The 57671-nt window shown below is 50.3% G+C and carries 57 protein-coding genes (1 of these 57 running past the window's edge); 23 read left to right on the forward strand and 34 right to left on the reverse strand.

Annotation, left to right across the window (positions count from 1 at the left end):
• Positions 1-443 precede the first annotated feature (443 nt).
• Positions 444-836 (forward strand): hypothetical protein, encoded by a 393-nt coding sequence (locus H8L47_RS23810; RefSeq protein ID WP_186956131.1) that lies wholly within the window; start codon positions 444-446, stop codon positions 834-836.
• A gap of 186 nt (positions 837-1022) precedes the next feature.
• Positions 1023-1358, forward strand: a complete 336-nt coding sequence (locus H8L47_RS23815) for a metalloregulator ArsR/SmtB family transcription factor (protein ID WP_186956132.1) — start codon at positions 1023-1025, stop codon at positions 1356-1358.
• 53 nt (positions 1359-1411) lie between these two features.
• On the opposite strand, the gene H8L47_RS23820 is transcribed toward H8L47_RS23815, so the two are convergent.
• From H8L47_RS23820 to H8L47_RS23845, 6 genes are all read right to left on the reverse strand, one after another.
• The gene (locus H8L47_RS23820; protein WP_186956134.1) at positions 1412-2188 is read right to left on the reverse strand and encodes an enoyl-CoA hydratase; all 777 of its coding nucleotides are present in this window, start codon (positions 2186-2188) and stop codon (positions 1412-1414) included.
• Between the two features lie 222 nt (positions 2189-2410).
• Positions 2411-3607, reverse strand: a complete 1197-nt coding sequence (locus H8L47_RS23825; RefSeq protein ID WP_186956135.1) for an acetyl-CoA C-acyltransferase — start codon at positions 3605-3607, stop codon at positions 2411-2413.
• A gap of 15 nt (positions 3608-3622) precedes the next feature.
• Complete coding sequence (locus tag H8L47_RS23830; protein WP_186956136.1) at positions 3623-6010, reverse strand: 3-hydroxyacyl-CoA dehydrogenase/enoyl-CoA hydratase family protein; 2388 nt, start codon at positions 6008-6010, stop codon at positions 3623-3625.
• Between the two features lie 57 nt (positions 6011-6067).
• Entirely contained in the window at positions 6068-7858 is a 1791-nt protein-coding gene (locus H8L47_RS23835; RefSeq protein WP_186956137.1) for an acyl-CoA dehydrogenase C-terminal domain-containing protein, read from the reverse strand.
• Positions 7859-7939: 81 nt separating this feature from the next.
• Positions 7940-8542 (reverse strand): TetR/AcrR family transcriptional regulator, encoded by a 603-nt coding sequence (locus H8L47_RS23840; protein ID WP_162061746.1) that lies wholly within the window; start codon positions 8540-8542, stop codon positions 7940-7942.
• A 230-nt stretch (positions 8543-8772) separates the two neighbouring features.
• The gene (locus H8L47_RS23845; RefSeq protein WP_186956139.1) at positions 8773-9156 is read right to left on the reverse strand and encodes an RNA-binding S4 domain-containing protein; all 384 of its coding nucleotides are present in this window, start codon (positions 9154-9156) and stop codon (positions 8773-8775) included.
• Between the two features lie 273 nt (positions 9157-9429).
• On the opposite strand from H8L47_RS23845, the gene H8L47_RS23850 reads away from it, so the two are divergent.
• Genes H8L47_RS23850 through H8L47_RS23865 form a run of 4 tightly spaced genes read left to right on the forward strand, consistent with a single transcriptional unit; the run spans position 9430 to position 12186 of the window.
• A complete protein-coding gene (locus H8L47_RS23850; protein ID WP_186956140.1) occupies positions 9430-10068 on the forward strand; it encodes a TetR/AcrR family transcriptional regulator in 639 nt (212 codons plus the stop codon).
• 45 nt (positions 10069-10113) lie between these two features.
• Entirely contained in the window at positions 10114-10560 is a 447-nt protein-coding gene (locus tag H8L47_RS23855; RefSeq protein ID WP_222616667.1) for an AAA family ATPase, read from the forward strand.
• Positions 10557-11324 (forward strand): tRNA(His) guanylyltransferase Thg1 family protein, encoded by a 768-nt coding sequence (locus H8L47_RS23860; protein ID WP_186956141.1) that lies wholly within the window; start codon positions 10557-10559, stop codon positions 11322-11324. Before H8L47_RS23855 ends, H8L47_RS23860 begins: the two co-directional genes overlap by 4 nt.
• Positions 11314-12186: a hypothetical protein gene (locus tag H8L47_RS23865; RefSeq protein ID WP_186956142.1), complete on the forward strand. Its 873-nt coding sequence runs from the start codon at positions 11314-11316 to the stop codon at positions 12184-12186. Before H8L47_RS23860 ends, H8L47_RS23865 begins: the two co-directional genes overlap by 11 nt.
• An 11-nt stretch (positions 12187-12197) precedes the next feature.
• Here the strand turns inward: H8L47_RS23865 and H8L47_RS23870 are convergent, their stop codons facing one another.
• The 11 genes from H8L47_RS23870 to H8L47_RS23920 all read right to left on the reverse strand — a co-directional run bounded on the left by H8L47_RS23870 (position 12198) and on the right by H8L47_RS23920 (position 21983).
• The gene (locus H8L47_RS23870) at positions 12198-12998 is read right to left on the reverse strand and encodes a DUF429 domain-containing protein (RefSeq protein ID WP_186956144.1); all 801 of its coding nucleotides are present in this window, start codon (positions 12996-12998) and stop codon (positions 12198-12200) included.
• Entirely contained in the window at positions 12995-14158 is a 1164-nt protein-coding gene (locus H8L47_RS23875; RefSeq protein WP_186956146.1) for a phospholipase D-like domain-containing protein, read from the reverse strand. Before H8L47_RS23875 ends, H8L47_RS23870 begins: the two co-directional genes overlap by 4 nt.
• Positions 14155-14970 carry an endonuclease/exonuclease/phosphatase family protein gene (locus tag H8L47_RS23880; RefSeq protein WP_186956147.1) on the reverse strand — a complete coding sequence of 272 codons (816 nt, stop codon included), beginning with the start codon at positions 14968-14970 and terminating at the stop codon, positions 14155-14157. The genes H8L47_RS23875 and H8L47_RS23880 overlap by 4 nt, the downstream gene beginning before the upstream one ends.
• Before the next feature lie 19 nt (positions 14971-14989).
• A complete protein-coding gene (gene nudB, locus H8L47_RS23885; protein ID WP_186956148.1) occupies positions 14990-15439 on the reverse strand; it encodes a dihydroneopterin triphosphate diphosphatase in 450 nt (149 codons plus the stop codon).
• A 176-nt stretch (positions 15440-15615) separates the two neighbouring features.
• Positions 15616-16098 carry a cache domain-containing protein gene (locus H8L47_RS23890; protein ID WP_230413894.1) on the reverse strand — a complete coding sequence of 161 codons (483 nt, stop codon included), beginning with the start codon at positions 16096-16098 and terminating at the stop codon, positions 15616-15618.
• Between the two features lie 272 nt (positions 16099-16370).
• A complete protein-coding gene (locus H8L47_RS23895) occupies positions 16371-17159 on the reverse strand; it encodes a CsgG/HfaB family protein (protein ID WP_408057742.1) in 789 nt (262 codons plus the stop codon).
• Between the two features lie 74 nt (positions 17160-17233).
• A complete protein-coding gene (gene aspS / locus H8L47_RS23900) occupies positions 17234-19036 on the reverse strand; it encodes an aspartate--tRNA ligase (protein WP_186956151.1) in 1803 nt (600 codons plus the stop codon).
• A gap of 61 nt (positions 19037-19097) precedes the next feature.
• Entirely contained in the window at positions 19098-19700 is a 603-nt protein-coding gene (locus H8L47_RS23905) for a DUF502 domain-containing protein (protein WP_186956152.1), read from the reverse strand.
• Positions 19701-19754: 54 nt separating this feature from the next.
• The gene (locus H8L47_RS23910) at positions 19755-20060 is read right to left on the reverse strand and encodes an FmdB family zinc ribbon protein (protein ID WP_186956154.1); all 306 of its coding nucleotides are present in this window, start codon (positions 20058-20060) and stop codon (positions 19755-19757) included.
• A gap of 92 nt (positions 20061-20152) precedes the next feature.
• Positions 20153-21577: a sodium:solute symporter family protein gene (locus tag H8L47_RS23915; RefSeq protein WP_186956155.1), complete on the reverse strand. Its 1425-nt coding sequence runs from the start codon at positions 21575-21577 to the stop codon at positions 20153-20155.
• A 232-nt stretch (positions 21578-21809) separates the two neighbouring features.
• Positions 21810-21983 carry a hypothetical protein gene (locus H8L47_RS23920; protein WP_186956157.1) on the reverse strand — a complete coding sequence of 58 codons (174 nt, stop codon included), beginning with the start codon at positions 21981-21983 and terminating at the stop codon, positions 21810-21812.
• On the opposite strand from H8L47_RS23920, the gene H8L47_RS23925 reads away from it, so the two are divergent.
• Positions 21982-22662, forward strand: coding sequence for a Bax inhibitor-1/YccA family protein (locus tag H8L47_RS23925; protein WP_186956159.1), 681 nt, complete (start codon positions 21982-21984; stop codon positions 22660-22662). The two genes, H8L47_RS23920 and H8L47_RS23925, sit on opposite strands and share 2 nt — an antisense overlap.
• 72 nt (positions 22663-22734) lie before the next feature.
• Here H8L47_RS23925 and H8L47_RS23930 read toward each other — a convergent pair whose 3' ends face one another.
• The gene (locus H8L47_RS23930; protein ID WP_186956161.1) at positions 22735-23742 is read right to left on the reverse strand and encodes a M20/M25/M40 family metallo-hydrolase; all 1008 of its coding nucleotides are present in this window, start codon (positions 23740-23742) and stop codon (positions 22735-22737) included.
• Between the two features lie 257 nt (positions 23743-23999).
• Here H8L47_RS23930 and H8L47_RS23935 point away from each other — a divergent pair, with 257 nt between their 5' ends.
• From H8L47_RS23935 to H8L47_RS23965, 7 genes are all read left to right on the forward strand, one after another.
• Positions 24000-25130: a GNAT family N-acetyltransferase gene (locus H8L47_RS23935; protein ID WP_186956163.1), complete on the forward strand. Its 1131-nt coding sequence runs from the start codon at positions 24000-24002 to the stop codon at positions 25128-25130.
• Between the two features lie 101 nt (positions 25131-25231).
• On the forward strand, positions 25232-26479 hold the full coding sequence (locus H8L47_RS23940) for an exonuclease SbcCD subunit D C-terminal domain-containing protein (protein WP_186956164.1): 1248 nt from the start codon (positions 25232-25234) through the stop codon (positions 26477-26479).
• Positions 26476-30285, forward strand: coding sequence for an SbcC/MukB-like Walker B domain-containing protein (locus H8L47_RS23945; protein WP_186956167.1), 3810 nt, complete (start codon positions 26476-26478; stop codon positions 30283-30285). Before H8L47_RS23940 ends, H8L47_RS23945 begins: the two co-directional genes overlap by 4 nt.
• A gap of 186 nt (positions 30286-30471) precedes the next feature.
• The gene (locus H8L47_RS23950; RefSeq protein ID WP_186956169.1) at positions 30472-31977 is read left to right on the forward strand and encodes a PPC domain-containing protein; all 1506 of its coding nucleotides are present in this window, start codon (positions 30472-30474) and stop codon (positions 31975-31977) included.
• Positions 31978-32213: 236 nt separating this feature from the next.
• The gene (locus H8L47_RS23955) at positions 32214-32531 is read left to right on the forward strand and encodes a single-stranded DNA-binding protein (protein WP_186956171.1); all 318 of its coding nucleotides are present in this window, start codon (positions 32214-32216) and stop codon (positions 32529-32531) included.
• Between the two features lie 179 nt (positions 32532-32710).
• The gene (locus tag H8L47_RS23960) at positions 32711-33532 is read left to right on the forward strand and encodes a substrate-binding periplasmic protein (RefSeq protein ID WP_186956173.1); all 822 of its coding nucleotides are present in this window, start codon (positions 32711-32713) and stop codon (positions 33530-33532) included.
• A gap of 259 nt (positions 33533-33791) precedes the next feature.
• A complete protein-coding gene (locus tag H8L47_RS23965) occupies positions 33792-34937 on the forward strand; it encodes a DUF4272 domain-containing protein (protein ID WP_186956174.1) in 1146 nt (381 codons plus the stop codon).
• A gap of 97 nt (positions 34938-35034) precedes the next feature.
• Here the strand turns inward: H8L47_RS23965 and H8L47_RS23970 are convergent, their stop codons facing one another.
• Positions 35035-35589 carry a carboxymuconolactone decarboxylase family protein gene (locus tag H8L47_RS23970; protein WP_186956176.1) on the reverse strand — a complete coding sequence of 185 codons (555 nt, stop codon included), beginning with the start codon at positions 35587-35589 and terminating at the stop codon, positions 35035-35037.
• Positions 35590-35728: 139 nt separating this feature from the next.
• Between H8L47_RS23970 and H8L47_RS23975 the strand changes: the two genes are divergently transcribed.
• Positions 35729-36076 (forward strand): winged helix-turn-helix transcriptional regulator, encoded by a 348-nt coding sequence (locus H8L47_RS23975; protein WP_186956177.1) that lies wholly within the window; start codon positions 35729-35731, stop codon positions 36074-36076.
• Between the two features lie 15 nt (positions 36077-36091).
• Here H8L47_RS23975 and H8L47_RS23980 read toward each other — a convergent pair whose 3' ends face one another.
• Positions 36092-37543: a S41 family peptidase gene (locus H8L47_RS23980; RefSeq protein WP_186956179.1), complete on the reverse strand. Its 1452-nt coding sequence runs from the start codon at positions 37541-37543 to the stop codon at positions 36092-36094.
• Between the two features lie 159 nt (positions 37544-37702).
• On the opposite strand from H8L47_RS23980, the gene H8L47_RS23985 reads away from it, so the two are divergent.
• A complete protein-coding gene (locus H8L47_RS23985; RefSeq protein WP_186956181.1) occupies positions 37703-38725 on the forward strand; it encodes a tetratricopeptide repeat protein in 1023 nt (340 codons plus the stop codon).
• A gap of 179 nt (positions 38726-38904) precedes the next feature.
• Here H8L47_RS23985 and H8L47_RS23990 read toward each other — a convergent pair whose 3' ends face one another.
• Positions 38905-39120 carry a helix-turn-helix transcriptional regulator gene (locus H8L47_RS23990; RefSeq protein WP_230413895.1) on the reverse strand — a complete coding sequence of 72 codons (216 nt, stop codon included), beginning with the start codon at positions 39118-39120 and terminating at the stop codon, positions 38905-38907.
• Positions 39121-39128: 8 nt separating this feature from the next.
• Positions 39129-39590 carry a hypothetical protein gene (locus tag H8L47_RS23995; protein WP_186956183.1) on the reverse strand — a complete coding sequence of 154 codons (462 nt, stop codon included), beginning with the start codon at positions 39588-39590 and terminating at the stop codon, positions 39129-39131.
• 298 nt (positions 39591-39888) lie between these two features.
• Here H8L47_RS23995 and H8L47_RS24000 point away from each other — a divergent pair, with 298 nt between their 5' ends.
• Both H8L47_RS24000 and H8L47_RS24005 read left to right on the forward strand, forming a co-directional pair.
• Positions 39889-41067: a metallophosphoesterase gene (locus H8L47_RS24000; protein ID WP_186956185.1), complete on the forward strand. Its 1179-nt coding sequence runs from the start codon at positions 39889-39891 to the stop codon at positions 41065-41067.
• A 41-nt stretch (positions 41068-41108) separates the two neighbouring features.
• Complete coding sequence (locus tag H8L47_RS24005; protein ID WP_186956186.1) at positions 41109-41555, forward strand: hypothetical protein; 447 nt, start codon at positions 41109-41111, stop codon at positions 41553-41555.
• 69 nt (positions 41556-41624) lie between these two features.
• On the opposite strand, the gene H8L47_RS24010 is transcribed toward H8L47_RS24005, so the two are convergent.
• Positions 41625-42749, reverse strand: a complete 1125-nt coding sequence (locus H8L47_RS24010; RefSeq protein WP_186956187.1) for a DegT/DnrJ/EryC1/StrS family aminotransferase — start codon at positions 42747-42749, stop codon at positions 41625-41627.
• A 107-nt stretch (positions 42750-42856) separates the two neighbouring features.
• A complete protein-coding gene (locus H8L47_RS24015; protein WP_186956188.1) occupies positions 42857-43645 on the reverse strand; it encodes a substrate-binding periplasmic protein in 789 nt (262 codons plus the stop codon).
• Positions 43646-43832: 187 nt separating this feature from the next.
• Between H8L47_RS24015 and H8L47_RS24020 the strand changes: the two genes are divergently transcribed.
• The 3 genes from H8L47_RS24020 (at position 43833) to H8L47_RS24030 (ending at position 48914) form a co-directional block, all read left to right on the forward strand.
• Positions 43833-46550: a TonB-dependent receptor plug domain-containing protein gene (locus H8L47_RS24020; RefSeq protein ID WP_186956190.1), complete on the forward strand. Its 2718-nt coding sequence runs from the start codon at positions 43833-43835 to the stop codon at positions 46548-46550.
• A 580-nt stretch (positions 46551-47130) separates the two neighbouring features.
• Positions 47131-47613, forward strand: a complete 483-nt coding sequence (locus H8L47_RS24025) for a hypothetical protein (protein ID WP_222616668.1) — start codon at positions 47131-47133, stop codon at positions 47611-47613.
• Between the two features lie 11 nt (positions 47614-47624).
• Positions 47625-48914, forward strand: a complete 1290-nt coding sequence (locus H8L47_RS24030; RefSeq protein WP_186956193.1) for a phospholipase effector Tle1 domain-containing protein — start codon at positions 47625-47627, stop codon at positions 48912-48914.
• Positions 48915-48964: 50 nt separating this feature from the next.
• Here H8L47_RS24030 and H8L47_RS24035 read toward each other — a convergent pair whose 3' ends face one another.
• Positions 48965-49408, reverse strand: a complete 444-nt coding sequence (locus tag H8L47_RS24035; RefSeq protein WP_186956194.1) for a thioesterase family protein — start codon at positions 49406-49408, stop codon at positions 48965-48967.
• Positions 49409-49669: 261 nt separating this feature from the next.
• Between H8L47_RS24035 and H8L47_RS24040 the strand changes: the two genes are divergently transcribed.
• The gene (locus tag H8L47_RS24040; RefSeq protein WP_186956195.1) at positions 49670-50113 is read left to right on the forward strand and encodes a hypothetical protein; all 444 of its coding nucleotides are present in this window, start codon (positions 49670-49672) and stop codon (positions 50111-50113) included.
• Positions 50114-50172: 59 nt separating this feature from the next.
• On the opposite strand, the gene H8L47_RS24045 is transcribed toward H8L47_RS24040, so the two are convergent.
• From H8L47_RS24045 to H8L47_RS24075, 7 genes are all read right to left on the reverse strand, one after another.
• Positions 50173-50544 carry a nuclear transport factor 2 family protein gene (locus H8L47_RS24045; protein WP_186956196.1) on the reverse strand — a complete coding sequence of 124 codons (372 nt, stop codon included), beginning with the start codon at positions 50542-50544 and terminating at the stop codon, positions 50173-50175.
• A gap of 9 nt (positions 50545-50553) precedes the next feature.
• The gene (locus H8L47_RS24050; RefSeq protein WP_186956198.1) at positions 50554-51159 is read right to left on the reverse strand and encodes a transglutaminase-like domain-containing protein; all 606 of its coding nucleotides are present in this window, start codon (positions 51157-51159) and stop codon (positions 50554-50556) included.
• A 31-nt stretch (positions 51160-51190) separates the two neighbouring features.
• A complete protein-coding gene (locus H8L47_RS24055; RefSeq protein WP_186956199.1) occupies positions 51191-51616 on the reverse strand; it encodes a GNAT family N-acetyltransferase in 426 nt (141 codons plus the stop codon).
• A 69-nt stretch (positions 51617-51685) separates the two neighbouring features.
• Positions 51686-52078: a VOC family protein gene (locus H8L47_RS24060; protein ID WP_186956200.1), complete on the reverse strand. Its 393-nt coding sequence runs from the start codon at positions 52076-52078 to the stop codon at positions 51686-51688.
• A gap of 228 nt (positions 52079-52306) precedes the next feature.
• Positions 52307-53275: a magnesium/cobalt transporter CorA gene (gene corA / locus H8L47_RS24065; RefSeq protein WP_186956201.1), complete on the reverse strand. Its 969-nt coding sequence runs from the start codon at positions 53273-53275 to the stop codon at positions 52307-52309.
• A 341-nt stretch (positions 53276-53616) separates the two neighbouring features.
• Positions 53617-55323 carry a vWA domain-containing protein gene (locus H8L47_RS24070; protein WP_230413896.1) on the reverse strand — a complete coding sequence of 569 codons (1707 nt, stop codon included), beginning with the start codon at positions 55321-55323 and terminating at the stop codon, positions 53617-53619.
• 186 nt (positions 55324-55509) lie between these two features.
• On the reverse strand, positions 55510-56097 hold the full coding sequence (locus H8L47_RS24075; RefSeq protein WP_186956203.1) for a hypothetical protein: 588 nt from the start codon (positions 56095-56097) through the stop codon (positions 55510-55512).
• Positions 56098-56402: 305 nt separating this feature from the next.
• Here H8L47_RS24075 and H8L47_RS24080 point away from each other — a divergent pair, with 305 nt between their 5' ends.
• On the forward strand, positions 56403-56960 hold the full coding sequence (locus H8L47_RS24080; RefSeq protein ID WP_186956205.1) for a hypothetical protein: 558 nt from the start codon (positions 56403-56405) through the stop codon (positions 56958-56960).
• Positions 56961-56970: 10 nt separating this feature from the next.
• Here H8L47_RS24080 and H8L47_RS24085 read toward each other — a convergent pair whose 3' ends face one another.
• Positions 56971-57522, reverse strand: coding sequence for a hypothetical protein (locus tag H8L47_RS24085; protein ID WP_186956206.1), 552 nt, complete (start codon positions 57520-57522; stop codon positions 56971-56973).
• Positions 57519-57671: the 3' end of a monofunctional biosynthetic peptidoglycan transglycosylase gene (gene mtgA / locus H8L47_RS24090; protein WP_186956207.1), read on the reverse strand. The gene runs 543 nt beyond the window's last position; only the last 153 of its 696 coding nucleotides appear in the window; its start codon lies off the right edge, out of view; the stop codon is at positions 57519-57521. The genes H8L47_RS24085 and mtgA overlap by 4 nt, the downstream gene beginning before the upstream one ends.

Genomic DNA, 57671 nt, shown 5'->3' on the forward strand with positions numbered 1-57671 from the left:
CCTGAGTCTCACCATGTTTGAAACAACGCCAATAAATCAACTACTTACGCCGTCATCGGGAAATCTCAATGACGATAATCAACCAAAACAGATGTCTCTCCTATGAGAAACGTTGGGACACTAGTGACATAAAATAACTCATTAAAATACAGACAGCACAGCGTTGCCCGTCGAAATTGAATCCGCCATGCGAACAATTTTCAGCGTTCTTTTAAGCGCTGGACAGGGCTGACACCCAAAACATCAAAAGAAACCTGATGCAAGATTTTCCTGCCCGGAATTTCAGTGCAGGTGTCAATCTTTAAGTAGTCTCATCCCAATTATCACCCCTCATGCCATCTACATGATTTTTCATGCCATTAATAAATATTGACATTAACCAATTCAGCAATTAACATATTAGTTAATTATTGAATTATTGTTCAACCTTGAAGGAGTATGAAATGAGCATGGAACTTAGTTATTTGGTCTATTCAATTGTTTCTATCGTCATGACAATCTGGGTCGCAAGAACCTTGTCAAAAAACGGTGAGGTGTTCCTGGTGAAATGCTTTGGTCAGGATGAAATATTGGCGAAATCCACGAATCACTTATTGGTCGTCGGTTTTTATTTGATAAACATAGGTTTGATCGCCATTCGTCTGGATGGCTGGCAAATATCGCCAGGCAACGGCTTGATACCCTTTGTTGGTAGTAAAATAGGTGTTTCGGTACTCAGCCTTGGTGCAATGCATTTTTTTAATATGATCATGATTGCCAAATTTGGCAGAACTGTCAGCGCTTGGGTAAGAGTGAATGACAAGCGTGAGGCAGAAAGTTTTTCTGCTCCCGCTTAAGCATTGATGAAATGAATGTTGGTCTATGCTATAGATATGGAGCCCCCTTTAAGTCGCTGCTCTGGGAGCCAGCTCCCAGGAGCAGCTTTAAGCTGCAGTCTATGCAATTAGTAAAGCACTGACTGATTTACGTAATACTATTGCCGCGCTCAACTTAGTGCGGCAATCGTCTTTTGAAAATGAATAATGTCTTCTGATAAGATTTTTGAAGCTTTGGCATCATCACCGCGCAGACAGATTCTTGCTTATTTATCTGAGCAGGAATTGACTGCAGGGGATATTGCTGCGCGCTTTAAAATGAGTGCGCCAGCCATTTCCCGCCATTTGTCGGTGCTGGAAAATGCTGGCCTGATTTCTGGTGAACGTCAGGGGCAGTTTGTGATGTACAAATTAAATGGCGACAGCCTAGTCAATACCTTGACGCAATTCGCTTTTTCTATTTGCCCTGTCGGCGCTCCTCTGAAGCGCGAAAGCAAGGCAATAGCAAAGTCGGGGGTCAGCAAGGCGAAGAACAAGGGGTGATAAGAATATAAGTAGGCTGATTCAAGGAACCTCCATTCTGGAGATACTTCAATTTAATTAAACTGACTAAAGTCTGGCTTGCGTTTTTGAAAAAAAGCCATGAACGCCTCTTTCGCTTCTGGAGCATTCAGCATCGCCGAGAAATGCTTGTTTTCTTCTGTCATCTTGGCACTGATGGCGGCGGGTTGGTTGCCTTTCATCAGGCGCTTGGTAACACGTATGGATGCTGCTGGCAGGGCCACCAGTTTGGCGGCTTGCTGCTGGGCGTAAGGCAGCAATTCTTCCAGTGGCAATACCTTATTGACGAAGCCCATTTCAAACGCCTCATTGGCGCTGAACGCTTCGCCGAGCATGAGTTTTTCTGCTGCACGCTGATAGCCGACGATTTGCTGGAATATCATGCTGGAGGCAAATTCAGGGCACAAGCCCAATTGCGTGAAGGGCATGGAGAGTTTGGCATTGTCGGCCAGATATATCATGTCGCAATGCATGAGCAGCGTGGTGCCTATGCCGACGGCGGCACCGGAAACGGCGGCTATCACAGGCTTGCTTGATTCATTCAGGGCTTGCATGAATTGATAGACGGATGGAATAGCGTCTGACGATGTGATGCTACTGGCATTTTTCATGAAATCTTCGAGATCATTACCTGCGGTGAAAATCTCTGGTTTGCCGGTGATAAGGATGGCGCGTACGGCCACGTCTGTTTCAGCATCGCGCAGCGCATCCGCCATGGACTGGTACATGGCCTGGGTGATGGCGTTTTTCTTTTCTGGACGATTGAAGTTGATCGTCAAAATACCGTTTTCTTTTTGGGTCAGGATATCCATGGTGCTAGTCTCTTTTTATTGATCAAGTAGATTGTGGTGCATTAGTTAGCCATTGTAAGGCTTGCTGCCAAAGTGTGCTGCGGAACTGTGGGCGGAAAAATCCAAAATGGCCTATGCGTCTTGAGTCCACATCCTTGACATAGCTCCATCAAACCCAGCTCCTAAAAAAAACCGCGCAGAAAATATAGTCTGCGCGGTTAAATTTATGCTCAGGCAAGCAGCTTACATGCGTTCAAAAATACCTGCTGCGCCCATACCTGTACCTACGCACATGGTGACCATGCCGTATTTGAGGTTGTTGCGATGCAGTGCATGAATAGTCGTCGCAGAACGGATCGCACCAGTTGCCCCCAGTGGATGGCCCAGGGCAATCGCGCCGCCCATAGGGTTGACCTTGGATGGGTCCAGACCCAGGTCTTGTACCACTGCCAGGGACTGTGCTGCAAAGGCTTCATTCAATTCAAACCAGTCAATCTGGTCTTGCGTGATGCCAGCGGCACGGCATGCTGCCGGGATGGCTTCTTTAGGACCAATACCCATGATTTCTGGTGGTACGCCACGTACTGCGAAGGAGGCGAAACGTGCCAGTGGTGTCAGGTTGAATTCTCTCAGGATTTTTTCGCTAACGAGGATCAGGGCACCAGCGCCGTCGGAAGTTTGCGAGCTGTTACCTGCTGTAACGCTGCCTTTGGCGGCGAACACAGGTTTCAGTTTTGCCAGGCCTTCGATGGATGTATCTGGACGTGCGCCTTCATCACGGCTGACGGTGCGTGTTTTCAATTCGATTTCGCCAGTTGCCAGGTTAGGCACACGGTCGATGATATCAACTGATGTAGTCTCAGCATCGAAGTAGCCAGCATTTTGTGCAGCGATAGCGCGTTGGTGCGATTGCAGGGCAAACGCATCTTGTGCTTCGCGGGATACTTTCCATTGCTGAGCCACTTTTTCTGCTGTCAGACCCATGCCGTAGGCCATGCCTACGTTTTCGTCTTTGAGGATGGCCATGTTCATCGATGGATTGCTACCCATCATAGGCACCATGGACATGGATTCGACACCACCGGCGATCATCACGTCAGCCTGGCCGACGCGGATGCGGTCTGCCGCCATCGCAACAGCAGTAATGCCGGATGCGCAATAACGGTTGATGGTGACGCCACCAATGCTGTTAGGTAAACCGGCCAGCAAAATACCCATACGTGCCAGGTTCAGACCTTGTGCACCTTCAGGGAAAGAGCAACCGATAATCGCATCTTCAGCCAGCTTAGGATCAAGATTAGGCACTTGTGCAAAAGCGGATTGCAGTACACGCACCAGCAAATCATCAGGGCGGGTGTTACGGAACATGCCACGACCAGATTTGCCGATCGGGGTACGGGTAGCAGAGACGATGTAGGCGTCTTGGAGTTGTTTAGTCATGTTAATGTACCTCGATTAGTTACGGACTGGCTTGCCAGTTTGCATCATGCCCATAATGCGCTCTTGTGTTTTTGGATGATTCAGCAATTCCATAAACGCCTTGCGCTCCATGTCGAGCAACCATTGTTCGCTGACCAGGCTGCCATTATCGATGTCGCCACCGCAAACCACTTCAGCAATCATTTTGCCGAGCTTGAAGTCATGGGCAGAGATGAAGCCGCCATCACGCATGTTGATCAGTTGTGCAGCTATCGTGGCGATACCATGACGGCCTGTGACTGGCACTAATTTGCGCATAGGTGCGCGGTAACCGGCGTCAAACATGGCACGTGCTTCTACCTTGGCAACATGCAGCAATTCGTAAGGGTTGAAGACGATGACGTCATCCGCAGACAAATAACCCATCTTCTGTGCTTCCAGTGCAGATTTGGATACGGCTGCCGTAGCTGCATTCGTGAAGTAGTTTTTCAGGAATTGCAGCAAATCAGTGCCTTTGGCATCTGCCGCTGCACGTACTGCTGCTTCTTTTAAACCACCGCCGCCAGGTACCAGACCGACGCCCACTTCTACCAGACCGATGTAAGACTCTATGGATGCCACGCGTTTTGCTGCATGCATCATCAATTCGCAACCACCACCGAGTGCCAGACCGGATACGGCAGCAACTACAGGGATGTTCGCGTATTTCAAAGCCTGATGTGCATCTTGCAGGCGGGAGATTGCTGGCTCGATTGCTTTGACACCACCGGACATGAACAAAGGCAGCATGGCCTGCAAGTCAGCACCGGCAGAGAAGGCGCCGCCGTCAGCCGCGTCTGCACTCCAGATGACAAGACCCTTGAAGTTTTTCTCGGCTTCAGCGATGGCTTTTTCCATGCCTTCGATGACGCCTGGGCCAATCACATGCATCTTGGTTTTCAGTGACAGTACCAGTACGTCGTCATTCTGATGCCAGATACGGACGGAATCATCTTCAAAGAATGTCGTGCCAGCGTTTGCGCCAGTTGCTACGCCTGTACCCAATACTGGAGCACGGAAGGCTTGGCGTTCGTACACAGCCAGGTCGGAACGCGGCACGTAAGTGCTGCTTGCTGGAGACCAGGAGCCCTCAGCAGTATGCACACCTGTGCGGCCATCAAATACCCATGCTGGCATCGGTGCATTGCACAGTGCCTTGCCTGCGTCGATATCTTCCTTGACCCAGCCAGCGACTTCTTGCCAGCCAGATGCCTGCCATGTTTCGAACGGGCCCACATTCCAGCCGAAGCCCCAGCGCATCGCGAAGTCGATGTCGCGTGCATTGTCGGCAATCGTCGCACCATGAACAGCGATGTAATGGAAGGCATCGCGGAAAATCGCCCACAGGAACTGTGCCTGTACATTGGTCGATTCACGCAGGGTCTTCATTTTTTTGACCGGATCTTTTTCTTTCAACATGCGAGCAACGACGTCGTCAGCCTTCGCACCGCCAGTCACATATTGTGCTGTAGAGAAGTCCAGACGCTGGATGTCCTTGCCGACTTTTTTGTAAAAGCCTGCACCGGATTTTTGACCCAATGCACCTGCAGCAACCAGTTTGGCCAGCACTTCAGGTGTTTTGTAGACAGCAAAGAAAGGATCATCAGACAGATTGTCTTGCATGGTCTTGATGACATGGCCCATGGTATCGAGACCAACCACGTCTGCAGTACGGAAAGTACCGGAAGAAGCGCGGCCCAGTTTTTTACCTGTCAGATCATCGACAACATCAACGGTCAAACCAAATTTTTCTGCTTCATAAATCGTTGCCAGCATGCCGAAGATACCGACGCGGTTGGCGATGAAGTTCGGTGTATCTTTGGCGCGTACCACGCCCTTACCCAGAGAAGTAGTCAGGAAGCCTTCGAGTTGGTCGATGATTTCTGGACGGGTAGCTACGGTAGGGATCAGCTCCACCAAGTGCATATAGCGTGGTGGGTTGAAGAAATGCACGCCGCAGAAACGGGCTTTCAGTTCTGCATCAAAACCGTCAGACAGAGCAGTGATAGACAAGCCGGAAGTGTTGGATGCGAAGATCGCATTTGGCGCAATGTGCGGGGACACTTTTTTGTACAGATCATGTTTCCAGTCCATGCGTTCTGCAATGGCTTCAATGATCAGGTCGCAACCAGCCAGCACGTCGAGGTTGTCTTCATAGTTCGCGACTTCGATCAAAGCTGCATCATCCTTGTTACCCAGTGGAGCAGGATTCAACTTTTTCAGGTTCTCGATAGCGCGCAGGACGATGCCGTTTTTAGGGCCTTCCTTGGCTGGCAAATCGAACAGGACGACAGGCACTTTTGCATTGATGCAGTGGGCAGCAATTTGCGCACCCATCACGCCAGCGCCCAGAACGGCGACTTTTTTAACGATGAAATTGGTCATTTTTAACCTCAAGAGTTTCGCGCCAACCCATCCACATGGGATGACGCGAATGTTTGATTAGAACAAGTCAGCTTCGAGTGCCAGCAAATTGGCAGAACCAGAACGTGCCTGGCGGATCAGCATTGCTGTTTCCGGATACAAACGGGCAAAGTAGAAACGCACTGTTGCCAGTTTGGAGATATAGAATTTGTCGCCAGAATCTTGTTTTTCAAGAGCGATTTTTGCCATTTGTGCAAAGAAATAGCTGTAGACCAGATGTCCGACTACGCGCAGGTAAGGCACGGCAGCGGCGCCAACTTCATCTGGATTCTGGAAGGCTTTCATGCCGATTTCCATGGTCAGCTTGGTGACTTTGTCGCCCAATTCAGCCAATGGCGTGATGAATTCTGCCATTGCTTCGTTAGTGCCATTGGCCTCAACAAATGCCTGAACCTTGGCACCGAACTTGCGCAGTTTTGCGCCATTGTCCATCAAAATTTTACGGCCCAGCAAGTCGAGGGACTGTACTGTATTTGTGCCTTCATAAATCATGTTGATGCGGGCATCGCGTACGTACTGTTCCATGCCCCATTCAGCGATGAAACCGTGGCCACCGTAAACTTGCAAGCACTCGGACGTTGCGGTCCAGGCATTGTCGGTGATGAAGGCTTTGATGACTGGTGTCAACAGGGCGACTTCGTCAGCGCAATCTTTACGGACTTGTTCATCAGGGTGATTCAGTTCTTTGTCCAGTTGCAGGGCGACGTAGGAGCAAAATGCACGTGCACCTTCTGCATAGGCTTTTGCCGTGAACAGCATGCGGCGTACGTCAGCATGAACAATGATAGGGTCAGCTGGTTTGTCCGGTGCCTTAGGGCCGGACAGGCTGCGCATCTGGATACGGTCTTTGGCGTATACCAATGCGTTTTGGTAAGCGACTTCCGTCAGACCCAGACCTTGCATACCCACGCCGAGACGTGCGGCATTCATGAACACAAACATCGCATTCAAACCCTTGTTCGGGCCACCAATCAACCAGCCAGTTGCACCGTCCAGATTCATCTGGCAAGTAGAATTGCCGTGGATACCCATTTTTTCTTCGATCGCGCCGCAGAAAATAGGATTGCGTTCGCCATTGCTGCCATCTGCATTTGGCAGATATTTAGGCACGATGAACAGGGAAATACCTTTCGAACCTTCTGGCGCACCTGGCAAACGTGCCAGTACCAGATGGACGATGTTGTCGGACATGTCATGCTCACCGGCAGAGATGAAAATCTTTGCACCTGTGATTTTGTAGCTGCCGTCATCCTGTGGTTCGGCTTTAGAACGCAGCATGCCCAGATCAGTACCGCAATGTGGCTCGGTCAGGCACATGGTGCCAGTCCAGTCGCCAGAGATCAGCTTAGGCAGGTACAGGGACTTTTGTTCTGGTGTGCCATGCTCGTGGATACATTCATAGGCACCATGCGACAGGCCCGGGTACATGGACCATGCCTGGTTGGATGAATTCAACATTTCATAGAAAGAATTGTTGACCACCAGTGGCAAGCCCTGGCCGCCAAATTCTGGGTCGCAAGACAATGCAGGCCAGCCGGCTTCCACGTATTGCTTGTAGGCTTCTTTAAAGCCTTTTGGTGTTGTGACGGTGTGGTTGGTCTTGTCGTGGTGGCAGCCTTCGCGATCACCGGAGTGGTTCAGTGGAAACAATACATTGGAAGTGAATTTGCCGCCTTCTTCCAAAATCTGGTTGATGATGTCGCCATCAACATCAGCATGCTTAGGCAGCTGTTTCAATTCTTCTTCTACATTCAACAGCTCATGCAACACGAACTGCATATCACGCAATGGAGCGATATATTGACCCATGATTTTCTCCTGACGGCAAAGTTAAAACGGTAAATGTGGATACAAATTGTTTGCGACGGTGTCTATTAAAGCCTGCTAAATTCAGGCTGTGACCTGCACCGGCGCGTAATACTCGATCATTCGTTCAAATCCGACTTCGGCACGGCCCACGCTACCCGGTTTGCGCAAGAATCTCGCATCATGGTGCAGGGCTAATATGAGGCCATACATTTCATACACAATCTGTTCAGGTTCAACATCATCGCGCAAATGGCCAAGTTGTATCGCCTGTGCAGCAGCGCGGTGCAAGGCACCCTGCCACGCGTGGACCATACCAACCAGTTCATCCCTGATGGGCCCAGCCCTGTCATCGTATTCGGCAGCACCGCTGATATAGATACAACCAGATGCAATCTCTACCGTGACGCGCTTGACCCATAATGCAAACATGGATTGCAAACGCGGCAAGCCACGTTCTTCTTTCATGCTTGGATAAAACACCTCTTGCTCGAAATGATGGTGGTACAGCTTCAGCACTTCGATCTGCAAATCTTCACGCGAACCGAAATGGGCGAACACGCCAGACTTGCTCATGTTCATTTTATCGGCCAGCAAACCGATGGTCAGCCCTTCGATACCATCACGGCTGGCAGCATCCAGAGCCACGTCCAGAATGGCGGCGCGGGTCAATTCCCCCTTGCGCATGAATTTTGATGTCATATTCATATTACATTAATTGTGTTGAAAAGATTCATGTCTGCCCGTAGTGACCATTAAGTGAAGCAAAAAGTGATGCAAACAAATGAATTTATCGAACGCTCGTACTATTATGCACAGCGCCTGAAAAGTCAAACCAGATTGCGTCTTTAGAGGAGAGTATCTATTATGTTTTGCCTCCTGCCGTCTCGTTTTTTTGCTTTCCGCTCAGCCTTGGCTTATTCGTGATTATGCGTCTGGTCCAGCTGCCTTCTGTCACGCTTGGTTGGTCTAGTTGTCAGCTTCGCTGTCGGTTCCCGGAAATACTTCCTGTCTTCTGCCACTTTGGCGCGTTTTGCTGCACTCTCAGCGGTTTCTTCATACATGGTCTGGGCGATGGTCGCCGAGCCTCGCGTTTCCAGTATGCGCAATACCCTGACCTGCCACACCTGTTCAGCCTGCTGCACCTCAATCAGGTCGCCAACTTTGACGTTGTGTGCGGGTTTGACGCGCTGCTCATTTTGCAAAGCGCGTCCCAGCTCTATGGCACTGGTTGCCAGGCTGCGGGTTTTAAAGAATCTGGCTGCCCATAGCCATTTATCGATACGGGTGGTGTCGCTCATGAAGGTGTCGCTTTTCTTTACAAAATGTCTGGATCAATTGATCCAGTATGGACCTAAAAAACACGTTCATTCTATTTTGATGCAATTTATGGCAGCTGTCAGTCAAATCCTAGGCATTTTCGCCCAATGTTTGTGCATACAACAAAGCGTGTCACTAAATTGAGCCATGTTGCAGTGCGCATAGACAATAAACTGAACGACCGTACAATTCGGTAGAGTTTTTGCATTTATTTATGCACTTTCGCATGTTTGCCAATTTGGTCGGATCAGCTCATGAGCTCTGTTGAAGAACTAAGTGGAAAAAAGCGCGCGATTCTCATTGCCGCAGAGAAATGCTTTGCCGCACAAAGCTACGAGGGCGTGTCCATACGCGACATTGCCCATGAGGCTGGGGTACCCATCGCCCTGATCGGTTATTACTTTGGTGCCAAGAATGAGCTGTACCACGCCATCTACGAGCACCACAGTGGCTATATTGCTGACCGCCTTAACGGCTTGCGTCATGCACGCACACAAAGTCCGCAAGGCACGACGCTTGATGCCATCATCGCCGCCTTCGTGCTGCCAGTATTGAAACTCAATGAAAAAGCCGAAGGCGCAAACTTCTCGCGCATGGTCATGCGCGGCGTGATTGACCAACACGAAGCCAGCGAACGCATCACCCGAGAATTCTACGACCCCATGGCACGCGAATTCATCGCCGCCTTGCATGATGCACTGCCCCATGCCCCGGCGGACAGTATCTACTGGAGCTATCAGTTTGCCCTCGGTGCCCTGCTACACCATGTCGTCGATACCCGCATAGAACGTCTCTCTGATGGCCTGTGCCCTGCCAGACAGGCTGATGTGGCAGCACCCTATTTACTGCGCTTCATCACCGATGGCATCAAGGCTGTTACACGGTTGGGCTAGTGGCTGACCCGTATGTAATAATGCATGCTAAACGGACTAGCATGCATGCAAATGGAAGCCATCATCTTCATAGGACTACAGGCCAGCGGTAAATCTTCTTTTTACAAAGAACGCTTTTTCAATAGCCACCTGCGTATCAGCAATGACTTGCTGAAAACCAAAAACCGCCAGACTCGCTTGCTGGAGTTTTGTTTTGACACCAGCATGCCCTTTGTCATTGACAACACCAACCCAACAAGAGGAATCCGGGCAAACTATCTGGAGCAGATCAAGTCCAGACAGTGGCCGGTGACTGCATATTATTTCAAAACTGATCTGGACAGAGCGCTGGCATGGAATAGCCAGCGGCAAGGCAAGGACCTGATACCCAAGGTTGGCATACTGGATACCCATAGAAAACTGGAAATCCCGGATTATGATGAAGGCTTTGATCGCTTGTATTATGTCGATTTTATAGATGGCAAACTGACTGCCACTGATTGGAAAAAATGAAGTTTGATGAACTGGAAAAAGTCATGCGTGGCTATGAAACTGCGCATGATGATTACGTCCCCGCCGGCACGTATATGATTGCACGCATTGATGGCCGCGGCTTTACCCGCCTGACCAAGGAAACCTGCGCATTTGAAGCGCCGTTTGATATCAGGTTTCGCGACCTGATGGTGGAAACCTGCAAGCATCTGATGAACTGCGGCTTCAAGGTCATCTATGCCTATAACCAGAGTGACGAAATTTCCTTGCTGTTTGACCTGCACATCAATGCCTTTGGCCGCAAATTAAGAAAATACAATTCTCTACTGGCTGGCGAGGCATCCGCCAAATTCAGCCTGATGTTGGGCCAGGTAGCCGCTTTCGATTGCCGCATCTGCCAATTACCCACTCAAAATCTGGTCGTCGATTATTTTCGCTGGCGTAATGAAGATGCCAACAGAAATGCCTTGAATGCGCATTGCTACTGGCAGCTCAGGAAAGAAGGTAAATCGCAAAACGAGACCACCAGCTTCATAGAAGGCAAGTCACTGGCAGAGAAAGAAGCATTACTGCAAAGCAGGGATATCAATTTCAAGACCCTGCCGCTATGGCAAAAGCGCGGCACTGGTTTGTACATGCTTGAAGAAGAAAGAATCGGCTTTAATCCAAAAGAAAATAAAGAGGTCATCAGCACAAGAAAAATCTTGAAGACTGACTATGAATTGCCGCAAGGGGACGCATATAGTGAATTCTTGTGGCAATTATTAAAAAGCGATGCCGACTGATAATCACAACATCAATGCACAGCACATCCCCTTTCAGGCTTATCTGCTGGCACCTGTGTTTGCACCGCTTACCTGGTTGCTTGCTGGTGTGGCGACTAATTTGTATGACCGGGGACTGAGCATGGCTGGCTTGGTCATGAAATTACTGTTCATGCTGTTACTATTGCTGGGTTCTTATGCATTGTGTACACCCTTGCTGCATATCTGGGCAGGTCGGTCGCGCTGGCCTCAGAGACACGGATACGCAGGGTTCGTACTTGCCGCAATCACCGCCCTGACCATGGGACTTTTATATGCACAGCCAGGATTTCAGGATGCCCGCAACACTACCCGCAATCTGGTGTATCTCTCATTCATGCTGCTGACCTGCCTTGGCATGTTCTTGAGTTTGAAAAACCTATTCCCAACCACAGATGAAAACAGATGCCCTGCCAGTCTGGCATGGCTAGCTAAGCATCCAAGCCACTGGAGCTTGTTTTCATTGTTCAAAGGTGGCTTGGCGCTGATTCTGGTTTGCTCGGTCACATATGCAAATTCCCTGATTCCACGGTTTGACTTCTCGCGCTTTTTCGCTTTACAGATTGAACAAGACATTTTTCCAGAAGCCGCCTTTGCTGCCTCGGTCTTCGATGTCAATCCGAATCATTTTTTTGACTGGTGTTTTTACAGTGCCATCATCTTGGCAGTAGCGGCGATGGCATCTTCGTTACAGGCAAAAATACAGGGAGAAGATTCCCTGTACCGTGCAACAGGCTGCATTTGCGGCGCACTTGCACTGGCCGTTTTTGACCCCAGGCTGGCTGTCTATGCGGGGCTGGCTTATGGTATCGCTGAGTATGTGATGCGATTAAAAACCAGGTAATAGGAAATTATTCATGCCCCAACTATCCAGCCTTCCAGCGCATCAAATTCTGGCAAGCCATAATTATCTTCCCGTCTCTGCCATGCCCATGCAGCCAGCAACATGCATAGCACCGCATCGAGCAAATCGGCGCTGCCGTCTGCTATGAGTCCTGTCTTATAGCGACCCAGGTCCAGCTTGATTTTCCAGGGTGTTGTTCCCGCCTCCAAAGCGGTAACGATCAGCTCGCGTGCTTGCTGGCGCTCTGGTGTTTGCTTGCTTTTGTCGTCACTTTTATACGAGGCTTTGGTGATGCTGCGTGCCACCATGCCGGGGTAAGCTTCAAGGGCGATGCGTTGAGGGTCGCCTTCATACATACCTGGGATGCTGACACCTGCATCCAGCAAGCGCGGGGCACCTGCGTGCAGCATGTAGGCGACTGGTGGATTGACCCATTTCATGGAGGGAGAAGAACCTGCCGGGATGTCCGTCGCCCTGTGGGCGAATTTATTGCCAACTGCGCGAGCATCGCAAAAGGCCTTGAATTGCAGGCGCAATTCAGCGCGTGTCTGTGTTTGCAAATGACGCATCAGGTCAGGCCAGTTGCTTGGCCAGTGCAGATGTTCTACCAGTTCGCGCGGCAGAGAAAATGGCAAATCAAAACCTGCCAGCCAGGGGCCAGCCTGCATGAGCCAAGAATCAAAAGCAGTAAAGTCGCTGAGTGTTTGCAGAGATTCCAAGCGCAGTACATCGGCTTGCATTTGGCCACTGGCAATCGTGATGCCTTTGCGGCGCGAAGGTGTCGAGGTGAAATCCACACCGTGCAATTTCATCCGTAATGCCCAAAGGTGACGATGCGCATGAGACCACGGTAAATCAGGTAAGCCGTGCCATGCCAGGCGCGTTTATACCAGGCCTTCTTTTGCACATCTTCGGCAAAGATTTCTGTGCCATCGGCAATGCCCAATTCCAGTTCATGCGTCAGACTGGCGGCAAATGCCTTGTCGCGGACAACGATATTGGCTTCGTGATTAACGAACAGGCTGAGGCCATCGAAATTGCTGGAGCCTACCGTGGCCCAGTCCTCATCAATGACAGCAACTTTGGCATGCAGTTGCGTCTTGCCATATTCGACTATGCGCACACCAGCTGCCAATAATTTTGGGTAAAAAGATTGCGATACCGCATCCTGCAAGGCAAACTGGCCGACGCCGAGCAAGAGCACTACATCGACGCCGCGAGTGGCTGCAGATATCAGGGCGCGGCGAAATTTCCTGCCGGGTGCGAAATAGGGTGTAACGAGAATGGCACGTGATCTTGCCATGCCCAGCGCATGCAGGTAGGCTCTTTGTATGGTGGCGCGATTGCGCAAATTGTCGCGTACTACCAATGCTGCCGAGGTGATTTGTTTACCAGCCACCTTGGCATCGGCTCGCAGATGCTGCATCAGGGCAAAGCGTGTGCGTAAATCCAGTTTGCCGAGTTTGCGCCATTGCGCGTCTACTTCCAGATGAATGTTGGCAACCAGGGGACCAGTCACTGTTACAGCAAAATCCCAGCGCGGAAAAGGCAATACCAAACCTGAGCCATCATCAGCAATGTTGTCATCGATGATATTCAAACCGCCGACAATGGCGATTTGCCTGTCAACCACACAGATTTTTCTGTGGGTGCGTGCCAGGCCGCGTTTGAACCAGGGATTAAAGCAGCGGCAGTCTACGCCCTGCTCATTGAAACACTGGGTTAAGCTCAATGCTGCCTGTCTGTCGCTGCCTATCCAGTCTATGACGACTCTGACTTTGACGCCACGCGCTGCTGCCTGCACCAGTGCTGCCTGTACCATTTGTGCAGTATGGTCAGTTGCAAAGATATAGGACTCCAGATACACCTCATGCTGCGCTTGATCTATCGATGAAATCAGGGCGGGGAAAAACTGTGCACCACTGTGCAAGAGCTCGACATCATTGCCTTCGGTGAAATGCAGCTTACTCATGCGCTTTCAGCTTGATCCAGCAATACCAGGCTGGCAGTAATCGGCACATGATCCGACAACGTCGTCCATGGTGCGCCTTTCATGACATGTGCTTCTTCTACCTTGAAGCCGCGCAAATACACGCGATCCAGACATAACCAGGGCAAACCAGCAGGGAAGGTGCGGGCATGACTACCACTGTTCTTGCTCAACATGTTGCGCATGCCCTTCAGGGAAAAACGTGATGCCGTATGCTTGCCATCGACATCAAAGGCTTCGAAGACACCCAACTCCTGATACAAAGTCTGGCTCAGGCGCTGGCTCCAGTCATTGAAATCACCGGCAATCACCAGCGGCGCATTGGACGGCACATCTTGCTGGATGGTGTGTATAAGTGCCTGTATCTGGCGACGGCGGCTGCCGGCAAACAAACCAAGATGGATGACAAAGCAATGTATCTGAACTTTCTCCACCTGTACAATGGCATGCAAAATACCGCGCTGCTCATAGGCATGGTCAGACACATCATGATTGACAAAGGACGCAATCGGATAACGGCTTAACAGGGCATTGCCATGGTGACCGTGTTCATACACGGCATTCATGCCATACACGGCCTCATGGGATTGACCGGCCAGAAAATCATGCTGCCCCTCTTGCGGCCATCGCGTGTGGTTTTCTGCATGCAAATCATGCTGCCCCTGCACTTCCTGCAGGAACACCAGATCCGCATCAAGCAAGTCTATCGCTTCCTTGATGCCATGGATGCGGGCCTTGCGGCCAAATGCACTGACGCCCTTGTGGATATTGTAGGTGGCAATGCGCAACTTCATGGTGATTCCCTTTGGCTTATTAAACCTTGATCAGCTTCGGTAATTGCAGTATGGCTTCAGCATTCGATGCGGAGAAACATTTGTCCGCTGCTTCCTGCCAGGGCAACCATAGATATTGCAAATGCTCACGTGGTGCCAGCCTTATTGCGACATCAGAACTGACACACAGGCCAAACACATGCTCGGTATTTTTCGTCACACCTGGTGCATAGCGGTGCCGCCAGACCGGGTAGATTTCATATATATTGGTCAATCCCCAGTCTTGCAAGTCATATTGCAGGGCGTCTATACCGGTTTCTTCTGCCACTTCACGGATGGCAGTGCTCTGCCACGCTTCATTGACAGTATCTTTCGACCCTGTGACAGATTGCCAGAATCCGGCCTTGTCAGCGCGTTCCAGCAAGAGAACATCAAGTGCAGCGGTGTAAATAACTACCAGGACAGATTCAGGGATTTTGTGCGTTGACATGCCAGGCCGAAAGGATGATCCGGAGTTTTCAAAACCACCATTCTAACCCCTTTGGCGCATCCATATTTGATCTCAGAAAGTAAAACGGCATTCCCTGAACGATATGCTCAGTAGAATGCCGCTAAAACGATAGCAACTCTGGCGTGCAGTATTTTTGCCAGACTGGTTTGTATGATTTATTTCTTCTCGAAGTAAGTACCCACGCAAACCATGCTGTCACCAGCGCCACGCTCACAATAGGAACGTTTTAATTCATAGCTCTGAGTTGCAGGGTTATTGAACTTGTAGGGGCCATACCAGCCTTTGGATGAGGTTTTCACCAGGTCTATCATGCCTTTGATGAAGGCGTTGCCGTCTACATCCTTCATGGTCATCAAATTTTTACCGACCATTTTTGCGTTGGCCCCCTGCGCCAGGCAATTTCCGTCAAAGTCGTACACAAAGACATATAAGTCCTTTTCCTTGAATGCACCATCGGGATGATCCGTGAACACTTTATAGGCCTTTTCTGCACCAGCTGACTTGACCAGGGCAACGGCTTTTTTGACCATGTCCTGAGCTTCGGCTTCGGTTCCATGCTCACTGGCCGCATGTGCGAACGGCACACATACAAGCATACTCAATACTACAGGTAATAATTTAGCTGAAAAACATTCCATCTTAATCTCCTTATAAGTAAACACTTACCATCAGCACAAGCACGACAGTCTCGGCCACTTGTTTCTTTATAGCAGCTTTTTTGAGCTACGCTTTTCAAGGAAACAAGAGTTTACATTGAGGGATTTTTATTGCATTGCCATAGATCTGGAACAAAGGAATGCATATAAATGTCTCGCTGCTAGCAAATCTAGCGACTTTTAACAATTCATGCGATGCAGCAATATGCAAAAAGGCCTGCAAAGCAGGCCTTTCAGGTCAGACAAATAAAAACTTACTTTTTCACTGGCACAGCCGGCGGCAATTCTTTTTCCTGCAATTGCCTGACTTGCGGCACCAGCTTGTTGTGCGCATCCAGAAAGGCGGCGACGATAACCTTGGCTTCATTGGTATTGCTCCAGCCTGCGCCAAAACCACCACCATTTGCACCAAAAGCCAGCCCCCCAAGACCCAGGTCAGTGGACTTGGCTGAACCTGTAGAGGCAGCTACCTGCTCGGTGGTTTCATTATCAGTTAGCAACAAGGCTACTTGTGCCTCTTTGAAACTGACTTTTTCAGCATACCCTACAAAATTCCTCAGGACAGGAATCATACCCATGATGGCACCTATGCCGCCGCCAGCCTTGCTTTCAGAAAAAGTCAGGCTAGGCGTCATGGTGTATTGCGCTTCGTACCCCTTGCCTTTGGAAACAGTAGAGTTCTTGCGAATGATGCCCTGGTCTTTCAGTTCCTGCTCATTGATCACAGCTTTCAGGCCAGACGCACGGTCCACCACCCGGAAGCACCCGCTTTGCTGGGCCAACAGGCGTATCAAGGGCACAGGTGAAGACGGCAGATTGTACTGACTGATCTGGGTATAGCCGTTAGGATTTTCCACCAGTGACAAGGTCGCCACTGGCGCATCGCACTTCACCAGGGTCTTGCTGGCGCCCTTGGCACCAACAGGACCGGCAGCGCCAGTCACTTCAGAAGAACCCTCACCAAGCTCGGTTTTCTTTTCTCCGCAAGCGGCGAGCAATAAACTACTGCTCAACAATAAAAATAAAGCTGTCTTGTTATTCACTCGCATACTCTTTTCATTGATTGCAGTTTCAATAATCTCAGTTTCATCAACTAGCCGGCTTTGCAGATTAAAGATTACGCAATTTTTGGTTCTGCTGCGCGCAAACGGATATGCAGTTCACGCAATTGTTTTTCATCAACTTCAGACGGTGCTTGTGTCAACAGACACTGGGCACGCTGAGTTTTCGGGAAGGCGATCACGTCACGGATGGATTCTGCACCTGTCATCATGGTGACGATACGGTCCAGGCCGAAAGCCAGTCCACCATGCGGAGGCGCGCCGTATTGCAATGCATCCAGCAAGAAGCCAAATTTCAATTGCGCTTCTTCTGCATCGATCTTCAATGCGCGGAAAACCTTGCTTTGTACATCTGCGCGGTGGATACGGACAGAACCGCCGCCCAGTTCCCAGCCATTCAAGACCATGTCATACGCCTTGGCAATACATTTGCCCGGATCAGTTTCCATCAAATCTTCATGACCATCTTTTGGTGCAGTGAATGGATGGTGAGTCGCTGTCCATCGGTCGTTTTCTTCATCATGTTCGAACATCGGGAAGTCAACTACCCACAGTGGCCTCCATGCATCTTCAAACAAGCCATTGGCTTTACCGAATTCGCTATGACCGATTTTCACACGCAATGCGCCGATAGCGTCATTGACGACTTTGGCTTTGTCAGCACCGAAGAAAATCAGGTCGCCATCTTGCGCACCTGTGCGTTCCAGGATTTGTGCCAATGCCGCGTCGTGGATATTCTTGACGATGGGTGACTGCAAACCATCACGGCCTTGCGCCTTGTCATTGACCTTGATGTAAGCAAGGCCTTTGGCGCCGTAGATACCAACGAACTGCGTGTAAGCATCGATTTCAGAACGTGGCATGTTGGCGCCACCTGGTACGCGCAAACCGACTACACGGCCATTGACCATATTGGCGGCACCGGCGAATACCTTGAAATCAACATCCTTCATCACATCTGTCAATTCTGTGAATTGCAGTTTGACGCGCATGTCTGGCTTGTCGGAACCATACAGGCCCATGGCATCCGCAAAATCCATCACCGGGAAAGGGTTTGGCAGGTCGATGTCCAGGGTGTTTTTGAAGACCAGACGTATCATGCCTTCAAACATATCGCGAATCTCTTGCTCATTCATGAAAGAAGTTTCGCAATCGATCTGGGTAAATTCTGGCTGGCGGTCAGCACGCAAGTCTTCATCGCGGAAGCACTTGGTAATCTGGTAGTAACGGTCAAAGTTGGCGACCATCAGCAATTGTTTGAACAATTGCGGGGATTGTGGCAGCGCAAAGAAGTTACCAGCATTGACGCGGGATGGCACCAGGTAGTCACGTGCGCCTTCTGGCGTGGACTTGGTCAGCATTGGTGTTTCGATATCGATGAAGCCGTTTGCGTCGAGGAATTTACGCACTTCCATCGCCACCTTGTAGCGCAGGCGCAGATTGTTTTGCATTTGCGGACGACGCAGGTCCAGCACCCGGTGAGTCAGGCGTGTTGTTTCAGACAGGTTGTCATCATCGAGCTGGAATGGTGGCGTGACGGATGGATTCAAGACTTCCACTTCGTGCGCCAGCACTTCGATCTTGCCGGATTTCAAATTGCTATTGCCAGTACCTTCTGGGCGGCTACGGACCAGACCAGTAATGCGCAGACAGAATTCATTACGTACAGTTTCTGCAGCCTTGAATACATCAGCACGGTCAGGATCGCAAACAACCTGCACCAGGCCTTCGCGGTCACGCAAGTCAATGAAGATCACGCCGCCGTGATCGCGACGACGATGCACCCAGCCACAGAGGCTGACGGTTTGGCCGAGTAATTCCTCTGTAGTGAGGCCGCAGTATTGGGTACGCATGGACATATTTCTTACCTGTCTGTATTCAAAATTAAAAATGATTTGATGCAGTGGATAACCGCATCATTTATTTGGTGGGGAGATGCTCGGGAGCCACCACGCCCATGGAAACAATATACTTGAGTGCGGCATCGACACTCATGTCCAGTTCTATGGCTTCATCCCTGGGTAACATCAGGAAAAAGCCGGAGGTCGGATTCGGTGTAGTTGGCACATATACGCTGACAAAATCGCCTTTGAGGTGATTAACCACATCGCCACCCGGTACTCCAGTCAGGAAACCTATGGTCCAGCAATCACGACGCGGATATTCAATCAGCACGGCTTTGCGGAAGGCATTGCCAGAAGAAGAAAACAGCGTATCCGATACCTGTTTCACGCTGGAATAGATGGAACTGACGATAGGAATGCGCTGCAACAGGCTTTCCCAGGCCCTGATGACGTAATTGCCAATAAAGTTTTGCGCCAGCAAACCCGTCACAAAGACGATGAGCAAGGTTAGGACCGTGCCTATACCCAACATCTTGAAACCAACCAGTTTTTCTGGTCGCCACTCAGTAGGCAACAGCAACAGGGACTGGTCCATGGTACTGATAATGGCATGCAGCACCCACAGCGTGATTGCCAGAGGTACTAGAATCAGCAAGCCAGTAATAAAGTATTTACGCATGGTAATGGTTAGCTTTATGAATTAAACGGCAACAATAAGGAATAAAAAAGCAAATCAGGCAGCCTTGCCAGCATCGCTGGCTGGTGCCGGCGCACTGGTTTCAGCCGCTGGTGTTGCAGCAGGTGCCGGCGTGGCTGCCGCCTCGTCAGTCGCAGGTGCTGCCGCACTTCCACCAGAGCCACCACGAAAATCTGTCACATACCAGCCTGAGCCCTTGAGCTGAAAACCGGCAGCAGTCACTTGTTTGCGGAAGGACGACTTGCCGCAAGTCGGACAGACACTGAGCGGTTCGTCAGAAATCTTTTGCAGTACATCCTTGGCAAACCCGCATTCTTCACAGCGGTAAGCATAAATCGGCATGGTTAAGCCCTAAAAAAACTGATAAAACCCTGAATTATAAAGGTTTTTGACCAGAATTTGCGCATTGCATCATGCCGATATCCAAGCTGGTATCAAACCACCAGCTTCTTGCGGACAATTTGCGGCAGCAAAGACCCCGCTATCATACCTGTCAAACTCATTAGCACACCCACCAGTTGTGGTGGCCACAAGCCATCGGGAGCAAAGACTTCCATGCTGACCCAGGAAACAATCCCCAGGATGATGGAAGCCAGGCCACCCTGGGTGGTCGCAGGTTTCCAGTACAGGCCAAAAGCAAGTGGTACAAAAGCGGAAACCAGTGTCACCTTATAGGCATTTTCCACCATTTTATAAATACTGGAATTGGTATTCATGGCAAACAAGGTAATGATAACGGTGAATACCAGAACAACTGCACGCATCATGAACAGGAATTGCTTGTCACTTTGCTTTGGGAAAAATGGTTTAAGTATGTTTTCTGAGAAAGTGACGGATGGCGCCAATAAGGTTGCACTTGCACAACTTTTGATCGCCGACAGCAAGGCACCAAAGAACATCACCTGGGCCAGCATAGGCACCTTGGTCATGATCAGGGTTGGCAGTATCAGTTGCGGGTCCTTGTCTATCAGGCTCTCGACCATCTTGGGGTCGATCAGTGTCGCCGAATACGCCAGGAACATGGGGATGAAGGCAAAGCAGAAATACAGTACGCCACCCAATACCGATGCATTGCCAGCAATTTTCTCATTCTTCGATGAGGCCACGCGCTGAAACACGTCCTGCTGGGGTATCGAACCCAGCATCATGGTGATCCAGGCAGCAAAGAACCATAGAGACTCCCTGGGCGTAGGCGAGGGCCAGAAATCCAGCTTACCTGCATTGGCAGCATGCTCTACGACAACTTGAGCACCGCCCACCATGCTGGAAACCTCCCAGCCTATGTACAGCATGCCAATGACGATGATGATCATTTGCAAAAAATCTGTAATCGCGACTGACCACATGCCGCCCATGAGGGTATAGATCAGCACACTGCCAGCACCTATCATCATGCCTGCATTCATTGATATATAGCCGCCTGACACCACCGTGAACACCAGGCCCAGGGCCTTGATCTGCGCCGCCACCCAACCCAGGTAAGACACTACGATACACAGTGTTACCAGGACTTCGGCCGTGCGACCGAATTTATTGCGATAATAATCACCGATAGTCAGCAAGTTCATGCGATACAGAGGGCGCGCAAAGAACAGGCCGACCAAGACCAGACACATGGAAGAGCCAAAAGGATCGGCAACCACGCCTTTCAAACCTTCCTTGACGAAGGTGGACGAAATCCCGAGCACGGTTTCAGAACCAAACCAGGTAGCAAACACCGTTGCTGTGACCACGTACATGGGCAGGGAGCGACCTGCGACCGCAAAGTCTTTGGAGTTATTGACATAACGGGCGGCATATAATCCTATGCCAACAGAGATGACCCAATACAGGATGACGAACCAGATGAGTGTATTCATGGAGGGAAGCGTGCAAAGATGTCAATAAAAAACCCGCATTTTTTTCTGCGGGCATTATAGACGTAAGTTACACGAAGTTTGCAGGGGGCAGCGGCAAATTTCTGCTATGTACCAGGCATATTTGTGTAAAAAACACGCTATCTGGGCGTACTTGTCAAAATATCGAAGTATTTGATTGGCTCTTCTAAAAGAATCCATATTGTTCATTTTTCCTGAAGAAAATCACAGGAAATCAAATACTTATTATATAAGCAATAATTTGAAACACTTTGAAACAGCCATGTTCACGTGTGGGCTGCTTCTTATACACTCCTGGCTGACTTGCAATTCTTGCAGGTTTATTCATTAATCCAAGCTGCATAGCTGCTTCAAGCGCATGTGGCACACCCACGACAGGAACATCCATGGAACTGGCAAGCACCCATCAAGGTTACGGTCCAGCGCGTGAGCGTTTTATCAGCAAGACCTTTAATCATCTCGGTGGCGCAATTCTGGCGTTCACTGCCATTGAAGTTGTTTTATTCAAAACCGGTATCGCTGAGGTCCTGGCACAAGCCATGCGCCACTTGCCATGGTTCCTCATCCTTGGCGCATTCATGCTGATAGGCTGGCTGGCATCGCGCGCTGCGCATACGGTAGAAAGCCTGCCGCTGCAATACGCCGCTTTGGGTGCCTACATTGTGGCAGAAGCCATTATCTTCATCCCCATCCTGTACATTGCCAACGAGGTAGCACCTGGCGCGATTGCCACGGCTGGCCTGGTCACTGTATTGGCGACAGTGGGCCTGGTGGGTATTGCCTATGTATCGAAGAAAGACTTTTCTTTCCTTGGCAGTGTATTGAAATGGTGTGGCCTGGTTGCTTTGGTACTGATCGCTTGCGGCATGATTTTTGGTTTCCAGCTTGGCTTGTTCTTTTGCGTAGCCATGGTGGCCTTTGCTGGCGCATCCATCTTGTATGATGCCTCCAGCATCATCCATCATTATCCTGAGGACCGTTATGTCGGCGCATCATTGCAATTATTTGCTTCTGTTGCCCTGATGTTCTGGTATGTATTGCGTATCGTCATGAAATTGCGTGACTAAGCATATCAACTACTAGTACCCGCATCAATTCCAGCCTGCTTCACCGCAGGCTGGAATTCTCCTCCCCCCGCCTTATCTGCTTGCCTTACTGCCGTTTTTCGATACTGCAGCTTGTCCGCTTTTACCCTTTATCCTGAAGTCTGTTGTCAACATGGCCTGGTCCAGTACATAGCTGGCCTTGATCAATAAATCCACCGCACCCAGATAAAACTTCGGATTAATTTTATCTACCGTGTCGCCGGGTTGGTGGTAATCGGCGTGATCCTCCACCCCAAAATAGATATGTGGGACACCCGCCAGGAAAAAGGGTGAGTGATCCGATTGTTTGGTCCAGTCATCTTGCCCCTGTTCTGGCCTGTCATGGCCAAACTTGAGTTTCACGCCCTGATTGCCATCCAGGCCGAGCAGCAAATCCTTTAATACAGGCGTATGGAAGGCGCCACTGGCATAGAGCTCCCCTTTGTCGCCTCTGGCTATCATGTCGAAATTCATATTGATGCCTATGCGCCCCAGATCAACGACAGGCTTGGCGGCAAATGCCCGCGACCCGCTCAGGCCCAACTCCTCTGCATCAAACAAGATATACATGACATCATGCTGTGGCGGGACCTTTTGCATGGCTTCAGCGATGGCCAATACCGCCGCCACTCCTGAAGCATTGTCATCAGCACCATAATAAATCTTGCCGCCACGTTCACCCAAGTGATCATAATGGGCAGTAATTGCCATCATTGGGGCTGTAGCATGCGCGCTCATGCTGCCATTGCGGCAAGCCAGGATATTTTTGCCTTTACGCGTTCCCCCCTGGCGCGGCTGAAATTCAAATTCATGGACAAAGTCATCCTTACACGGTGTCAAACCAATTTGCTGCAAGCGGCTGACAATATAATCGCGTGCCAGGGCACTACCCTTGCTATCAGTTGCCCTGCCTGCCATTTCTTCACTGGCCAGTTTTCTGATATCCAGCATGGCCTGCACCGGTTCAGCCGCTTGCACAAAGAAAGGCATCAGGCCAAGTACGGTGACAGGAAATAAGTTGCGTATAGTTTTGCCAAGTTCAGTTTTGCCAAGTTCAAACATAAATCTTCCAGCCATTTAATAAAAGATAAACTTCAGACCAATAATTGCGGATGTAAGTTCTATTTACTGAAAATACCATTAAGCTCTTGGGTGCATGTACCAATATCAACAAAATCATCACACAGTTTCAAGCAAGCTTGCAATTACTGGCATTACATGGCATAAACCCCAACCTGAGTTTCTGCGACACGGTATTTAACATTCTCGTCTGCACTAATTTTTAGCCTGCGCTTACGTATCACCAGATTTATCCGTCAATGTCGAATTTAATAAAACTTGTTGTTAATACAGATGCAGGGTTTGAAGCCCTGGCGGCTTCGTGGCGTCTGCTGGAAACACAAGTGCCACAGTTATTGCCCTTCCAAACCTATGACTGGAACCACGCTTGGTGGAAAGTATTTTCTGATTCATCCTGGTATCACAAGGATGAATTGGCCATCTGCACCTTGCATGATAATGGGCAGTTGGTCGCCGTCATGCCGCTGACGAATACCCATGTAGGATTGCATAGCCTGTTCATCTATCGCTATGTGCGGCCTTTTGGTGCCGATCCCAACCTGACAGAGATCCGTGCGCCACTAGCCTTGCCTGCCTATGATGAGACCATACTGCAGCAATGGGAAGATTTATCCAGACAAGAAACCTTTGGCGTGACCGAGTTTCAGGTCATCCATACCAAACTGCATGCTGAACAATTTTTAGCCAGCAATGCAGCAGTTCATCCACTGCAAGCCAGAGAAATCCCCAACTTCATCCTGCATCTGGATGATAGCTGGCCCTGTTTTAAAAGCAGGCTCAAGCGTAATATCAAGGAATCCTTGCGTCGCTGCTATAACTCGCTGGCACGCGACAATCTGCAATTGGGCCTGCAAGTCTGGCAAGGGGCTGAGGCTATCAAACCAAGGCTGAATGATTTTTATGCCCTGCATGCAGCCCGCGCTGGTGCCACCAATACGGTAGAACACCCAGATTATTTTGCTCCCCCCCAGCACCGCGCCTTCATGGCTGCCCTGCTGGACAGCGATTTTGCCAACCGCATGCACTTGTTTTGCCTGGAACTGAATGGCCGTGTAGTCGCCATGCGCCTGGGCTTTGACATGGGTGAAGAACTGTATTTGTACTATTCTGGCTATGACTTGCAATTTGCCCGCTACAGTGTCATGACTACCTTGCTGGCCGAGATCATACAGTGGTCTTACACGCAAGAGTTCAAGCGCATCAATCTCTCAGTAGGCGAAGATGTTTCCAAAACCCGCTGGGGGCCGAGCGTCACCCACTATGTGGAATACCAGTGCGTGAAAAACAATGCCTGGCGCAAGAACCTTGGCAATAGCATTTTGAAGATGCGCAAATTACGCAGAAAATGGTCTGAGAAAAAGTCAGACTAAACGGTTCACGACTTCGCCCCTGCCTGAAGTTTCATACCCATGTAAAAACGGTTACACTTGCCCTGCTTAACACCTTCACAAGCATAGGCAAAGGACTACACTTGCGCTTCATCCATACTTCAGACTGGCACCTGGGCCAAACCCTGCATAGCGCCGAACGCGGGCTGGAACATCAGCATTTTCTTGACTGGCTGTGCATCACTCTGCAAGAGCAACAAGCCGATGCATTGCTTATCGCGGGTGACATCTTCGACAATGCCAATCCCTCAGCCGCATCGCAAAAACAGTTTTACCGTTTTTTGCGACAGGCCAAGATGCACCTGCCTGATCTGAATATCATCATCATCGCGGGCAACCACGATTCACCCGCCAGACTGGAAGCGCCCGGCCCTCTGCTCGACGGCATGGATATCTGCGTCGTCGGCATGGTGCCGCGTCTGGCCGATGGCAGTATCGATGTGTCAGCGATGGTAGTACCAATAAGGCAGAATTCCGGGATTGTGGCCTGGTGCCTGGCCGTGCCTTTCCTGCGCCCCGGAGATGTGCCCCGGGTCGAGAATGCCAGTGACCCTTACATGGCAGGCATAGCCCGCTTGTACAAAGAGGTGAGCGACCATGCCCTGGGCTTGCGCCAGCCCGGCCAGGCCATCATCGCCATGGGACATTGTCACATGGTCGGTGGCGAAATATCCGAAGACTCTGAGCGCCGCATCGTTATCGGCGGCACTGAAGCCTTGTCTGCCAGCATGTTCGACAGTCACATCACTTATGCGGCACTGGGGCATTTGCATCTGGCGCAAAAAGTGGGCAAGCAAGAACATCTGCGTTATTGCGGCAGCCCCCTGTCCCTGTCGTTTGCTGAAGTCGATTATCGTCATCAGGTTTTGTGTGTGGATATTGATGGTGACAAGCTCTCTCAAGTAATACCTCTCTATGTACCTCGTGCAGTCCAGCTCTTGCGCATTCCCAAGCTGGCCGCTCCCTTGCCTGACGTACTGGATGCGCTCGACAGCCTCGATCTGGCTGGCATCATCGAAAACAGCAAAGGGACGCAATATGATCCCTATCTGGAAGTCAGGGTCAAACTGGATGCGCCGGAGCCCGGTCTGCGGGCGCGCATAGAAAGCTACATCGCAGGCAAACCCTTGCGCTTGTTAAAGATAGATCCGCATTACCCGGGCAAGTGGCAGGATGAGAATAGCGATAAAGAGGCCATTCAGGATACGCTGGACCGCCTGCAACCTGAAGACATCTTCCGCCGTCTGTATCAAGGAAAATACCAGCAGGAAGCACCGGGCGACATGCTGCAAGCCTTTGGCGAACTCTTGCACGGTGAGGACATGCAATGAAGATACTCGCCATACGCGGTAAAAACCTGGCTTCGCTGGCGGGTGAATTTGCTGTCGATTTCACCCAGGAGCCTTTGCAATCTGCCGGTCTGTTTGCCATCAGCGGCCCCACTGGTGCAGGTAAGAGCACGCTGCTGGATGCCTTGTGCATGGCCTTGTATGAAAACACGCCCCGCCTGATCAAGGCAGGCACCACAAAATTACCCGACGGTGCCGATGCAGTGACCCAACAAGATACCGGCAACCTGTTGCGACGAGGCACTGGCGAAGGTTATGCTGAAGTGGATTTCGTGGGCACAGATGGCAATGCCTATCGCTCACGCTGGAGTGTGCGACGTTCACGCAATAAAGCAACAGGCATCTTGCAGCCGACCGCAATGTCACTTCACCAGTTACCGCAACTACAGCCTATAGGCGGAAAGAAAACCGAGGTCAAGGAAGAAATAATCAAGCGTCTTGGCCTCAAGTTTGAACAATTCACGCGCGCCGTTTTGCTCGCACAGAACGAGTTTTCCAGTTTTTTAAAAGCCGATGACAATGACCGAGGTGAACTACTGGAAACCCTGACAGGCAGCGACATCTATGGCCAGATTTCGCAACGTGCCTTTGCGCGCGCCAAACTGGAACGTGAAGCGCTGGAGCGTTTTCATGTGCGTCTGGCGGATAACAAACCGCTGAGCACAGAAGAACGCACCCGACTTGATATTGACTTGGGCCTAAGCAAAACCAAGTTGGAGCAACTGGATAGTCAACTCACAGAATTACAAACGCACCTGCGCTGGCATGCAGATGATAGCAAGTTGCTGCTGGGTATACAGCAAGCGCAGCAGCAATTGCAAATACATGAGCAAGAGAAGATAGCGAGCACAGCAAGAGCAGCCTATCTGCAACAAGTAGAAAGCATACAAGCTGCCCGCCCATTGCTGACAGAACTCGAACGCCTGCAACAGGCAATCAGCCAGGGCCAGGCAGAAATCGCTACAGCCCACAGCAACATACAGGCAAGCACGCTCAGCGCACAAGAAAAACATCTGGCGCTGACGCAGGCACAGCAAGCATTGCAACAAGCCGAGCATGCTCTACAAGAAGCAGCGCCTTCGCTGGATACAGCCAAGGCACTCGACAGCAGCCTGAACATCTTGCGCAGCAACTGGCTGGCTGCACAACAAACACAGGCACAGGCGGAACAGGTACTGGCAACTGCGCGTCAACAACTTCACAACAAGCAGGGTGACCTGGCACAACTGCAAAAGAAGCAGCAAGAACTGCAATTGTGGCTAACCCGGCACGCAGGCTTGCAAGGTCTGGCCGACAACTGGACAGCATGGGAGTTATTACTGAAGCAGGCAGCAACAGCCAAGAAAGATGCCAGTTACCAACAACAAAACATGCTTGATCTACAAAAACAAAAAGACAAGCAAGAACAACTACTGGCAGAACGTGCACAACAACTGCAAGCAAGTGAACAAAACTGGATAGCTACAGAAAAAAAACGTGAAGAAACTGCAGACAATCTGGCAAAATTTGACTTGCCCGGTTTGCAAAAGCAAAGACAGACACTCGATCAGAGACGTGAACTATTGAGCAGCGCTGCAGACTTGCACAGGCAAATGCACGAGCAGGCACAACGCAAGCAAGCTCTGAAAACTCAGCAGCAAGCCTGCCAATTGAGCATTCAAGCTACAAATAAAACCATTGCCAAAATTCAGATTCAATTGCCCAGCCTGATAGCCGCAAAAGAACAGGCACAGAAAGGCCTGCAACTGACCCAGGCTGCCTGCAATGCCAACGTAGAAAGCTTGCGTGACACCTTGCAAGACGAACAAGCCTGCCCGGTCTGCGGAGCAACTGAACATCCCTACAAAACCGGCAACCTGCAATTGCATGCCTTGCTGGTGCAGTTGGAAAATGAACTCAGACATTGCCAACAAGTCGAACAAGACCAGCGCCAGTTTCTGGCAATAGCCACAACTGAACAAAAGCAATTTCAGCAACAACAAAAACAATTGCAACAAGAGCTGACGGTATTGCTGCAACAGGAACAAGACTTAGCAAGTGCATGGCAAGCGCACAGCATCACCGCTGAATTGCAGAATGCGAAAATCGAGCTTGAGCAAGCCAGCGCCTGGTTAAGCAGCCAACAAACTGGCTTGCAAGAACAACTGCAACAATTGCTCAAGGCCGAGCAAGCCTATCAGCAAGCAACAAAGACCAGGGATGAGGCATACGCCGATGCAGAAAAAATACGCCGCACCCTGCAAGAGCATAAAGACAGCCATACAGCGCTAGTCCATGCTGTTGAAAAGTTCAGCACTGCACTTACACAAGCGACGGAAAAAGAACAGGATGCCAGTCAAAAGCTGGATGAAGCCTTGACCCTGTTAGCATCTGCATTCGCAGCGCAATCAGACGATGGCAGTAGTTGGCAAGACAACTGGCATGCTTCCCCTCTGGAATTCCAGAGTCAATGTGCTGCCCATGTACAACAATGGCAAAGCCATCAACTCACCTGCAAGCAAAGTACTGAACAACTGGCGAAGCTGCAGCTGGAAATTGACAAACTGCAAGCACAATCGCAACAGCTTGAAGAGCAATTTTCCAGCGAAAATAAACGTTATCTGGATGCAGATACTGCATTAAAACAGCAACAAGCTAAACGTCAGGAATTATTCCAGGGCCGCGCCGTCAGTGACGTAGAAGCGCAATTCATACTGGCCATCACTCAAGCAAAAACGACACTGCAAACCCAACTACAAGCGCATGATGAAATACGCCAGCAACTGGCACGCCTGCATGAAGCGCAAGAACAAATCAACAAGCGTATTGTTCAGCAAAACCAGGAGCTGCGCATCGCCAAGGAAAAACTGCACGCATGGATAGGCCAGCAGCAAACTGTTGTAGAAAACCTGGACGAAGCACACTTGCGAGAATTGCTGGCACATACACATGCCTGGATCAATGCAGAACGCCTGGCCATGCAAGCCATTCACAATGCAGTCGAGCAAGCGGCAACCATACTGCGTGAACGCAGCCAGCAAAGACAGCAGCATCTGCAACAACTTCCGTCAGTGTTGAGCTTTGCGCCAGCAGAAGCGGTGCACGAAGAAACCGGGCAAGAACCAGAAAATGCAAGGACGGAAACAAATGAGACTGCACATCTGCAATCCCTGCTCCGAAACTTGAACGAACAACGTCAACAAATCCAGCAAGAATACAGCCACCACCAGCTTGTTTTTGCACAGGACGAGGCACGCCACCAACAAGCTAAAGACCTCATCGCCAGCATGCAAGGACAGGAGGCACAAACTCGCCTGTGGGCCCAGATGAATGAATTGATAGGTGCAGCCGACGGCAAAAAATTCCGCAACTATGCCCAGCAAATCACGCTGGATGTCTTGCTGGCTTATGCCAATCAACACCTGCACCAGCTCTCACGTCGCTACCGCCTGCAGCGCGTGGCAGACACCCTGGCACTGATGGTCATCGATCAGGACATGGGCGATGAACAGCGCTCTGTGCATTCACTGTCTGGCGGTGAATCCTTCCTGGTATCGCTGGCCCTGGCGCTGGGCCTGGCATCGCTGTCCAGTAACCGTATCAAGGTCGAATCGCTATTCATCGACGAAGGCTTCGGCAGCCTGGATGCCGACACCCTGCGTATCGCCATGGATGCCCTCGACAGCCTGCAAGCGCAAGGCCGCAAGGTCGGCGTGATTTCGCATGTGCAGGAAATGACAGAGAGAATTGCGACGAGAGTGGTTGTGCAGCGAATAGCGGGGGGGAGTAGCTCTGTGGGTGTGGCTTGAGTGGGTTGAGTGGGTTGCGGTTTGAATGACTAGTGCAAGTAAAGGGAATACAAAGTAATGATTGCATAAAAAACACTTTTAGTGTTAATGTGATAATGTTTTATTAATTTATCCTGCGCAACAAATCATCAAACCTTAGTTTGTATGACTACGACTCATTCCACTTCACAACAACGAAAGACGCTCATGTTACTCAAAAGTTTAGCTTCGCTTTTTTGCGTTGCTGGCGCAGCATTACTATCACAGGCAGTACAAGCTGGGGCAGTTAGCGACGTCATTACAGTCAATACCTATTTGCCCGGCCACCAAATGGCACCAGGAGTTGTCTCAAGCCCTACCGGTGAAAAGCTGATAGCCTGGCGTGACGAGACACAAAACACTTACTATCTGCAACGCATCGATACGGCGGGCGTACTTTCTCCCAACAAGATGCTGCTCCCCTTTGAACAAGCCACTGCCATCGCAACAGCTCGCTCCGGAAATTTTATAGTCGTATCCCGATCACAATTTTCCGCTCAGCCCGGGTATTTGATTAATCTGTATGATCGCAACGGCAATCTGATTAGCGCTCCTATACGTTACAGTACCAATCCAAATGCTGCTGGTGGAGTTAGTATCGCACCCAATGGAAGTTTCGTCGCTGTATATTCCGAGCCCTCACCCTTGGGCTACACACTGTTCATGAAACGTTACACTGCCACTGGTACACAGATTGGTTATGCTATTCCCATCGCACAAACAACCAATGGTGCCCTGCTGGGTGGTGGCGGCGTGGCTTTTGACGATGCTGGCAACATGACAGTCACCTGGATGAATATTCTCTTGTCCGTACCAGATGTATGGATGCGCCGGTTTGATGCTTCCGGCACACCGACCAACACACCTGCAACTGTACACTCGAATACAGCCGGCACACAAACGGGTGGATCAATCGCAATGAACTCTTCAGGAAACTTTGTCATCGGCTGGTGTGACAATCAGCCCAATACCAACATCTGGAATGCCTACGTGCAAAGATATAATGTATTGGGCCACCCTGTGAATGACCCAATACGACTTAACGCGACAGACTTGCCACGTGAACCGTCACTCTCGGTAGCAATGATGGATGACGGCAGTTTCGTTGCAACCTGGAATACCGATAGTGCATTTGGAGCACCACCTGGCAAGGCAGCTATCAAAGCGCGGCAATTCCGAAGCGATGGAACACCTGCTGGAAATGAGTTTTATGTCAGTCCACCGGATGGAGATTCGGGAGAAGCAGCAAACGTCGCAATGGATATGGCAGGCAACTTTGTAGTTGGCTGGCAAAGCTACAATGCAGTCACCGGGTATGATGCAAAAATACGCGCCTTTAAAATGGATACCCTGCCACCTACGCAGATATTGATTAATGGCCAGACCGTCCAAGGCATTTCTGGTGCAACTGATAGCTGGAAATATTTCAAAATCACAGTTCCGGCTGGTACAAAGAATCTGAGTGTAAACATGACCGGATCACAAATTGGTGATGGTGATGTGTATTTTCGCTGGGGTGGCTATCCGACTTTAAGCAAATGGGAAATTCGCCCTGCTTTGAATGGTAACAACGAAGCTTTCACTGTTGGTACACCTCCTGCTGGCGATTTCTATATTGCCATTCATGGATACTCTGCATATACCTCCAACAACCTGACTGTCCGCTATTGGTAATATGTCAGGCGTTAGCCAATAAAAATACAACAGCACTGGATCGTCATTTTCAGTACGGTCCAGTGACTCTAGTGAAACAATATCTCCCGCCATACAAATTGCTATGCTCTTCTCGATATGTTCTTCTATGGCCAGGGCATACAAATCTCATAAAACAAAAAGCAATATTGAATCACAAGTCAAACGCGTGTATGTTCCCGCAATCAATCAACTCCTACACACGAAAGTAAAACTCCATGATAGACGCACTCATAGCCGGACGCATTTACGGCCAGGTCGAAGAACGCGCAGGGCAAAATGGCTCTGTCTATGTCACTTGCAAGGTGAGGGCAGCCACAGATGATGGTGACTTCATTATCTGCAATGTCATCGCGTTCAATGACAAGGTGCGCGAGACTTTGCTAGCCCTGGGCGATGGTGACAGCCTGTCGCTGTCGGGCGCATTGACGCCCAAGGTGTGGACAGACAAGCAGGGGAAGTCCAGGCCTGCACTGGATTTGATAGCGCATACAGCAATAACCGCACACTTGAGTTCTCAGGAGCATATCCAATAGTTCCCTGAAAAAATCTCAAGGGATCGCTGCATCACGCTAAATTTATTACAATAAAAACAATAATAACGTAAAACATCGTTTCCTATCCCAGGAAAAAACCACGAGAGCATTTGCTTGCCTCTGGCACGGGCGTACTATTCAACTTACGTCCACCCGCAGACTTACTACCAAGGGGAAATATGCCAGCTTCAGTCCGCTTATCTCTGTCTCGCATGCAGATATTCATGCGGCAAGTGTTTGTGCTGATGCTGGTCTGCCTCTTATGCCTGCAGAGTGCCACGGTACAGGCACAAAAACTGAGCATTTATACCGAAGACTGGCCCCCAATGAACTTCAAGACCAAGACTGGTATTGATGGCATGGCAGTCGATATAGTCAAGGCTTTGCAGGCAATGACGGGCAACAAGGAAAACATACAACTGGTGCCATGGGCGCGTGGCTACAAGGCGGTGCTGGAAGATGAAAACGTCATGCTGTTCAGCTTAGGTCGCTCACCCGAACGTGAAAAGCTCATGAATATGCTGGGGCCTATCGCCATTTCCAAAACTGCAGTCTATACCCGCAAGGGAGAAGCAGCACGCCTGAAAGCACTTGAGGGTGAACTCTACAAATTGCCGGTTGGTGCCTACCGTGGCAGCATCTTTGCTGATGCTGCAAAAAAGAAAGGCTTCATCAATCTGGCCCAGGCTGATTCACCCTTGAACTCATCCAAGATGCTGTTTGCCCATCGTTTTGATTTGTGGGTTGAGGGCAGCCTGGCTGTCAATTCCGTATTGCAGGAAAGTGGGCGCACTGCGGCTGAGGTAGAAGAAGTCATGGTGCTCGACAGCCTGGAATTGTACCTGGCATTTTCCTTGAAAACCCCGGCTACCACGATCACCCTTTGGGAAAATGCCTTGCGACAAATGAAGAAGGATGGCAGTTTCCAGAAGATCCATCAAAAGTGGTTGCCGGGTGAAACACCGCCACTGGAAGTGTTCAGAGTTGAGGGTGGGCATTAAATTTCAAGGGGTGCATTCATCCATGGTCAACGTCTCTGAGCCTGTGATTCGACGGCTAGACTGGTCTGCTCCACATGCTTGCGTTTAGTCTTCCGTGCCAATATGTTACCCATACCCAATTCTGTTTCGACTTGTAAAAGCACTCCCCCTGCTTCGGCTTTGCTCTTATCCTAGCGCCTTTCATGTATTGCCCCTATAGAGAAGATCAGCAAAAAACTGGCTCGATACTGGCAATTTTGGCCCACTTCCCATCTGCATCATGCTGAAAATTTTAAAGAATTTAATTTCCGGAAAACCGGCAAATGACAGTGCAAATTCTGCTGGTGAACACACATCAGTATCCACATTTGTGCAAGAGATAGACAGCGACAGTGCCGGCAGCATCTTAATCAATGCGTATTGCACATGTGCACATGTGCCGCCACTTAACTTTCCGCATAAGCTGAATAGCGTGCGCGATTTGCATGATCCTGACATGCATGGTCATCTACAGGGATTTATTGGCTACGTACTCAAGCGTGGTGATGGGCAGATGACGCACCAGCGTTATCATGTGATGCGTCACATACAGCGTGTACAGCAGCAAGTCAGCCTGTGGATAGATGAGAGCCAGCTGGATGCTTTTTCTGACTGGGCAGTGGCAGCGAATGCCATCGTCTTCATGCAGGATGGCGATATCCGAGACCCGCACGGTTATGTCTTGCTGGCTGCGGCAGATGGGGAGATAGAAACAGGTGCTAGCGTGCCTTACCCGCCACAGGCCTGGCAAAGAAAGGCTAGAACCGATACCTTGCTGGCAGAAAAAGGGATTGCAATACCGGCACACTTGCCACCACTGGTCAGCGAAGACGAATTGCAATTGCGTCCAGCAGCAGAAATACTGGGACGGGCGCTGGCTTTGTACATCGTTGCACTGCGGGCAGAATCGGTGGCGACCAATCAAGCCATACCTTCGATAGACTTGACCGAGCGCTTCCCACAGGTGCATGCGTGGTTGTCTCCAGATGAACGTGAATTTCTGGAGACAGAAGAACCAGGGGACGATCTCTTGCCCCAGTTTGCCTGGCGCTATGAATCGCTGTACGTGCTGGAATGGGTGCTAGGCTTGCAAGATGAACTGACTTTTGCTGACGCAATTTGCGATGTTCCACTAGTTGCCCGCAGCATGATGAATCTGGATTTTGAAGACACTCTGGCAAAAGCCAGCACCCGCCCGGCCAGCCAGATACTGGATGCCCTGGACTTGCATTACCGCCTGCACTGGCTGGTACGAGAAACCAGGATGAAAGAAGTAAGCTTGCCACTGAACCTGGAGGCAGGTGTCATCTATGAGCGGCACTATGCACTGAACTGGCTGGTGAATTTTGAAGACGCGGCTTGGGATGAGGTGGATACACCAACGTAAAAGCATCTTTCTCAAACTCGCCCAGCGGGCAGCAGCTTGGTCACTCGCCTGACTAACAGGCGGTCAGCTTCAAGCGCCTGTCCCGCTATTGATGATCTCATGCATACTGCGCAAATCTGGGAGCAAAACTCTCCAACTCTACCGCAGCCGCATTGGTAATAAAAGAAACCGTGTGATAACTACCCGTCAGGCTGATGATTTCAAGTATCTGGGCAGAATTATAGTGATGCGTCAGTGCCATCCATAAAGCGTCGCTGATACCCGAGCTATCATGCAATTCATCCACTGCCTTCAGCAGTAATACTTCTCTTGCTGACAATGCACTCAGATCAGGATCCGGATTCAGTGTGACAGCGATCTCCGCCCTGGTCAGTCTGGCCTTTTCTGCAAACAGAGCGACATGCACACCCCATTCATATTCAGAGCCGCAGCGGGCACAAGTGCGCAAGATGATCAGTTCACGCTCTCTTAATTCTATTGATCCCTTATCCAGTAAATTACCGGCAAACATGCGCTGCAATACCCTTTTGTTATGGGCCTGGGTGCGAAATAATTTCAATGGTGCCATCCCGGGTGGCATGATGCGCAGGAAGGCCTCCGCAACTTCAGCATCATAAGGCGGTTCTAATGGAGCAATTCTGGTCATTGACATCTGGTTCTCCTGAAAAAAAGCGTGTTCATGCAGGCAGGCCCCAGCCTTGCATTGGTCATGTTCACGCAATGGTACAATTAACTACCCGCTACATTATTAGTAGCATATCGCTACATTTAACGTAGCGCAAGGAGAAAATATGACGACACCAAAACCAAGGCAGCCTGTCCGAGGATCGCAGAGCGGCCGACCCATCATGGCGTTACTGGATTTGCTGGGCAGGCGCTGGGCGCTGCGCATGATCTGGGAATTGCGCGGCGATCCCCTGAGTTTCAGGGAATTGCGCGAGCGTTGTGATGCAATGTCACCCACGGTGTTGAACCAGCGTCTGCGCGAATTACGCGAGACACACATCATAGAAATGGCGGCAACTGGTTACAGCCTCAGTCCTTCAGGGCAAAACCTGGTACAAGCCATGCTGCCCTTGCTGGCGTGGTCAGAGGAGTGGCAGCAGATGCTGGATGTACATGTAGAAGAAAAAGAATAAGAAAGCCCGCAAAATTTACTTCATTCCCCTTAATACCTCTTCCACCCAGCTCATCAACTTGCTGTCATCTGCCATATTCCCTGAATAGGGAAAGCCAGGAACAAAAGGCTCCCTGGCGGCCTCGGCCACCATGTAATAGGCTGCGGGGATGTAAATATAACCGCGCTCACTGGGCAACTTGAAACGGTCAATTTCGCCGTACGGTGAATAGCCCAGGGTGCTTTCGCCCAGGACGACATTGCCAGGAATAGCCTTGATTTGCTGTAGGAAGTTCATGCATGAACTAAAGCAGTTACGGTCTATCACTGCAGCAATACGCGGGCCTGCGGGCTTGGGCGGGAGTGCCGCAAGCAGGGCCTGCGGACTTTGCTTTTCATCGCCACTGATGAGAGCGGTATTCTTACCAGCGGCCAGTGCCGCTTCCAGCTTGGGAATCATGGCATCAAACATAGGCTTGCTGGCCGCAAAGTTAGGGTCGGCCGCATATGTTTTGGCCCAGGCGATACTCTCCTTGCTGGCGACCATAAACTTGGCATGTCCGCCCATTTCTGTCAGTTGATCGCTATAATTTTCGCCAAACAAGGCTGTCAGTGCACGCGTGCCCCAATTTGAATCGCCACCGCCATTTCCACGCAAGTCAAAGATGATCCATTTATCCTGCTTTAATTTTTCCAGGCGGGCGTACACTTTTTCAAATGCCTTGCCTTCATCCGTGACACCAAAGCTGGGCATGCCTACCCAATACATGCTCTTGCCCAAGGCGTAAACACCAACATCCCTGGCAACGGCGACATAGGTTTTTCGTACTTCAAGAATATGCTTTTCACTGATGTTGCCGCTGTCTTGCAGCGCATGCATGGGGAGAGGGAATTCTTGGGTGCGGCCATCGGCCAGTTTGAATACACAGCGCTTCGGAGCGATTCCGAGGCCACGTTCAAACATCATGCTGCGGGCAGCCTCGCTCATGCTGGTCGAGTACTCTGGCGCATGACTCTGGTAAGGCATGACCCTGGTCTGCAAATAAGTACCAAGCCAGACACCATCACAACTTTGCACAGCAGCGCCTTGCTCTGGTAGCGGATTGGGCCATTTTTTTTCGGACCAGATCACCCGGAACTGACCATTGACCCTGTCTATCACCAGGCCAGTCCAGCCTGAGCGCTTGAGTTGCAAATTGATGCCAGTATGCGGATCACCAAAGCCATAGATGAAACGGCTGATGGTGCGCAAATAGTCTTGCTCATCGCGTGCCACTGCGGCTTCGGCCAATGCCACTGGCAAACCATTTTTTAGTGGCTCGGTGACATGCAAATGCCCGGCCACTGCGCCTATATGCTTGCCAGCCAGGGTTTGAGCGGCGAATTCCACATCTTGCCGGGTAATCGCTGGCCATTCAGGTGGCGCGGCCTGGGCATTGCCCAGCATTAGGATGGATAAAACAAAAATGGCTCGCTGTTTTTGATTCATGATCTATTGTCTCTGTATTTTATATTCAAGTACGCGCACGTCGTCCTGAGGATGCGACAAACCACCAGTTTAGCCCAAGATGATTTACACTAGTGGCTCTGACAGCCTATGAAAAAAATATATGTTTTTCGTTTTTGCAAGCACCTTTTTATTTCCCTCATGCTGAAATCCATACTCTGCGCCACACTATTCTCCACCCAGATATTGACAGCGCATGCTGCCGTTAACCCTGGCACGCCAGCCAAACCGGATGCAGCGGCGATTGCGTTCAAGGAGGGCAATTTTGCGCTGGCTTTTCAGGACTGGACTCAACGCGCCGAAAAAGGGGAAGCAGCAGCACAACACAATCTGGGCAATCTGTATTTAAGTGGCAAAGGTCCAGAAAAAGATGAAGCCAAAGCCATGGCATGGTTTCAAAAGGCCGCCGATGCCGGGTATGCACGTGCACAGTTCAATCTGGCAGAAGGCTATCGCCTGGGTGTGGGTGTAGAAAAAGATATAGCTCAAGCAATTGTCTGGTATAAAAAAGCAGCAGAGCAAGGTTTGGCCAGCGCCCAGGTGACTCTGGGCATTTGCCATGAACTGGGCCTGGGCATGCCCAAGGACATGGTGGCAGCCAATACTTTGTACAGGGCAGCCGCCGACCAGCATGATGCCGAAGCCCAGTTCCGCCTGGCCCGCATCTTTGCCCTGGGTCTGGGCACCGAAGTCAATCAGCGCGTTGCCAATATCTATGCAAGCCAGGCAGCCAATCAGGGCCATGCCCAGGCGCAAACTTACCTGGCAACCCAATACCTGACCGGCAACGCCGTGCCACGCGATGTCAACCTGGCCATCCACCTGCTGGCACAAGCTGCCCGCCAGGGACATGCGCGTGCCTTTGCCTGGCTGGGTCATATCTATAGTGAAGGCAATGGTATAGCTGCTGACCTGCCACGCGCCTATCTGTACTTCAGCATCGCCGACAAACTCGATACAGAAAAAGAAATGCAGGACATGCCCAACAAACAAAAGCTGGGCCTGGCCTTTCGCCTGAAAACCGAAGACATACAACAGGCCATCACACTGGCCGGCGAATGGCAAGTTGGCAGCTTGCCACCAAAACTGGTGCTGCCTCCCTTAAAAACCAGCAAGACCAAACCAGAAATCTACCAGGGCCAAGTTTATTACCTGAAAGATTAGACTGAGAACCTGCTTACGATCTTACAGCGCGATCGATCGGGGCTCATGCGCTGCTAAAAATACTCATTTACTAGAGTACATTCCGCTTTTGCGCTGCGCTTATGTTGCCCTGAATGCTGCCCTGACCCCGCTGACACTCGCTACAGATCCTAAACAGGTTCTGAGAAGCAGCCAGGCGTTTACTCTGCTACATCTTCAATAAAAAACAGGGTTTCTACCGTCACCTGCAAGGCCAGTGCCAGTTTCAAGGCCAGCAAGGTGGATGGCACCATATGCCCCATCTCTATTGCATTGATGGATTTGCGCGTGATGCCGGTCAACTCTGCCAGATCAGCCTGGGTCAGGTTGTGGATGGCACGCTGCACTTTCATGGTGGTTCTGAGTTGTTCTGCCATGATTTGCTTCAGCGGTCCAGATACAAGAGGCTGATGCACACCGCCAGCAAGCTCAATGCTGCCGTCATGATGGCCATGAAGATATGGTCACTGCTCATCGGCCACAAATGCACAGTCACTGCCAATACTGGCTGCAACAGTATCGCGACGATCAGGCCGTTTTGTGAAGCACGCATGGCACTGGCCTTGAACAGCTCATCTTCACGGACAGCCTTGCGGGCCGGGCTGGAGAACGGGATTCTGGCGGCGCGGCGCATTGCCCCCATGCTGGCAAAACCGGCAAACATCAACACCAGAAACATGCTCAAAAAATGCCGCCGGATAAACTGTGCGGCGGTACTTTCTTCAAATCCTAATGCCCACACGGCACAAATACAAAAAAACACACAGTACACCACGCCCATCCAATTACGGTGACGGTCGTAACGGACTATCAGTTCCAGATCATCCAGGGCTTTGCTCTGCTTCATCTTGTCTCTCCTTAGAATAATAGTTGGCGCACTAGTTACATGATTTGGCGGCAGCCTGGATGCGATTCCATCCTTGCATGTTTGAATTATATAACATATCAATCCCATAAAGAAACCTATAAGTTACATTAAATAACCTATGCGTATCTAATTAACTCTTATCCTGTCCATATGCAAAGCTACTCCCAGGTGCAGATTTAAAACTGTCGCAAGCAAGAACTTGCCTTCCATTTCACTTTTCTGATGGTATATTCATGATCCTTATTTTTTTGCAATGACCACTTAAAGAGTGCACTCCATGCCGAGCAACACAAACTCACTACACACGTATTTCAAGGGCACTCGCCAGACTCTGCGCACGGGTATCCTTCTCTGCCTGCTGTTTGCCGCCACCGTAGTACAGGCACAAGACCTGACACCAGTCACCGGCATCAACGACGGTCCCTATGCTGTCTACCAATCACCTGCGCAAGCCGATAAAAGCGGCCTGGATGTCAGTTGGATATGCAATGACAAATTGCAAAAGCAAAGCTATGCCAGTGCCGCCAGCATCAGCCTGCCTGCACCTTGCGGCTATCCCCAGGCCTTGACGATACGCCCGGCCGAAACTGCCTTCCCTGCCACCATCAAATTCAAGGCCGACAAAGTTGCTGCCATCAGCGATATCCATGGCCAGTTTGACCTCATGCTCAAGCTCTTGCAGGGCAATGGCATCATCAACCAGGACTGGCAATGGACATTTGGCACAGGCCACCTAGTCATCGCTGGCGATGTACTCGATCGCGGCCCCAAAGTCACTGAAACCCTGTGGCTGTTATATGCACTCGAAGCCCAAGCCAAGGCCGCCGGTGGAGCCGTACATCTGCTGTTAGGCAATCATGAAACCATCGTCATGGCTGGCGATGTGCGTTACCTGAATAAAAAATATGCCGCTGTCGCCCAGCACCTCAATACCAGCTATCAGCAAATGTTCGATACTAGCAGCGTGCTGGGACGCTGGTTGCGCAGCAAACCAGTGATCATCCAGGTCAACGACATGCTCTTCATGCATGGTGGACTGCACCCCGACTACCAAAACCTCAACATGAGTCTGCAACAAGTCAATGAAAAATATCGCCAGACGCTGGGCCTGAGCAAGGCGCAAATCAAAACGGACGATGTACTCAACTGGCTCTACGGCAGCATAGGCCCAATATGGTATCGCGGTTACTTCACTGCCCCACAACTGCCTGGTGACGACCTCAACAAAGTCCTGCAACAACTCAAGGTCGACCGTATCGTCGTTGGTCACACCACCATGAATGGCGTGTATTCCCACTACCAGGGCAAAGTCATTTCCATAGACTCCGGCATCAAGGGCGGCGTCAAAGGTGAAATGCTGTTCTGGGACAAGGGTCAGCTTAGCAAGGCTGGTGCAGACGGGCAAAAAGTGACGGTACCGGATGCGCCAGAAAAACGTAAGGACGCTGGTGACTAAATGTCATCTGGTCAAAAGCTGAGCATAGGCAAGAATTTATCATGCTGATTGAAAAATTCAAGAAAATCGTCCCCGCCACAGAACATGGCAAACTCATGCAATGGTGGGATGCACTCGGGGGCGCTTTGCAAAATGAGATCACCAGCTTTTACAAACAGGGTGATGCTGTGAGCACGGCTGTTCATAACATCAATACTGAGCTGGCGGCAAGGGAAGAAAGGCAGATGCGAGCACAAGACCTCGCCTGCCTGGACGCTTACGAATTCCCAAACCAGGATTATTACGAAAACCTGATCGGCAACGAAATCTATCTATGCCTGCGCGGCCCCACTTTCCACATTTGCAAAGCCCACCCCGACCTGCGCTTACGGTTATTGCTCGGCATACTTCCCAAAAACTTTAGCTGCTATCTAGGTAAAAATGATTGTGCGATGACAGAAAACCTGCATCGCGACACTGGCGGCTTTTGGACTTTGAAAGGTAGCTGAAGCGGCACGGCTTCGCTATACTATTTTTGCTTTTAGAGAGCATCTGGCAAGTGTCCCAACTCATTCCCATCACCCCACCAACACCCTCTTCACCACCGCACAAATCTCATCCACATCCGCCGCCATCAAACCCACATGTAAAGGCAGGGTGACGGTCTCGCGGGCAATGCGCTCTGCATTGGGGAACATGCCTTCGGTATAGCCAAAACTCTTACCCACTGTAGTCAGGTGGCAGGCTTCGTAGGAGACACCCGTGCCTATGCCAGCATCGTGCAAAGCAGCGCGGAAGCTGTTGCGGGTGTGACCAAAATTTTCATACGGGATGAGCACGCAAAACATATTCCAGGTCTGGTCCGGCTGGCCTTGTGGTGGCAGCACGATGCCGGGGATGGCCGGGAAGCTGGTGAAATAATGCTCAGCCAATACCTGGCGCTGTGCCATGAAATCGTCGAACTGCGTCAACTGGTGCAGGCCGATGACAGCGGATACGTCTGACATATTGAACTTACCACTGGCTTCTACTACGTCACGAGTCTGGTCTGGCAATTTGGCGATGCCGTGGAAGCGCAAGACCTCTACCCGTTGCGCTTCTGCTTCATCATTAAGGACTATGGCACCACCTTCTATGGTGGTCATGTTTTTATTGGGATGGAAGCTGAAAGTAGCAATGTCACCGAATGCCCCCACAGGCTTACCTTGCCATTTCGAACCTTGCACCAATGCGGCATCCTCTATCACGCGCAACTGATATTTCTTTGCCAGCGCATACAGGGCGTCCATGTCACCCAGGGCTCCAGGGAAATGGGTGGGCATGATGGCCTTCGTCCTGGGTGTGATGGCAGCTTCAACCTGGTCCAGGGCTATGGCACGGGTGACCAGGTCACAGTCAACGAACACAGGTTTGGCGCCACATTTGACGATCATGTTCATGGCCGAGAAAAAGCTTTGTGCGGAAGTGATGACTTCATCACCCGCGCCGATATTGCACAAGGCCAGTGCGACTTCCATTGCACCTGTAGCCGAGGTCAGCAGCCTGGTGGGGCGATTGCCAAAGGTTTGTGATAGTGCTTGTTCCAGCTCATTCACTTTGGGGCCGGTGGTGATCCAGTTGGACCGCAATACATCGGCCACCGCCTGTATGCTGGCTTCCGATAATTGTGGTTGGGCAAATTTGCGATAAGCAGATGAGGTCATGGCAAGATAGGTACAAAGAAGAGAGTGCTTATTGTAGCTGATGATTTTTTACAGCCCAGAGTTTTGATCATCGTTTTGCAGACTATGCTGCCGTCTGCATTTCACACTCAATGTTCTGGTCTGGCCCATTTTTTTTCGATAACTGCATACACACCATTTGCCTTGATCAGGCGCAAGCCCTGGTCCAGGGCGTTGGCATAGCGGCTTGATTCTGGCCGGCGTTTTGAAAAACTGACATACAGGCTATCTTCGACCAGGATGCCGACTTGCTGGATTTTCCCCTTGAATTCTTCCGGATGTATGCTGTTCAGATAGTCTGCAATGCGGGTATAAATCAGGGAGTAATCCGAACGGCCAAGCAAGAGTTTGCGGAGATTGGATAAGTCACTGGGTGCCGGTTCACGGACGATGCGTGTGTCGCTCTCAAATGCGGTGCCATAGGTGTAACCATGCGTGACGCCGATGACGTATTTGTGCAATTCCTGGACATTGATTTTACTGACCCTGGTTTGCGGACTGTCAGTTCTGGCATAGATACCGACGCTGGCCTTGAAGATGGGTTCTTTGTGAAAGATAAAATCAGGCTCCAGCTTGGCATCTTTAAGGCTGTCAAAGCAACCCAGTTCTTGTCCGCTTTGCACTAGCATCAGGCAGCGTGAATAAGGCGTGGCGATGAACTTGACATCAATTTTCACAGCAGCATAGGCAGCCCTGATGACATCCACGGCAAAGCCCCGGTTTTGCCCATCCTTGACAGCAGAATACGGATACCAGCTATCTTCGCCAACAAGAGTGATAGTCTCGGCATGGCTGACAACATAGCAAAGGCTAACCAGGCAATACACCAAGGCCTTGGTAAATCTGAGCCGGAAATTTTTTATGCTTGCTACGCGCATTCTGATTTGGATGATGACGAGACCACTTGAGAGAGTGTGCCATACATTTCCTGCGGAAATGTAAATTTAGGTCTCACCAGGAACTGTAATACCAGTCAAGCTATGCATGTTGATATACGGATATATTCGTTTTCATATAAATATATTCTTGATATTTTCTAGTCTTCGTTCATTCAAGAGAAGACCTATGCAGCATACAACTTATCCACGCAAGCCTGCACTAAAACCCATAGCCGCTTGCCTTTTGGCGATTTTTTATAGCCAGACTTTTAGCAGTAATGCCTTGGCCCAAACGGCAGAAAGCAAAGCAGAAAGCAAGCCTGATTCGGTGCTCATCACTGGCTCCCGCATACCTCGTGCCAGCCTGGAAGGGCCTGCTGCGGTCACCATCATCACCGCAGAAGAAATTACCAAACAAGGCTACAAGAGTGTCTTTGATGCGCTCAATAATGCGGTACAAAACTCCGGCTTTACCCAGGGCGAAGATTTTGGCAATACCTTTACGCCGTCTGCAAATACCATCAGCCTGCGTGGTCTGGGGCCTAACCATACCTTGATACTGCTGGACGGCAGGCGCATGGCCGATTTCCCCATCGCTTATACGGGTACCATCAATTTTACCAACCTGGCGAATATTCCTTCGAATATCGTTGAGCGTATAGAAATTCTGAATGGCGGAGCATCCGCAATTTACGGATCGGACGCAATTGCTGGCGTGGTCAACATCATCCTGAAAAAACAAAGCCAGGGTTATAACCTGAATGTCAAAGTGGGGGATACTGACCGTGGCGGTGGCAGCAACAAACGTGTACAGTTTTCTGGCACGGCCAACACGGATCAAGTGCGCAGTCTGTTCAGCATCGAATACAGTGAACGCGAACCGCTACGCTCGACCCAGCGCGACTTCATGGCGACACGCACTACTCCCAGCACTACGCTTTCCCGCAAGGATGTCAAGAGTGGCCGCTTTCTGGACCTGGGCGATACCTGTAGCCAGCAAAGTGATTTCTTTGAAGGCTCACAAATCAACTATAAAACCAGTAAGGGTAGCTATTGCGCCAGCCCTCGCCTGAGTCCCATGCACTGGACTGTGCAAACCAAGAACCAGAGCCTGAATTTATTCAATAGCAGCAACCTGGACCTGAATGCCGACACCACCTTGTTTGCCGACATTTTATTTGGCAAGAACAAGACCGAAAATGACACCCGTTCACCAAGCTGGGTATCTTCCTCGACCAATCAAAGCTATTTCTGGAACCGGAATAGCAATGCCTATGAAGCCTGGAGTAAAGTGTTTGCGCCAGAGGAAATCAATGGCGTCAACCGCTTTAACCGCCAGTGGGATGACCAGTCAGTTGGCATCAATCTGGGTGTGAAAGGCGTGATACCTGGCACACAATGGAATTATGAAGCCGCATACAGTGCATCGGCTTACCACAGTGAAAACGTCGCCCCACGTACACTGGCGAATATAGATCAGTTTTTCCTGGGACCTAAACTTGGACTGGACAAAGCAGGTATTGCTATCTATGCGCCAGACCAGCAGCGCCTGACACAAAGGCTGACGCCAGCAGAGTTTAACCAGATCACAGGTGCATCGCGCAGTGCTGACAGCTCACGCACGCAAACCCTGAGCCTGGCCGTGAATACAGAACTCTGGAAACTGCCAGCAGGCACGGTCAAGACAGCCGGTATCGCCGAGATAGGCCGCCAGAGTTTTGATAACGAAGTTGACCCCAGGGTTAATCAGGGCTATTTCAATACTGTCACCAAATCAGATGATGTGCATGGTTCGCGCCGGCGTTATGCGCTGGGTGCAGAAGTGTATGTACCTATCTTGAAAGAAGTCACGGCCAGCCTGGCGGGTCGCTATGACAATTATCATTTTGCCGGACGCAAGGATGGCAAGCTGACCTATAACGGCGGTCTGGAAATCCGCCCCCTGCCAGAGATGCTGCTGCGTACCAGCTATGCCACCAGCTTTCGCGCGCCTGACATGAATTACATCTTCAAGGCGCGTGGTACAGGCTATTACTCAAGTTCCACCGACTATTACCGCTGCAAGACTGAGGGCAAGGAACTCAAGGATTGCGATTATGCGAATTACTCGCCAGGTGCCAATTATGTGCAGTTTGGCAGCCCTGACCTGAAATCAGAAAAAGGCAAGTCCTTTGGCCTGGGCGTGGTCTGGTCACCCAACAACCAGTTTGATGTCTCGCTTGATTACTGGAATATCAAGATCAGCGACATGGTGGTCAACCTCAGTTCTGACCAGTTGTTGCGTGACGAAGCTGACTGCCGCACTGGCAAACTCGATATCAATTCCAGCCAGTGTGCCGATACCATCAACCGTATCAAACGCTATCCAAAAGATGCGCTGAGCCGTGCTGGCGAGATACAAGAGATCTGGGTCAATCCCATCAATGCGGCGTATGAAGCTACCAGCGGTATCGACATCAGCGGCAAGTATCAATTAAAAACCAATGCTTATGGCAGCTTCATTATCAAGGCCAACTACAGCAAAGTGCTGAGCAAAAAGTCCAAGCAGTTTGACAATGATGCGCTGTATGACGACCTGGCCGATCTTGGCAATAGCGACTGGCGCGACAAACTCATCACCAGCGTCAACTGGAACAAGGGGGACTGGTCGAACACGCTGACAGTGACACGCTATGGCAAGATCCCCAATGGCTCTGGCAAATATTACCTGTCGCCTACCGGCCTTGCCAACTGGAGTACGGTGTATCAGGCGAATAAAAACCTGAGCGTTTCTGTCATCATCAACAATGTATTCAACAAGATCAAGTATGACTACAGCGGCGGCTGGCCCAACTACCCGGTTGGCTCCTTCAGCCCAACTGGCCGCCAGGGCTGGCTGGAAGTGAATTACAAGTTTGGTGCTTGATGATTTAGTTTTATTGGCGCCCTCTCCTATTGGAGAGGGCCAATGGCAGGCAGAGCATCATGTTAATCAATGCTCTACTTATCGCTCTGCTCCTCCAGAGCCTGCATCTTCCCATTCAAACCAATGTGGTTTCTGTCGCACTTTTTATTTGAACTCGCGAAACATAGTCGAATGCCAATTTCAACTGAATCGCGGTGAAAAACATTCAGACAGTTTTCGCAACTTCAGCGCTGGACATTTTTACACTTTCAATGGTATAAAAATAAGAAACGCCGAATACTTGCGGGAGATGGGTTCATATTCTCACAAAGCACCTATGGCGCGTTGAAATATCTTTTAGTCAACGCGCCCTAGTTGATGTGCCTGTAAATATGGATTAATTGTGATGAGGAAGATGTGAAGAAGGTGTTTTATGTTGACACCCATTTATGGCATTGCCTGACACGAATTAAAGCAGACTATTACGATTTAATACTAAATGTTAACGGCAAAAATTGAATCCGGACCAAGAAGAAAAGTGCTGAGATGGACAGCGTCTTTAATGACTATTCTTTTACAAACACAAATGGGAAGCCTCACGATGGCAGCAGAAGATGATGTTTTGAAATTTCAATCACATGACCTCAATCTCCAGATCTATAGCGCTGGTGATTTTCGACTTCTGTATGCTGGTTCCCCACATGAAATCGCAATAGGGAGAACAGCCAGGGAAAAAACAGCGGAAGATGAAAAACGCTACCCTGGGTTTACTTCCGGCGACTATCAAGCCTTTGCCGGGCCGGTGGAAATGGAATGGCGCTCAAAAGATGGGACTCTTTTTAAGCACACCCTTGATCTGAACAGCATTTTCAACGATAAAAAAATACTTCATGATGAAAATCCTGCAGACATCTACAAACCCATGCCGATCTTTGGTCGCCAGCCCACGATCATTATTGAGGTGAACGACCGGACTGTGAATGTGTATATGTTTACCAGCATACAACTGATTCCAAAAGACCCTAATGCAGCGCGCCGCAACAGGCGTGACCACCGTGTGTTGGCCTATTCCCAAACATTTTGACAAACTAAATTATGGCAGTGATAGCAGGTAATGACGGTGTGGACGTCAAAGTAGCGACATCAGAGCATCTCGCCAGTTACTCCAAGGCACAAGCTCAGTTAGATGCATTTAAAGTGCCCAATCTGTATGACTCTAATGACCCCAACGCCCGTGTTTTCATTGCACTTTTTGATGGTACCGGCAATGATGCTATTAATGCCCCTGCGCATATTACGAACGTAGGTATACTCAAGAAACAGTTAGAAGACATCAATAGTCAAAATCCAAACATCCGAGGCGCGTACAAAGAAGGGCCGGGGACGCAAGACGGAGCGATGGGAACACTTGATGGCGCACTAGGCGTCACATACAATGCCCGTATTGAAACCATGTATGAAAAGTTTCTATTGCAGTCAGAAAGCTGGCTCCAAGAAAACCCGAATGCCAAGATCAGTGTCGTTTCCGTAGGGTTTAGCCGCGGTGCTGAACAGGCTGCCGGTTTTTCCCGTATAGTCGCTGAACGTGGCGTTCAGGATATTCAATCCCAAATTGTACAGGCTCCGCACGATGGATCTGATCAGACATCAATCTCATACACGGCCTCCCCACTGGTCATAGGAGATACCATACCACAGGCGCTGGGTTTATTTGATCCTGTTGCTACTGGTATACCCTCGCTGAATGACAGAAGGCCGCCACCTACCGTGATTACTGGCTTTCAGATCAGTGCTGCGGATGAACGCTGGATGCAATTTCCGGCAACCAATTATGTGAATGAGGGTCTGTCAGCAGATGGCAGGTTTTTGAGGGTGATGACGGCCGGCGCTCACAGTGATATTGGTGGTGGCTATGAAAAAAATGGTCTTCCTTACCGCAACTTCAACATGATGTCGCAGTTTTTGAATGGCGCATTGGGCGACAATCTCATCAAGAAACTGGATATTCCTGCCGACCCTGCCATGAGCGTGATTCATGACTCATCACAACATAAAGTGTATTGGGTCAAAATGTCGGAACGTACAGAAAAAACTAGCCTGGATTTCTTCGGCAAAAAAATGGAACCGATGAACCCGACTATGGAACAATACACAAAAAATGCCAAAGCATTGGGGACTCAGGATAATGCCAGTACTGCCTCTGACGATAACAAGCTGGGCAGTAAAGTAGATGCCACACTACCGCCAGCCACAGTACCAACGACCAGGAGTGAGGTCAAGTCAGTAGTAGATAGCGGTTTTCTGACAGTTGCTGACAGTCCTTCCAACCGCATGCTTACGCAGTTAAGGGAACTGCCACGGACGCCAGCACAGGCAAAGCTATAAACAAACATCTTTCCACTGACACGGCCAGGTAATAGCTCATAGCAGACAGCTCAATCCAGAAAATTCACCCGCGCAAACTTGACTTTAAAATCTTCCGGCATTTCCACTACCCTTCCTGCACGATAATCAAAAAACACAAAGCCTGATTTGGCCATGGCAACCAGGGTTTGATCCGCTGGACGGGTAATGCGGAAGGTAATGTCGCCACCGTATTTATTAAAGTCCATGACGCCCACTTCAAACAACAACTGGTCGCGGGCATGGGCTTCTGCCTTGTAGGTGGTGGCCAGGTCAGTAACGATGATACCGCTACCACCAGCAGCCGTCTCGCGTATGCCAAAGTCATACAGGAAGCGCGCCCTGGCTTCGGAAATCATGGAGATCATGGAATCATTGCCCAAGTGATTGGCACCATTGATGTCAGTCACACGCACCGTCAACTGGGTAGAAAAATAGTATTGATCTTCTGGAAAATGCAGTTGCAGGCGAGCCATGATAATGAAAGAAAATGAACGATAAAAGCAGCATTTTACCGTGTTTACGCCAACATTCTGTTTGATCTCGCGCAATTCTACCGGGGCTGGACAATTACATCTGGAAACAAGCCCATGCCTCAGACTATACCTTCGTATAGTGAACAGAAATGTTCGTACATGTTAACTTTATATCCCCGCAGACAAACAAAATGTCGTGACGGTATTACCGGATTATCTTGCGCTATTGCGCAGCAAACATGTATTTGTGAGGAAGACAAAGTGAGCGACAAACCTAAAATGAACCTGGCAGAACGCCGTGCCGTAGCCGATTATAAAGAAAGCACCTTCAGCAAAAAGCTGGAAGATTTGCACAATGCTGCAGGTTTCCCGGTAGAAGTGGAGGTTGACTGGGAAAGCATGGCGGTATCAGGCCAGCAAGATTTTTATGCCCGTGATGACTACTGGACTGATATTTTCTTCAACCCCACAGCCAAGGCCCTGGGTGAAGTCACAGCCGACGCCATGGGCAAGGAAGCCCTGACTGCGGAGCTGAAAGCCATCAAGTTCCACTATGATGAAGCAACTGCACCAGGCATGGCGTTTGAAAATGGCGTGAAATTTGAAGGCGGTGTCCTGACCATCAATTTCAAACCTTTCAGCAATGCTGACTGCGTGGATGACCGCGCAAAGGCCATCAGAACTACTTTGGAAGCAGCACTATAATCCAGATCTGATTCCTGCACCATATTAAAAAGCCTGCAAGAGATTGCAGGCTTTTTTCATCAGTCGAGCACCTTCGCACCCAATGCCACCGAGGCGCTTTGTATCAAGCTGTTCTTGATTTCATAGATGGCAGTCATTTCCATGCGGCCTGTGCCTTCGGGGAAGGTGCGCGTGACCTCTTCATGGTCGATAACAATGTGACCTATCACTTCGCGGCGCAATAACCTGGCATGCAGATTGGGTTCAATAAAACGCGCCGCCATACGCGTACGGATTTCTGCATGGCCACTGGCGAGCAACTTGCCAGGAAATTCAAACTGTTGCGCATCAACGGCATAGGTCTTGAGTATGGCTTCGACATCGCGGGCATTGTAGGCATCGAGCTGGGCTTGTACTACAGCTTCAGGTGTGGGATAGGTAGTGTTGTTCATGATGATCAATTAAGGAAGTGCCAGGCTGGCGGGAGTGGCTTCTGCGCTCAAATCGCCATCCGGTAAATGTGCTGCCACGGCTTCCACCGTAGGTTGGTTCAATAAGGCAGCCAGCACTGCTGCATGCGGTTCTGCCCAGATACCCTTGAAGTCTTGCTCCCCAGGTGTGAGAATGGCAAAAGCCAGTTGCTCTTGCGGTGGGCAAAATTCTGCCTGTACGCCGGGTTTGTTGCCGCGCGCATCCAGCCTGTACCAGCCATGTTCTGGCAAATAGGCCGCGTTCAAGCCATGAAGGCAAAATGCTGCCTCATTACCTATAGTCAAACGTTGATAGCAGAGACCAGCAGGGATGCCATTGGCGCGCAACAAGGCAGCCAGCAAATGGCTTTTGGCATAGCAATAACCTGTGCCATGCGCCAGCACATCAGATGCCTTGCAGGTCACCGGATTCTGGCGGTAATCCCAGCTATGTCTGATCTGGTCACGCACAAAATGAAAACTGCGGCGCACTGTCTCAGTCTCGTCTTCACTTCCTGTGGCCAGGAGTCGTGCCCGCGCCAAAATGGCTGGATGCTGCCAGTCTATATAAGTGCTACTTGCCAAAAATTCTTTCATCTATCTCTTTATGAAATGCATCTGAATTGCTTCAGACTTTATAAGCCATGCCCACCGAGGCAGGTGCCGTATGTTTGAAACCAAATTGTGCATACAAGTCTTGCGCCGGGCCGTCTGCAATCAGGCTGACATAGGCAGATGGCGGTGCATGTTGCTGCAAATACTGCGTGATCTCACGCATGATCATCTTGCCCAGGCCCTTGCCCTGGTGTTCAGGTAGCACTGCGATATCCACCACCTGATAAGCCGTGCCACCATCACCAATAACACGCCCCATGCCGACGACTTGCTCGCCACAGGTAATTTGTACGGCAAACAAGCTTGCGGGCAAGCCAAGTGCTGCGGCCTCTGCCGTCTTGGCACTTAAGCCTGAGGCCAGACGCAAGTGGCAATAAGTAGCCACATCAGGTATGGCGACGACAGCCTGGTAGTTACATTCAGTCTGGGTTGTAGTCATTTTTTCTTCCATGATCGGCAGAGAAGCTGATCTTCCAAGAAGTGTGCATTGCCAAACCGCCGCAAGCCACTACGCTTCGACAAAATTTAGCTCAATGCCATTGCCTTCAGGATCGTTAAAAAATATCTGGTGCTGGGTCGCAAACCCGGCAGATACTTCCACTGTAGCGTGACGATAGGGAATGTTATCACCAGCCAATATGGCCAGCATGGCTGGCAAATCTGAGCATGCGAAAGCGACATGATCAAAGCCAGTTTTCAATATTGTCTGGCGCGTTTCACCGGGGCGGTTTTCTGACAAGTGCAAGACATCGCGGCCACCTGCATACAGCCAAAAGCCAAAGCTTTTCAGCGGACGCGGCCCCTCGGTCAGACCGACATAGCGTATATAAAAATCCCTGAGTTTTGCCAGAGTGGCGCGATCACCGCGCAGATTGTAATGGCCAAGAGCGATTGCAGGCATGGTTTTTTGCTTTCTACAGTCGGGTTTTCTAATAGGACTTAGGCAAAATTGTCCCAGCAAGGCTATCGCTTCAGGAAACCTCCCTTGCCAGGGAGGCTCGTTACGTCGGCAGGCAACATGTTACCTGAAACCCCGACTACACCGTAGCGACGAAGACAGTACTTTAGTACCGAATTTTACTAACTACCGGAGCTGCAACGCAGCTGGGGCGGTTTTGCGTAAGTCCTATCATTTAAGCCAGCCGCGACGGCGGAAGTACCAAAAAGGCGTCACCGCAGAGCCCAGCATCAGCGCCAGCGCAAACGGATAACCTAGTTGCCAGTCCAGTTCTGGGAACCAGCCCTTGAAGTTCATGCCATAGATACTGGCGATCAGGGTAGGTGGCAAGAAGGCCACGCTGGCGACCGAGAAAATCTTGATGATCTTATTCTGGTTAATGTTGATGAAACCGACGGTGGCATCCATCAGGAAGTTGATCTTGTCGAACAAGAATGAAGTATGACCATCAAGTGATTCTATATCGCGCAGAATCTGGCGTGCTTCTTCAAACTGGTCAGCATTCAACAATCGGCCGCGCATCAAAAAGCTGACGGCACGGCGGGTGTCCATCATATTGCGGCGTATGCGGCCATTCAAATCTTCTTCTACTGCAATCGAGTTCAGGGCTGCGGCAGCATCCTGATCGCTGAAGTTTTTTTGCAGCACGCTGCGGCTGACATCTTCCAGGTTTTGATAGATGCCTTCGAGTGCGTCGGCAGAATACTCGGCATCGGTTGCATACAGGTCCAGCAGTACATCCTTGTAATCAGCAATCGAACCAGGACGCGAACGCGCGCGCATACGCACCAGGCGGAACACCGGCAAATCGATAGTATGGACAGAGAATAAAATATCACGCGCCAGGATAAAGGCCACAGTCACCGTGCGGGCCGGTTCATCGTCATCGTCGATCAGAAAATCGGTGCGCAGATGCAGGTCACCATTATCGGCTTCGTAATAACGCGCCGATGCTTCAATATCCTTGACCTCGTCTTCCCCCGGCAGGGTCACGCCATAGATACTCTTTACCCATTCGCGTTCTTCTTCATTGGGGTCAGTCAGGTCGACCCAGATAGGCAGGGTATTTTCCAGATCAGCGCGGTTTTCCACGTTGATCTGGCTCAGGCGGCCATTGTGTAAGACGAAGACATTAATCATAGGCGAATTCCGGGAAAGCAAAGTCTTTGGTTTGGCTGGATTGTAAACCTGTTTTACGCCTGTGGGCGGGGTAGGTGGGTATTTTATTTGGGGTTTTTGCAGCAACAGACATGCCTATTGACTGTTACTTTCCATGAACAATCCTTATTTACTGCGACAAACTGCTGCAATGCATGTCCTGAAAAAAATGACCAAAGAGTCCAAGATGCAAAATTATCATCTTAAGGCCATTGCCATCATGTTCAACATACCTGGATTCTGACAGGCAGCCCGTTTTTATAGGCAAGCGTGACAAGCCTGACAAGCTGGGGCATGCTGCCCCAGCCAGTCCGACTTTATTGTCACTGACGTTTCAGAGTCGCTGACAATTCCACCAGTCGCAAGAATTCGGCGCGGTGGCCATAGCGGTCATTGCCACGGGCGTCGCGGGCAATAACCAGGGCATCGCTAGCATTAAAGTTACCTATCAACGTACTGCCACGTAACCATTGCGCCCAGCCGGCAACGGCGGTGGCAAAGCGAAAGTCACTGTCAACTTTATCCAGTGCTGGCAAACTGGCAGGCTGCTTGACGGCAAAGGCGATCAGCTTGCTGGTGCTGCTGCCCGGATCCTTATACCTGACCTTGATCCAGGCCAATTCGTCAGCATTTGCAGCAGGTGTAGCTGCTGGTTTGCCCTTCTTTTGATAGCGCAAGGCGTCAACCTTGCCTGTCACACCTTTTGGTATCACTTCATACAAGGCGGTGACGGCGTGACCGGCACCGACATCACCAGCGTCCACCTTGTCGTCATTGAATTGCTCGCGAGTCAGTGCACGTAATTCATAGCCAATGAGACGGTATTCATTGACATTGGCTGGATTGAATTCCACCTGCAATTTCACATCCTGGGCGATCACCGCCAGGGTGGAGGTAAATTCATTGACCAGCACCTTGTGCGCTTCTTGCAGGGTATCAAGATAGTGGTAGCTGCCATCACCAATATCGGCCAGTTGCTTCATCAGGGCTTCATTGTAATTGCTGTCACCCACACCCAGGGTGCTGAATCCCGTGCCTGATTGGCGCTCGGTTTCAACCAGGGTTTTCAATTGCTTGGGATCAGTCACGCCGACATTCAAATCACCATCGGTAGCCAGCAAGACGCGGTTGATGCCGCCCTTGATATGGGCTTCACGCGCCTGCGCATAAGCCAGACGTATACCAGCCTCGCCTGCGGTGCTGCCAGATGCCACCAGCATCTCGATGGCATTATTGATTTTTTCTTTTTCATTACCCGCCGTGGCAGGCAAAACCACGTTGGTGCCGCTTGCATAGGTGACCAGGCTGACGCGGTCTACTGCGCGCATCTGGGCCACCAGCAATTTCAATGCAGACTTCACCAGGGGCAAGCGGTCTGTGGGCGACATGGAACCGGATACATCCACCAAAAAAACCAGGTTAGCTGCTGGCAAACTTTCCTTGGCAAGATCCTTGCCTTTGATGGCAATACGCAAAAGGCCATGCTCATGCTTCCACGGTGCGGCTGCCAGTTGTGCATGGATGCTGAAAGGCTGGGAATCGCCTGCTTTGGGGCCGGCATAGTCATAGCCGAAATAATTCACCATCTCTTCAGCACGCACTGCATCCCGTGGCGGCAACTGACCACGATTGATGAAGCGGCGCACATTGGCATAGCTGCCCGTATCGACATCGGCGCTGAAAGTAGACAAGGGTTCTTCAGCCACGCGCTTCCAGGGATTGTCAGCAAATTCCTGGTATTTGGCGGTATTGGCAGGCTGCGGCGGGATATAGGCTTGTGCACCAGGGGCCAGCATCTTCAGCGCCGGCGACGCATGCATCTCTGGCCTTGGCGATATAGGTGACACAGGTGATGGCGGAGGAGCTGGAGCAACGGCAACAGGTGTCCGTCTTTCTGCTGCGCCTTGCTCCGGGATATGCGTACAGGCCAGCAATACTGACGAAGCAAGCAGCGCTGCCAGTGGGGTAAAGAATGGCGCAAATCGTGGAGCAGAAGTTGGCTGCAAGCAGCCTGTTGAAGGCGTTTTCAATTAGGGCATCCTTTTCAGTTTATGTCTGGCATCCCTGCTTAACGGCTGGACAGCCTGTAGCGTTGACTTCAATATAACAAAAAAGCCTGGCCGAGACGGTAAACACTTTGCGCGTAGCTCGGTCTATTGTCGCTGGGTCTATCGTGACAGCATGAAGCAAGAGTCAGACGCCGATATCAATACTCCCTAATCAGTCCACATGGTTTCCACCAATGTTTCAACTTCCACTGTACGTCCGAGTTTATCAGCGGCAATCTTCCATTCTGCGGGTGCCGGGCTAAGTTCTATAGACTGGGCACCACCATTGATGCCAACCTTAAGTGCAAACAATACCAAACCACTGTAACTGGGCGGTTTGACGCTGCTGACTGCATTTTTCAAGATGTTTTGCGTGCGCGGAGAAATACCGGATCGGAAATCCAGCCAGGCTGTCGATTTGCTACCAGGTTTGATTCCCACCACCACAAAACCACCTGCCACTTCCATACTGGGCACAGGCTCTATGCTGGCAGCCAGGGCTTGCTCTAATTCCTTAATATAGCTGGCCAGTGTTCCTACGTCTGGCACCCTTTTCGTCAATACTGCTTCAGGCTGCAAAAGCACGACATTAAAGGTACGAAAATTACCTTTGGCAAAAACGCTAGAGGTAAAAGCAGACAGCAAAACGATGAGCAAGGTTTTAGTTACAACGGTACTGAATTTCATGATGGAAAGCGTCAGGGTGACAAGAGAGCCCAGCATAGCATAAGACCATGCCAGCATCAGAGTGGGCATGGAATTTACCAGAGTCTTCAGTATCGAAAAAAGCGGTATGCAACATGACGCACAGCCCTGCCCTGGCGAAGGTCAGCACCTCTTTAAGTAAGCGGTGTTAACATGCCCATTGCGTGAAGATATCTTGTTGCTGTGTCATGCTATGCCCTTTTGCATGGTAAATACTGAAGCGCTTGTTTCCATGAATTAAGCATGGGCTGAAGTTATAATCTTCAGAAGTTCGCAAACGCCTACCAACAGTCAAGAATACTCTTCCCTGACCATTTCATGACCAGGCAGTCACCTATTTTTCTGATGAACATACCATGACTACCAGCCTGTTCCCGCAAATTACTTCCCAGTTATCCAGCAATGAACGTCTGCTATGGTCAGGTCAACCACGCCAAGGCTTCATGCTCCAGGCAACGGATTTGTTCATGATACCGTTCAGTCTGATGTGGGGAGGCTTTGCCCTGTTTTGGGAATATACCGTCATCACTTCGAATGCCCCACTACTCTTTTGGCTATGGGGCATTCCCTTCGTGCTGATCGGTTTATACATGATCATAGGCCGGTTCTTTTTTGAAGCTCTGCAACGTGCCAAAACCTTTTATGCAGTGACCGACGAACGTGTACTCATCGTATCCGGCATATTCACTTCAAGCATTACCTCACTTAACCTGCATAGCCTGGGAGAACTTAGTCTGACTGAGGGAAAGAATGGAGAAGGCAGTGTCATCTTTGGCCATAACCCGTTAGCGAACCTGTTAGCAGGTTTCTCTGGATTGGCTGGCACGCTGAATTCAAAAATGACGCAGTTTCGATCGATAGCAGGGGCGAAGCAGGTGTTTGACTTGATACACCAGACCAAGAGAATGTCTTGAAGTGAAAAAATTACTTCGTCGCTCTATCAATCGCCCGGTTCATGGCCTTTAGGCGCAGGTCATCATCAGCAACACTGGAAGCTGGGGCGCCTTTGCCCATTGCCTGTTCCATGATTTTTTTCTTCATTTCTTCATTCGTCATGGATGCTGGGTTTGCACTGCCCGCAGCATTGGCAGCATCATCTTTGGCAACGGCAGTTTTTGGCGGCTCCATGCCTTTGGAATCGTTGAGCTTGATTTTTTTGGTGGTGGGATTGGTATCCAGGCACAGGGTATCTGAATACACGGTCTTGCCATCGATTGTGCAGCGGCGTACACCTTCGCTAATGGTGGCTGCCTGGCGCATACCCGGTCTTTCGCTGCTACCAGTTGGCAGGCCCGTGCTGCCCTGGACGTCATTGCGGATGACGGCGGCAGCCTTGCCAAAACGTGCCCTCAGGTCTTGCATGGGCAAGTGACCGTTACGCATGTAATACAGGAAGGTCATGCCCAGCGCAGCCACCAGCATGGAAATGATGGATACCATGATCAGGCTGATTCCGGTTTGTTTGTTTAGCTTCATGGCAATTCTGAATTATTCATGCGTTGCAGGATCACTTCGCTACGTCTTTGCAAATAGCCTGATCCAGGATTCTTATAAAAGTAGCGCGGCTTGGGTAACATCACGGCCAGTCTGGCCGCCTGTGAGGGTCCGAGATTGGCAGCGCTGGT

The organism is Undibacterium umbellatum (assembly GCF_014284125.1).
GTDB lineage: Bacteria > Pseudomonadota > Gammaproteobacteria > Burkholderiales > Burkholderiaceae_D > Undibacterium > Undibacterium umbellatum.

What these genes read in the sequence shown, in the direction of transcription:
- H8L47_RS23830 (WP_186956136.1), bottom strand. Translation starts at nt 6,010, where the DNA reads ATGACCAATTTCATCGTTAAAAAAGTCGCCGTTCTGGGCGCTGGCGTG.
- H8L47_RS23980 (WP_186956179.1), bottom strand. Translation starts at nt 37,543, where the DNA reads ATGAATCAAAAACAGCGAGCCATTTTTGTTTTATCCATCCTAATGCTG.
- H8L47_RS24080 (WP_186956205.1), top strand. Translation starts at nt 56,403, where the DNA reads ATGACTACCAGCCTGTTCCCGCAAATTACTTCCCAGTTATCCAGCAAT.
- H8L47_RS24045 (WP_186956196.1), bottom strand. Translation starts at nt 50,544, where the DNA reads ATGAACAACACTACCTATCCCACACCTGAAGCTGTAGTACAAGCCCAG.
- H8L47_RS23930 (WP_186956161.1), bottom strand. Translation starts at nt 23,742, where the DNA reads ATGTTTGAACTTGGCAAAACTGAACTTGGCAAAACTATACGCAACTTA.
- H8L47_RS24010 (WP_186956187.1), bottom strand. Translation starts at nt 42,749, where the DNA reads ATGACCTCATCTGCTTATCGCAAATTTGCCCAACCACAATTATCGGAA.
- H8L47_RS23915 (WP_186956155.1), bottom strand. Translation starts at nt 21,577, where the DNA reads ATGAATACACTCATCTGGTTCGTCATCCTGTATTGGGTCATCTCTGTT.
- H8L47_RS23920 (WP_186956157.1), bottom strand. Translation starts at nt 21,983, where the DNA reads ATGGATGTTCCTGTCGTGGGTGTGCCACATGCGCTTGAAGCAGCTATG.
- H8L47_RS24015 (WP_186956188.1), bottom strand. Translation starts at nt 43,645, where the DNA reads ATGCGCGTAGCAAGCATAAAAAATTTCCGGCTCAGATTTACCAAGGCC.
- H8L47_RS23850 (WP_186956140.1), top strand. Translation starts at nt 9,430, where the DNA reads ATGAGCTCTGTTGAAGAACTAAGTGGAAAAAAGCGCGCGATTCTCATT.
- H8L47_RS23845 (WP_186956139.1), bottom strand. Translation starts at nt 9,156, where the DNA reads ATGAGCGACACCACCCGTATCGATAAATGGCTATGGGCAGCCAGATTC.
- H8L47_RS24050 (WP_186956198.1), bottom strand. Translation starts at nt 51,159, where the DNA reads ATGAAAGAATTTTTGGCAAGTAGCACTTATATAGACTGGCAGCATCCA.
- H8L47_RS23945 (WP_186956167.1), top strand. Translation starts at nt 26,476, where the DNA reads ATGAAGATACTCGCCATACGCGGTAAAAACCTGGCTTCGCTGGCGGGT.
- H8L47_RS24075 (WP_186956203.1), bottom strand. Translation starts at nt 56,097, where the DNA reads ATGCCCACTCTGATGCTGGCATGGTCTTATGCTATGCTGGGCTCTCTT.
- H8L47_RS23910 (WP_186956154.1), bottom strand. Translation starts at nt 20,060, where the DNA reads ATGCCGATTTATGCTTACCGCTGTGAAGAATGCGGGTTTGCCAAGGAT.
- H8L47_RS23860 (WP_186956141.1), top strand. Translation starts at nt 10,557, where the DNA reads ATGAAGTTTGATGAACTGGAAAAAGTCATGCGTGGCTATGAAACTGCG.
- H8L47_RS24060 (WP_186956200.1), bottom strand. Translation starts at nt 52,078, where the DNA reads ATGCCTGCAATCGCTCTTGGCCATTACAATCTGCGCGGTGATCGCGCC.
- nudB (WP_186956148.1), bottom strand. Translation starts at nt 15,439, where the DNA reads ATGTCAACGCACAAAATCCCTGAATCTGTCCTGGTAGTTATTTACACC.
- H8L47_RS23970 (WP_186956176.1), bottom strand. Translation starts at nt 35,589, where the DNA reads ATGTCAATGACCAGAATTGCTCCATTAGAACCGCCTTATGATGCTGAA.
- H8L47_RS24085 (WP_186956206.1), bottom strand. Translation starts at nt 57,522, where the DNA reads ATGAAGCTAAACAAACAAACCGGAATCAGCCTGATCATGGTATCCATC.
- H8L47_RS23810 (WP_186956131.1), top strand. Translation starts at nt 444, where the DNA reads ATGAGCATGGAACTTAGTTATTTGGTCTATTCAATTGTTTCTATCGTC.
- H8L47_RS23960 (WP_186956173.1), top strand. Translation starts at nt 32,711, where the DNA reads ATGCCAGCTTCAGTCCGCTTATCTCTGTCTCGCATGCAGATATTCATG.
- H8L47_RS23990 (WP_230413895.1), bottom strand. Translation starts at nt 39,120, where the DNA reads ATGGCAGAACAACTCAGAACCACCATGAAAGTGCAGCGTGCCATCCAC.
- H8L47_RS23865 (WP_186956142.1), top strand. Translation starts at nt 11,314, where the DNA reads ATGCCGACTGATAATCACAACATCAATGCACAGCACATCCCCTTTCAG.
- H8L47_RS23955 (WP_186956171.1), top strand. Translation starts at nt 32,214, where the DNA reads ATGATAGACGCACTCATAGCCGGACGCATTTACGGCCAGGTCGAAGAA.
- H8L47_RS23835 (WP_186956137.1), bottom strand. Translation starts at nt 7,858, where the DNA reads ATGGGTCAATATATCGCTCCATTGCGTGATATGCAGTTCGTGTTGCAT.
- H8L47_RS23820 (WP_186956134.1), bottom strand. Translation starts at nt 2,188, where the DNA reads ATGGATATCCTGACCCAAAAAGAAAACGGTATTTTGACGATCAACTTC.
- H8L47_RS23975 (WP_186956177.1), top strand. Translation starts at nt 35,729, where the DNA reads ATGACGACACCAAAACCAAGGCAGCCTGTCCGAGGATCGCAGAGCGGC.
- H8L47_RS23825 (WP_186956135.1), bottom strand. Translation starts at nt 3,607, where the DNA reads ATGACTAAACAACTCCAAGACGCCTACATCGTCTCTGCTACCCGTACC.
- H8L47_RS23985 (WP_186956181.1), top strand. Translation starts at nt 37,703, where the DNA reads ATGCTGAAATCCATACTCTGCGCCACACTATTCTCCACCCAGATATTG.
- aspS (WP_186956151.1), bottom strand. Translation starts at nt 19,036, where the DNA reads ATGTCCATGCGTACCCAATACTGCGGCCTCACTACAGAGGAATTACTC.
- H8L47_RS23950 (WP_186956169.1), top strand. Translation starts at nt 30,472, where the DNA reads ATGTTACTCAAAAGTTTAGCTTCGCTTTTTTGCGTTGCTGGCGCAGCA.
- H8L47_RS23875 (WP_186956146.1), bottom strand. Translation starts at nt 14,158, where the DNA reads ATGAGTAAGCTGCATTTCACCGAAGGCAATGATGTCGAGCTCTTGCAC.
- H8L47_RS24035 (WP_186956194.1), bottom strand. Translation starts at nt 49,408, where the DNA reads ATGGCTCGCCTGCAACTGCATTTTCCAGAAGATCAATACTATTTTTCT.
- H8L47_RS23925 (WP_186956159.1), top strand. Translation starts at nt 21,982, where the DNA reads ATGGAACTGGCAAGCACCCATCAAGGTTACGGTCCAGCGCGTGAGCGT.
- H8L47_RS24020 (WP_186956190.1), top strand. Translation starts at nt 43,833, where the DNA reads ATGCAGCATACAACTTATCCACGCAAGCCTGCACTAAAACCCATAGCC.
- H8L47_RS23880 (WP_186956147.1), bottom strand. Translation starts at nt 14,970, where the DNA reads ATGAAGTTGCGCATTGCCACCTACAATATCCACAAGGGCGTCAGTGCA.
- H8L47_RS23840 (WP_162061746.1), bottom strand. Translation starts at nt 8,542, where the DNA reads ATGCGCAAGGGGGAATTGACCCGCGCCGCCATTCTGGACGTGGCTCTG.
- H8L47_RS23815 (WP_186956132.1), top strand. Translation starts at nt 1,023, where the DNA reads ATGTCTTCTGATAAGATTTTTGAAGCTTTGGCATCATCACCGCGCAGA.
- H8L47_RS24000 (WP_186956185.1), top strand. Translation starts at nt 39,889, where the DNA reads ATGCCGAGCAACACAAACTCACTACACACGTATTTCAAGGGCACTCGC.
- H8L47_RS24030 (WP_186956193.1), top strand. Translation starts at nt 47,625, where the DNA reads ATGGCAGTGATAGCAGGTAATGACGGTGTGGACGTCAAAGTAGCGACA.
- H8L47_RS23870 (WP_186956144.1), bottom strand. Translation starts at nt 12,998, where the DNA reads ATGAAATTGCACGGTGTGGATTTCACCTCGACACCTTCGCGCCGCAAA.
- H8L47_RS24025 (WP_222616668.1), top strand. Translation starts at nt 47,131, where the DNA reads ATGGCAGCAGAAGATGATGTTTTGAAATTTCAATCACATGACCTCAAT.
- H8L47_RS23855 (WP_222616667.1), top strand. Translation starts at nt 10,114, where the DNA reads ATGCAAATGGAAGCCATCATCTTCATAGGACTACAGGCCAGCGGTAAA.
- H8L47_RS23890 (WP_230413894.1), bottom strand. Translation starts at nt 16,098, where the DNA reads ATGGAATGTTTTTCAGCTAAATTATTACCTGTAGTATTGAGTATGCTT.
- H8L47_RS23965 (WP_186956174.1), top strand. Translation starts at nt 33,792, where the DNA reads ATGCTGAAAATTTTAAAGAATTTAATTTCCGGAAAACCGGCAAATGAC.
- H8L47_RS23995 (WP_186956183.1), bottom strand. Translation starts at nt 39,590, where the DNA reads ATGAAGCAGAGCAAAGCCCTGGATGATCTGGAACTGATAGTCCGTTAC.
- corA (WP_186956201.1), bottom strand. Translation starts at nt 53,275, where the DNA reads ATGATTAATGTCTTCGTCTTACACAATGGCCGCCTGAGCCAGATCAAC.
- H8L47_RS24055 (WP_186956199.1), bottom strand. Translation starts at nt 51,616, where the DNA reads ATGACTACAACCCAGACTGAATGTAACTACCAGGCTGTCGTCGCCATA.
- H8L47_RS24005 (WP_186956186.1), top strand. Translation starts at nt 41,109, where the DNA reads ATGCTGATTGAAAAATTCAAGAAAATCGTCCCCGCCACAGAACATGGC.
- H8L47_RS23935 (WP_186956163.1), top strand. Translation starts at nt 24,000, where the DNA reads ATGTCGAATTTAATAAAACTTGTTGTTAATACAGATGCAGGGTTTGAA.
- H8L47_RS23905 (WP_186956152.1), bottom strand. Translation starts at nt 19,700, where the DNA reads ATGCGTAAATACTTTATTACTGGCTTGCTGATTCTAGTACCTCTGGCA.